The sequence below is a fragment of the Azospirillum largimobile genome, assembly GCF_977007025.2.
On the sequence record NZ_CDRMUA020000002.1, the window covers coordinates 797,625 to 853,957 of the forward strand.

Annotated in this window: 51 protein-coding genes and 2 pseudogenes (2 of these 53 cut by a window edge); 42 read left to right on the forward strand and 11 right to left on the reverse strand. The window is 68.1% G+C overall.

Annotation, left to right across the window (positions count from 1 at the left end; genetic code table 11):
• The 3 genes in view from ACWPKK_RS16835 to ACWPKK_RS16845 are tightly spaced (each overlapping or abutting the next) and all read left to right on the forward strand, a layout consistent with a single transcriptional unit that may run on beyond the window.
• Window positions 1–34 carry the 3' end of an ABC transporter permease gene (locus tag ACWPKK_RS16835; protein WP_452006294.1) on the forward strand. 917 nt of this gene lie to the left of the window's left edge, so only the last 34 of its 951 coding nucleotides appear in the window; the start codon falls outside the window, past its left edge; the stop codon is at window positions 32–34.
• Window positions 31–903 (forward strand): ABC transporter permease, encoded by an 873-nt coding sequence (locus ACWPKK_RS16840; RefSeq protein ID WP_452006297.1) that lies wholly within the window; start codon window positions 31–33, stop codon window positions 901–903. Before ACWPKK_RS16835 ends, ACWPKK_RS16840 begins: the two co-directional genes overlap by 4 nt.
• Entirely contained in the window at window positions 903–2,558 is a 1,656-nt protein-coding gene (locus ACWPKK_RS16845; RefSeq protein ID WP_452006299.1) for an ABC transporter ATP-binding protein, read from the forward strand. The genes ACWPKK_RS16840 and ACWPKK_RS16845 overlap by 1 nt, the downstream gene beginning before the upstream one ends.
• Before the next feature lie 61 nt (window positions 2,559–2,619).
• On the opposite strand, the gene ACWPKK_RS16850 is transcribed toward ACWPKK_RS16845, so the two are convergent.
• Window positions 2,620–3,096 (reverse strand): Lrp/AsnC family transcriptional regulator, encoded by a 477-nt coding sequence (locus tag ACWPKK_RS16850; RefSeq protein WP_098734844.1) that lies wholly within the window; start codon window positions 3,094–3,096, stop codon window positions 2,620–2,622.
• A gap of 247 nt (window positions 3,097–3,343) precedes the next feature.
• Between ACWPKK_RS16850 and ACWPKK_RS16855 the strand changes: the two genes are divergently transcribed.
• Window positions 3,344–4,669 (forward strand): NAD(P)/FAD-dependent oxidoreductase, encoded by a 1,326-nt coding sequence (locus ACWPKK_RS16855; RefSeq protein ID WP_452006302.1) that lies wholly within the window; start codon window positions 3,344–3,346, stop codon window positions 4,667–4,669.
• A gap of 30 nt (window positions 4,670–4,699) precedes the next feature.
• Here ACWPKK_RS16855 and ACWPKK_RS16860 read toward each other — a convergent pair whose 3' ends face one another.
• On the reverse strand, window positions 4,700–5,596 hold the full coding sequence (locus ACWPKK_RS16860) for a LysR family transcriptional regulator (RefSeq protein WP_452006304.1): 897 nt from the start codon (window positions 5,594–5,596) through the stop codon (window positions 4,700–4,702).
• A gap of 308 nt (window positions 5,597–5,904) precedes the next feature.
• Between ACWPKK_RS16860 and ACWPKK_RS16865 the strand changes: the two genes are divergently transcribed.
• From ACWPKK_RS16865 to ACWPKK_RS16875, 3 genes are read left to right on the forward strand one after another with little or no spacing between them, the layout of a single operon-like run.
• Window positions 5,905–6,261: a HigA family addiction module antitoxin gene (locus ACWPKK_RS16865; protein WP_452006307.1), complete on the forward strand. Its 357-nt coding sequence runs from the start codon at window positions 5,905–5,907 to the stop codon at window positions 6,259–6,261.
• Window positions 6,245–7,744, forward strand: coding sequence for an ATPase domain-containing protein (locus ACWPKK_RS16870; RefSeq protein WP_452006309.1), 1,500 nt, complete (start codon window positions 6,245–6,247; stop codon window positions 7,742–7,744). Before ACWPKK_RS16865 ends, ACWPKK_RS16870 begins: the two co-directional genes overlap by 17 nt.
• Window positions 7,745–7,758: 14 nt before the next feature.
• Window positions 7,759–9,861, forward strand: a complete 2,103-nt coding sequence (locus tag ACWPKK_RS16875) for an ATP-binding protein (RefSeq protein WP_452006679.1) — start codon at window positions 7,759–7,761, stop codon at window positions 9,859–9,861.
• A 62-nt stretch (window positions 9,862–9,923) separates the two neighbouring features.
• Here ACWPKK_RS16875 and ACWPKK_RS16880 read toward each other — a convergent pair whose 3' ends face one another.
• Window positions 9,924–10,814 (reverse strand): IclR family transcriptional regulator, encoded by an 891-nt coding sequence (locus ACWPKK_RS16880; protein WP_452006311.1) that lies wholly within the window; start codon window positions 10,812–10,814, stop codon window positions 9,924–9,926.
• A gap of 203 nt (window positions 10,815–11,017) precedes the next feature.
• Between ACWPKK_RS16880 and ACWPKK_RS16885 the strand changes: the two genes are divergently transcribed.
• The 5 genes from ACWPKK_RS16885 (at window position 11,018) to ACWPKK_RS16905 (ending at window position 17,499) form a co-directional block, all read left to right on the forward strand.
• On the forward strand, window positions 11,018–11,794 hold the full coding sequence (locus tag ACWPKK_RS16885; RefSeq protein ID WP_452006313.1) for an enoyl-CoA hydratase/isomerase family protein: 777 nt from the start codon (window positions 11,018–11,020) through the stop codon (window positions 11,792–11,794).
• Between the two features lie 127 nt (window positions 11,795–11,921).
• Window positions 11,922–13,022 (forward strand): ABC transporter substrate-binding protein, encoded by a 1,101-nt coding sequence (locus ACWPKK_RS16890; RefSeq protein ID WP_324864252.1) that lies wholly within the window; start codon window positions 11,922–11,924, stop codon window positions 13,020–13,022.
• Between the two features lie 25 nt (window positions 13,023–13,047).
• On the forward strand, window positions 13,048–14,130 hold the full coding sequence (locus ACWPKK_RS16895) for an ABC transporter ATP-binding protein (protein WP_452006317.1): 1,083 nt from the start codon (window positions 13,048–13,050) through the stop codon (window positions 14,128–14,130).
• Window positions 14,127–15,890 carry an ABC transporter permease subunit gene (locus tag ACWPKK_RS16900; protein WP_452006320.1) on the forward strand — a complete coding sequence of 588 codons (1,764 nt, stop codon included), beginning with the start codon at window positions 14,127–14,129 and terminating at the stop codon, window positions 15,888–15,890. Before ACWPKK_RS16895 ends, ACWPKK_RS16900 begins: the two co-directional genes overlap by 4 nt.
• A gap of 52 nt (window positions 15,891–15,942) precedes the next feature.
• On the forward strand, window positions 15,943–17,499 hold the full coding sequence (locus tag ACWPKK_RS16905; RefSeq protein WP_452006323.1) for an AMP-binding protein: 1,557 nt from the start codon (window positions 15,943–15,945) through the stop codon (window positions 17,497–17,499).
• Between the two features lie 38 nt (window positions 17,500–17,537).
• Here the strand turns inward: ACWPKK_RS16905 and ACWPKK_RS16910 are convergent, their stop codons facing one another.
• The 5 genes from ACWPKK_RS16910 to tauA all read right to left on the reverse strand — a co-directional run bounded on the left by ACWPKK_RS16910 (window position 17,538) and on the right by tauA (window position 22,919).
• Window positions 17,538–18,578 (reverse strand): DUF808 domain-containing protein, encoded by a 1,041-nt coding sequence (locus tag ACWPKK_RS16910; RefSeq protein ID WP_452006326.1) that lies wholly within the window; start codon window positions 18,576–18,578, stop codon window positions 17,538–17,540.
• Between the two features lie 741 nt (window positions 18,579–19,319).
• On the reverse strand, window positions 19,320–20,171 hold the full coding sequence (tauD, locus tag ACWPKK_RS16915; protein ID WP_324864262.1) for a taurine dioxygenase: 852 nt from the start codon (window positions 20,169–20,171) through the stop codon (window positions 19,320–19,322).
• Window positions 20,172–20,225: 54 nt separating this feature from the next.
• Window positions 20,226–21,077, reverse strand: coding sequence for an ABC transporter permease subunit (locus ACWPKK_RS16920; protein ID WP_452006330.1), 852 nt, complete (start codon window positions 21,075–21,077; stop codon window positions 20,226–20,228).
• Entirely contained in the window at window positions 21,074–21,877 is an 804-nt protein-coding gene (locus tag ACWPKK_RS16925; protein WP_452006333.1) for a taurine ABC transporter ATP-binding protein, read from the reverse strand. The genes ACWPKK_RS16920 and ACWPKK_RS16925 overlap by 4 nt, the downstream gene beginning before the upstream one ends.
• 25 nt (window positions 21,878–21,902) lie before the next feature.
• Window positions 21,903–22,919: a taurine ABC transporter substrate-binding protein gene (tauA, locus tag ACWPKK_RS16930; protein ID WP_452006336.1), complete on the reverse strand. Its 1,017-nt coding sequence runs from the start codon at window positions 22,917–22,919 to the stop codon at window positions 21,903–21,905.
• A gap of 388 nt (window positions 22,920–23,307) precedes the next feature.
• Between tauA and ACWPKK_RS16935 the strand changes: the two genes are divergently transcribed.
• The 15 genes and pseudogenes from ACWPKK_RS16935 to ACWPKK_RS17005 all read left to right on the forward strand — a co-directional run.
• Window positions 23,308–23,547, forward strand: coding sequence for a hypothetical protein (locus ACWPKK_RS16935; protein ID WP_452006338.1), 240 nt, complete (start codon window positions 23,308–23,310; stop codon window positions 23,545–23,547).
• Window positions 23,548–23,682: 135 nt separating this feature from the next.
• Window positions 23,683–24,300, forward strand: coding sequence for a malonic semialdehyde reductase (locus ACWPKK_RS16940; RefSeq protein WP_452006341.1), 618 nt, complete (start codon window positions 23,683–23,685; stop codon window positions 24,298–24,300).
• A 75-nt stretch (window positions 24,301–24,375) separates the two neighbouring features.
• Window positions 24,376–25,428, forward strand: coding sequence for an ABC transporter permease (locus ACWPKK_RS16945; protein WP_452006343.1), 1,053 nt, complete (start codon window positions 24,376–24,378; stop codon window positions 25,426–25,428).
• Window positions 25,422–26,204 (forward strand): ABC transporter ATP-binding protein, encoded by a 783-nt coding sequence (locus ACWPKK_RS16950; RefSeq protein ID WP_452006345.1) that lies wholly within the window; start codon window positions 25,422–25,424, stop codon window positions 26,202–26,204. The genes ACWPKK_RS16945 and ACWPKK_RS16950 overlap by 7 nt, the downstream gene beginning before the upstream one ends.
• Before the next feature lie 12 nt (window positions 26,205–26,216).
• Window positions 26,217–26,855 (forward strand): cysteine dioxygenase, encoded by a 639-nt coding sequence (locus ACWPKK_RS16955; RefSeq protein ID WP_452006348.1) that lies wholly within the window; start codon window positions 26,217–26,219, stop codon window positions 26,853–26,855.
• A gap of 14 nt (window positions 26,856–26,869) precedes the next feature.
• Window positions 26,870–28,474 carry a rhodanese-like domain-containing protein gene (locus ACWPKK_RS16960; RefSeq protein WP_452006350.1) on the forward strand — a complete coding sequence of 535 codons (1,605 nt, stop codon included), beginning with the start codon at window positions 26,870–26,872 and terminating at the stop codon, window positions 28,472–28,474.
• Between the two features lie 11 nt (window positions 28,475–28,485).
• Complete coding sequence (locus ACWPKK_RS16965) at window positions 28,486–29,481, forward strand: ABC transporter substrate-binding protein (RefSeq protein WP_452006352.1); 996 nt, start codon at window positions 28,486–28,488, stop codon at window positions 29,479–29,481.
• Window positions 29,482–29,505: 24 nt separating this feature from the next.
• Window positions 29,506–29,784 (forward strand): annotated as a pseudogene (locus ACWPKK_RS16970) (LysR family transcriptional regulator); the annotation flags it as partial.
• Window positions 29,785–30,069: 285 nt separating this feature from the next.
• On the forward strand, window positions 30,070–30,882 hold the full coding sequence (locus ACWPKK_RS16975) for an ABC transporter permease subunit (RefSeq protein ID WP_452006355.1): 813 nt from the start codon (window positions 30,070–30,072) through the stop codon (window positions 30,880–30,882).
• A 6-nt stretch (window positions 30,883–30,888) separates the two neighbouring features.
• Window positions 30,889–31,722 carry an ABC transporter ATP-binding protein gene (locus tag ACWPKK_RS16980; protein WP_452006358.1) on the forward strand — a complete coding sequence of 278 codons (834 nt, stop codon included), beginning with the start codon at window positions 30,889–30,891 and terminating at the stop codon, window positions 31,720–31,722.
• A 50-nt stretch (window positions 31,723–31,772) separates the two neighbouring features.
• Window positions 31,773–32,897 carry an LLM class flavin-dependent oxidoreductase gene (locus ACWPKK_RS16985; protein WP_452006360.1) on the forward strand — a complete coding sequence of 375 codons (1,125 nt, stop codon included), beginning with the start codon at window positions 31,773–31,775 and terminating at the stop codon, window positions 32,895–32,897.
• A 60-nt stretch (window positions 32,898–32,957) separates the two neighbouring features.
• Window positions 32,958–33,974 carry an ABC transporter substrate-binding protein gene (locus ACWPKK_RS16990; RefSeq protein ID WP_324864286.1) on the forward strand — a complete coding sequence of 339 codons (1,017 nt, stop codon included), beginning with the start codon at window positions 32,958–32,960 and terminating at the stop codon, window positions 33,972–33,974.
• Window positions 33,975–34,005: 31 nt separating this feature from the next.
• Window positions 34,006–35,220 carry an acyl-CoA dehydrogenase family protein gene (locus ACWPKK_RS16995; RefSeq protein WP_452006365.1) on the forward strand — a complete coding sequence of 405 codons (1,215 nt, stop codon included), beginning with the start codon at window positions 34,006–34,008 and terminating at the stop codon, window positions 35,218–35,220.
• Between the two features lie 237 nt (window positions 35,221–35,457).
• A complete protein-coding gene (locus ACWPKK_RS17000) occupies window positions 35,458–37,191 on the forward strand; it encodes a thiamine pyrophosphate-binding protein (protein WP_452006368.1) in 1,734 nt (577 codons plus the stop codon).
• Window positions 37,192–37,277: 86 nt separating this feature from the next.
• Window positions 37,278–37,472, forward strand: a pseudogene (locus ACWPKK_RS17005) (LysR family transcriptional regulator); the annotation flags it as partial.
• Window positions 37,473–37,512: 40 nt separating this feature from the next.
• On the opposite strand, the gene ACWPKK_RS17010 reads toward ACWPKK_RS17005, so the two are convergent.
• Window positions 37,513–38,553, reverse strand: a complete 1,041-nt coding sequence (locus ACWPKK_RS17010) for a CHAD domain-containing protein (RefSeq protein ID WP_452006370.1) — start codon at window positions 38,551–38,553, stop codon at window positions 37,513–37,515.
• Between ACWPKK_RS17010 and pstS the strand changes: the two genes are divergently transcribed.
• From pstS to ACWPKK_RS17085, 15 genes are all read left to right on the forward strand, one after another.
• Window positions 38,552–39,763, forward strand: a complete 1,212-nt coding sequence (pstS, locus tag ACWPKK_RS17015) for a phosphate ABC transporter substrate-binding protein PstS (protein ID WP_452006682.1) — start codon at window positions 38,552–38,554, stop codon at window positions 39,761–39,763. The genes ACWPKK_RS17010 and pstS overlap by 2 nt on opposite strands.
• Window positions 39,764–39,832: 69 nt before the next feature.
• Entirely contained in the window at window positions 39,833–41,545 is a 1,713-nt protein-coding gene (locus ACWPKK_RS17020; RefSeq protein WP_452006373.1) for a Na/Pi cotransporter family protein, read from the forward strand.
• An 81-nt stretch (window positions 41,546–41,626) separates the two neighbouring features.
• Entirely contained in the window at window positions 41,627–41,911 is a 285-nt protein-coding gene (locus ACWPKK_RS17025) for a hypothetical protein (protein ID WP_324867617.1), read from the forward strand.
• Between the two features lie 238 nt (window positions 41,912–42,149).
• Entirely contained in the window at window positions 42,150–43,556 is a 1,407-nt protein-coding gene (locus ACWPKK_RS17030) for an aminotransferase-like domain-containing protein (RefSeq protein ID WP_452006377.1), read from the forward strand.
• Between the two features lie 112 nt (window positions 43,557–43,668).
• On the forward strand, window positions 43,669–44,103 hold the full coding sequence (locus ACWPKK_RS17035; RefSeq protein ID WP_452006379.1) for a DUF983 domain-containing protein: 435 nt from the start codon (window positions 43,669–43,671) through the stop codon (window positions 44,101–44,103).
• Between the two features lie 54 nt (window positions 44,104–44,157).
• Window positions 44,158–44,298 carry a hypothetical protein gene (locus ACWPKK_RS17040; protein ID WP_324867610.1) on the forward strand — a complete coding sequence of 47 codons (141 nt, stop codon included), beginning with the start codon at window positions 44,158–44,160 and terminating at the stop codon, window positions 44,296–44,298.
• A gap of 473 nt (window positions 44,299–44,771) precedes the next feature.
• Window positions 44,772–45,587, forward strand: coding sequence for an IclR family transcriptional regulator (locus ACWPKK_RS17045; RefSeq protein ID WP_452006382.1), 816 nt, complete (start codon window positions 44,772–44,774; stop codon window positions 45,585–45,587).
• A 128-nt stretch (window positions 45,588–45,715) separates the two neighbouring features.
• On the forward strand, window positions 45,716–46,459 hold the full coding sequence (locus tag ACWPKK_RS17050) for an SDR family oxidoreductase (RefSeq protein WP_452006385.1): 744 nt from the start codon (window positions 45,716–45,718) through the stop codon (window positions 46,457–46,459).
• A gap of 59 nt (window positions 46,460–46,518) precedes the next feature.
• The gene (locus ACWPKK_RS17055; RefSeq protein ID WP_452006388.1) at window positions 46,519–47,364 is read left to right on the forward strand and encodes a fumarylacetoacetate hydrolase family protein; all 846 of its coding nucleotides are present in this window, start codon (window positions 46,519–46,521) and stop codon (window positions 47,362–47,364) included.
• A gap of 117 nt (window positions 47,365–47,481) precedes the next feature.
• Window positions 47,482–49,068 (forward strand): sugar ABC transporter ATP-binding protein, encoded by a 1,587-nt coding sequence (locus ACWPKK_RS17060; RefSeq protein ID WP_452006390.1) that lies wholly within the window; start codon window positions 47,482–47,484, stop codon window positions 49,066–49,068.
• Between the two features lie 86 nt (window positions 49,069–49,154).
• Window positions 49,155–50,138 carry an ABC transporter permease gene (locus ACWPKK_RS17065; protein ID WP_452006684.1) on the forward strand — a complete coding sequence of 328 codons (984 nt, stop codon included), beginning with the start codon at window positions 49,155–49,157 and terminating at the stop codon, window positions 50,136–50,138.
• A 42-nt stretch (window positions 50,139–50,180) separates the two neighbouring features.
• The gene (locus ACWPKK_RS17070; RefSeq protein ID WP_452006393.1) at window positions 50,181–51,125 is read left to right on the forward strand and encodes a substrate-binding domain-containing protein; all 945 of its coding nucleotides are present in this window, start codon (window positions 50,181–50,183) and stop codon (window positions 51,123–51,125) included.
• Window positions 51,126–51,230: 105 nt separating this feature from the next.
• Window positions 51,231–52,256: an aldo/keto reductase gene (locus ACWPKK_RS17075; RefSeq protein ID WP_452006396.1), complete on the forward strand. Its 1,026-nt coding sequence runs from the start codon at window positions 51,231–51,233 to the stop codon at window positions 52,254–52,256.
• A 3-nt stretch (window positions 52,257–52,259) separates the two neighbouring features.
• Window positions 52,260–53,075, forward strand: coding sequence for an amidohydrolase family protein (locus ACWPKK_RS17080; protein ID WP_452006399.1), 816 nt, complete (start codon window positions 52,260–52,262; stop codon window positions 53,073–53,075).
• A 43-nt stretch (window positions 53,076–53,118) separates the two neighbouring features.
• Entirely contained in the window at window positions 53,119–54,645 is a 1,527-nt protein-coding gene (locus tag ACWPKK_RS17085; protein ID WP_452006402.1) for a UxaA family hydrolase, read from the forward strand.
• Window positions 54,646–54,701: 56 nt separating this feature from the next.
• Here the strand turns inward: ACWPKK_RS17085 and ACWPKK_RS17090 are convergent, their stop codons facing one another.
• Window positions 54,702–55,883: a fumarylacetoacetate hydrolase family protein gene (locus ACWPKK_RS17090; protein ID WP_452006405.1), complete on the reverse strand. Its 1,182-nt coding sequence runs from the start codon at window positions 55,881–55,883 to the stop codon at window positions 54,702–54,704.
• A gap of 31 nt (window positions 55,884–55,914) precedes the next feature.
• Window positions 55,915–56,333, reverse strand: partial view of an RbsD/FucU family protein gene (locus ACWPKK_RS17095; protein ID WP_452006408.1) — the 3' portion only. Its footprint extends 37 nt past the window's final position; the window shows 419 of its 456 coding nt (coding positions 38–456); its start codon lies beyond the right edge, outside the window; its stop codon occupies window positions 55,915–55,917.

Sequence of the window (56,333 nt, forward strand, 5' to 3'; positions counted from 1 at the left end):
CGTCGCCATCCTGTCGAACCCGAGGCTCCGATGAAGACACATTCCTCCACCGGCTCGAGGGCATCCGCCGGCTTCCTCGCGGCGCGGTCCGGCTACCGGATCAATCCGGTCGGGCTCGTCAGCGCCGCCGTGGTCCTGTTCTGGGCGCTGGTCGCCCTGTTCGCCCCCTACATCGCCCCCCATTCGGCGGGGGAGATGATCGACCTGGATTATTTCGGCCCGATGCGGCCCGGACTGTGGCTGGGGTCGGATTATCTCGGCCGCGACATGCTGTCCCGTCTCATCTTCGGCGCCCGCTACACCGTCGGCATCTCGCTGGCGGCGGTAGCCATCGCCTGCTTCACCGGCGTCGTGCTGGGCATGACCTCGGCCGTGCTGCGCGGTCCGGTGGACATGGTGGTCAGCCGCCTGCTGGACGCCCTGAACTCCATTCCCAGCAAGCTGTTCGGCCTGATGGTGGTGGCGGCGGTCGGGTCGTCCATCCCCGTGCTGATCCTGACCCTGTCGGTCATCTACATCCCCGGCGCCTACCGCTTCAGCCGGGCGCTGGCGGTCAACATCGACACGATGGATTTCATCATGGTCGCCCGCATCCGCGGGGAAAAGCTGCCCTATCTGATCGCGTCGGAGATCCTGCCCAACATCATCGGCCCGGTGCTGGCCGACCTGGGCCTGCGTTTCGTCTTCATCGTCCTGCTGCTGTCGGGCCTGTCCTTCCTGGGGCTGGGCGTTCAGCCGCCCTACGCCGACTGGGGCGCGCTGGTGCGCGAGAACATCGGCGGCCTGCCCTTCGCCGCACCGGCGGTGATCGTGCCGTCGCTGGCCATCGCCACCTTGACCATCAGCGTCAATCTGCTGATCGACAATCTTCCGCAGAAGATCCGGGATCGGAGTGCCTCCTGATGACGAACCTCGTCGAAATCCGCGGCCTGATGGTCGAGGCCACCACCGATTCCGGCCGCTGGTTCCAGATCCTGAAGGGCATCGACCTGGACATCGCCGCCGGGGAAACCGTCGCCTTCATCGGTGAAAGCGGGTCGGGCAAGACCACCGCCGCCATGACGCTGCTGGGATACGCCCGTCCGGGCTGCCGGATTTCCGGCGGCACGGTGCGGGTGGACGGCCATGACATGGTAACGCTGTCGGAAAAGGAACGGGCGGCTCTGCGCGGCACGGTCGTGGCCTATGTGCCGCAGAGCGCCGCCGCCGCCTTCAACCCGGCGGCGACCATCATGGACCAGGTCATCGAGGTGACGCGGATCCACCGCCTGATGCCGCCGGACGAGGCGCGCCGCCGGGCGGTCGACCTGTTCCGCGCCCTGTCGCTGCCCGATCCGGACGGCATCGGCGACCGCTATCCGCACCAGGTGTCGGGCGGGCAGCTTCAGCGGCTGGCGGCGGCGATGGCCCTGATCGGCGATCCCAAGGTGGTGATCTTCGACGAGCCGACCACCGCGCTCGACGTCACCACCCAGGTCGAGGTGCTGCGCGCCTTCAAGGCGGTGACCGCGAAGCGCCGGATCGCCTGTGTCTATGTGTCCCACGATCTGGCCGTGGTCGCGCAGATCGCCGACCGCATCATGGTGCTGCGGCAGGGGGCGGTGCAGGAAATCGGAAGCGTCGACGACATCCTGACGCGTCCGACCCACCCCTACACGAAGGAGCTGCTGCACGCCTTCCACCCCGACACCGGCGGCCGGATCGCGGCGGCGGAGGCTTTTGCCGCCAATTCGGTGCCGCTGCTGGAAATCAACACGCTGAGCGCCGGCTACGGCCCGCCGCAATCGAACGGGCAGCCGCTGGTCCTCGCCGTCAAGGGGGTGAGCCTGCAGGTAAAGCGGGGCACCAACCTCGGCATCATCGGGGAGTCCGGATGCGGGAAATCGACCCTGGCGCGCGCCATCGCCGGCATCCTGCCGGCCAGCAAGGGCGACATCCAGTTCGACGGGCGGGAATTGTGGCACAGCGCCCGCCAGCGCAGCCGCGAGCAGTTGCGCGACCTGCAGATCGTCTTCCAGCACGCCGATACCGCGCTCAACCCGGCCAAGTCGATCGAGGACATCCTCGGCCGCCCCCTGACCTTCTATCACGGCCTGCGCGGCAAGGCCCGCGATGCACGGGTCGATGCGCTGCTGGACATGGTCCACCTGCCGCGCGCCCTGCGCCACCGCCGCCCAGCCGAACTGTCGGGCGGCCAGAAGCAGCGGGTGAATTTCGCCCGCGCGCTCGCCGCCGAACCGAAACTGATCCTGTGCGACGAGATCACCTCGGCCCTCGACACCGTCGTCGCGGCGGCGATCATCGACCTGCTGAAGGAGCTGCAGCGCGAACTTGGGCTGTCCTACATCTTCATCAGCCACGACCTGTCGGTGATCGAGGCGATCTGCGACGAGATCATCGTGATGTATCGCGGACAGACGGTGGAGACCATCATCCCCTCCGCCCGGCAGCAGCCGCAGCACCCCTATTCGAAGCTGCTGTTCTCGTCGGTTCCGAAGCTGGACCCGACCTGGCTCGACACGCTGAACCTCGACGCCGACCGGATGCGGGTGGCGTGACCGGCCGGCCCCCTGCACGGCCAACCGCCGCGCGGGGGCGACGGTCGCGCCGCAAGGCCATTCACATCTGGAACAGCGTGGTCAGCGGCATGTGGGCGCGGACGATCGGCGATTTCAGCACGACGTAGCTGAAATACTTGTCGATGCCGATGTCCATGTCGGTCAGCTTCTCCATGATCTCCTGATACTCGCCGATGCCGGACGTGACGAATTTCAGCATGTAGTCGTAGCCGCCCGACACCAGATGGCATTCCAGCAGCTGTTCGATCTTCTTGACGGCGGCCAGGAAGCGGGCGAAATCAACCTGCCGGTGGTTCTTCAGCGTCACCTCGGTGAAGACGGTCAAGGTCTGGCCGAGTTTGCTGACGTTGATCTGGGCCGTATAGCCTTCGATGTAGCCTTCCGCCTGCAGCTTCTTGACCCGCATCAGGCAGGGGCTGGGCGACAGGTTCACCAGTTCGGCCAACTCCACGTTGGTGATCCGGCCGTTCTTCTGGAGCTGATGCAGAATCTTGATGTCGATGCGGTCCAGCTTCATGGGGAACCCATCCGGTTCGAGGGCGGGGGAGCGGAAAACGACAGCAGAAAATTCTGCCGGTCCGGCCAAGGCAGCTTAGCACGCACCGCCCGCCTGTCGATCACCGAGTGACTTTCTTTCGGCAGAACAAAGCATCGGCCGCACAGGCATAGACAGAAGATAATGCCGTCGAATCGAACAAAGCAGCGCCCGCCGGTCCGCGCGGCATGGCTAGATGGAGCAACGCCGAATTCGGAGATCCGCCCAGATGCCAGCCCCTTTGCAAACCATCGCGTCCAGCCCGAACCTGCCCGATCAGGCGGATGTCGTCGTGATCGGCGGCGGCATCGTCGGCGTCTGGGCGGCCTATTATCTGGCCCGGCGCGGACTGGCGGTGGCCCTGGTGGAAAAGGGACAGGTCGGGGCCGAACAGTCCAGCCGCAACTGGGGCTGGTGCCGCCAGCAGAACCGCGATGCGCGGGAACTGCCGATGGCGACCAAGAGCCTGGATCTGTGGGAGCGCTTCGCCGCCGAAGCCGGCGAGGACACCGGCTTCACCCGCTGCGGCCTGCTCTATCTCAGCAACGACGACCAGGAGTTGGCAGGCTGGGCGCGCTGGCGCGATTTCGCCCGGACGGTCGGCGTCACCACCCACATGCTGACCGGCGCCGAAGCCGCCGAGCGTGGGCAGGCCACGGGACGCCCCTGGAAGGGCGGCGTCTTCTCGCCGTCGGACGGCATCGCCGATCCGGCCCGTGCCGCACCCGCCGTGGCGCGGGCGATCATGAAGCTGGGCGGCACGGTGCATCAGGGCTGCGCCGCGCGCGGGTTGGAAACCAGCGGCGGGCGGGTCAGCGGCGTCGTCACCGAAAAGGGCACGATCCGCACGAAAATGGTGGTCCTGGCCGGCGGAGCCTGGGCCTCCTCCTTCTGCCATCAGATCGGCGTGCGTTTCCCGCTCGCCTCGATCCGGTCCTCGATCCTGTCGGTCGGCCCCAGCCCGGCCGGGCTGCCCGACGCCCTGCACACCGCCGCCGTGTCGATCACCCGGCGCGGCGACGGCGGCCACACGCTGGCGATCAGCGGGCGCGGACGCGTCGATCCGACCCTTCAGCAGGCCCGCTTCGCCCCGCAATTCATGCCGATGTTCACCCGGCGCTGGCGCAGTCTGATGCCCGGCGGGCTGGAGGGGATACGCTCCGGCCACGAGACGCTGCGGCGCTGGCGGCTCGACCGTCCGACCCCGATGGAGCGGGTGCGGGTTCTCGACCCCACCCCGGACCGCAGCACCATCCGCCTCACCCACGAACGGGCCATGGCCCTGCTGCCCGGCCTGAAGGGCGCCCCGATCACCGCCGCCTGGGGCGGCTACATCGACAGCACGCCCGACGGCGTTCCCGCCATCGGCGAAGTCGGCAGCCTGCCCGGCCTGATCCTGGCCGCCGGATTCAGCGGTCACGGCTTCGGCATCGGCCCAGGCGCAGGGCACCTGATCGCCGACCTCATCACCGACCAGCCGCCGATCGTCGATCCCAAGCCCTATCACCCCGACCGCTTCGCCGGCTTTTCCGCCGGAAAGGTCGCCGATTTCTGACCGGAATGCGGGACCGTCCGGCCAAAAGCTTCAGTTGCCGCCCGGTTCCAGGGCGCGGGCGGCCCGGCGCAGGCACTCGCGCATCAGGTCGTGGCTGCCCGACAGCGGGCGCTCCTTGCTGGTCAGGATGGCGATGGGCACGCGGATGCCGGGACGGAAGGGCCGCTGGACGATGCCGGAGAACTGGTTCCACGGCAGAAGCCCATCGACGACCGCCACGCCGATCCCCTCCCGCACGAAGGGCAGCGCGGTGATCGACAGGTCGATCTCCACCGCCGGGGCGTAGACGCCGCCTTCGGCCTCCAGCGCTCCGGCCAGGAGCCGGCCGGGCAACGTGTCCACGCGGTATGAGATCAGCGTCTCCTCCGCCAGTTCGGCAAAACCGACCTGGGCGTGTCCGGCGAGCCGATGCCCCTCGGGCATGAGACAGACCAGTTCGGCATGCCCGACGGTTTCGACATCGAGATCGGGGTGGGGCATGTCGTTCATCGCCACCCCCAGCAGAACGTCGCCGCTGCGCAACATGTCCCGGATGTTGGCGATCGGGGCGACCAGCGACCGCACGACGATGTCCGGATGCGCCGCACGGAAGGCGCTCAGCGCCTTGGGAACGATGGACATGGATGGCGGGGCCGAGGCGGCGAGCCGGACGAGGCCGGTGCGGCCATGGCGCATGTCGACCGTGCGCCGGCGCAAGGCGCCGAGTTCGGAGAAGATGCGCTCGGCCTCCGGATACAGCTCGTTGGCTTCCTGCGTCGGCACCAGACGCCCGCGCACCCGATCGAACAGCTTGAACCCCAACTGATCTTCGGCATGCAGCAGAATCTGGCTCAAGGCCGGCTGTGAAATGTTCAGCATCGCCGCCGCCGCGGTCACCGTTCCACAGCGCATCAGCATGCAGAAGACTTCCAATTGACGGGCTTGCATTCACGATTCCAGGCGCTGGCGGAGAAGAGGCGGACCCGGCATGGCCGGGCCACGACTATAGCGACCCACCAGCCCGAGGGTCGAGCAGCAACAGCTGAGGCAGCGGAGCCGACGAGCGCCAAGACCGTTCAGTTGCCACGCCCCGGCTGTAAAACAAATTCCAGTGCCCTTAGAGAAATGCATCCCTAACACAGGTTGCTACCGTGTTTCCGCCACCTCTATGACAAAGGGACGATGAGGATTGCGCAGGCTGCGCTCTGTCGCGCGATGCGTTACATTTGAGCGACCGTGTTTTCCGGTCAGGATCGATGTCTGCAGAACTGTCTCCGTCCACCGATCCTCCACCTCATCCCGGTGCCGTTCTGCGCAACCACGTGTTGCCCGAGCTTCGGCTGACGGTGACCCAGGCCGCCCAGGAACTGGCGATTGCGCGCCAGACGCTCCACCGCGTGCTTGCAGGCACGGCCGCCGTCACGCCCGAGATGGCCGCCCGGCTGGCCCGGCTCTGCGGCATATCCGCCCATTTCTGGCTCGACCTTCAACTGGCGCATGACCTTTGGCATGCGCAGCGTGCCCTTGCCGATACCTTGGACCGCATTCCGGCGCATGCGCTGCCCGACACCCTCAAGACGGATATCCTGGCCCGCCATGCCCGCCCCCTCTGAACTGCCGCGCAAGGCGCGAACCGGCGTTACCGGCCTTGACGACATCCTCGCCGGCGGTCTCGCCCGCGACCGTGTCTTCCTGCTCGAGGGCAGCCCCGGCACCGGCAAGACCACCATTGCCCTGCAGTTCCTGCTGGACGGCGCGGCGGCCGGCGAAACCGGGCTCTACATCACCTTGTCGGAGACCGAGGGCGAACTTCGCGACGCCGCAGCCGAACATGGCTGGACGCTCGGCGAGGAGATCACGGTGTTCGAGCTGGTTCCGCCGGAAAGCCTGCTCGACGAGGCGCACCAGCAGAGCCTGCTCTACTCCTCCGACCTCGAACTCGGCGAGACGACTAAGCTGATGTTCGACGCGATCGGGCGGAGCAAGCCGATGCGGATCGTCCTCGACAGCCTGTCGGAGATCCGCCTGCTGGCCCAGAGCTCGCTGCGGTACCGGCGGCAGATCCTCGCCCTCAAGCATTACTTCGCCCGCCACGGCGCCACCGTGCTGCTGCTCGACGACCTGACCACCGACACCATGGACAAGACGGTCCACAGCATCGCTCACGGCGTGATCCGTCTGGAGATGCTGACGCCGGCCTACGGCGCGGAGCGGCGGCGCTTGCGGGTGCTGAAATACCGTGGGCAGGCCTATCGCGGCGGCTACCACGATTGCACGATCACCACCGGCGGCTTCAAGGTGTTCCCCAGGCTGATCGCCGCCGAGCATCGAACCGGTTTCGCCGGAGAGCGGGTGGCCAGCGGGATCGCGGAACTCGACACGCTGCTGGGCGGCGGCATGGAGCGCGGGTCGAGCACCCTGATCATCGGCCCGGCGGGAACCGGAAAGTCGCTGCTGGCGCTTCAGTTCACGGTGGCGGCCATCGCACGGGGAGAGCGGGCGGCGCTGTTCGTCTTCGACGAGGAGCTTGGCCTGCTGTTCGCCCGGACCAGGGCGATGGGCTTCGACCTCGAAGCCATGCGTGATAGCGGCAGCCTGATCATCGAGCAGGTGGATGCGGCGGAACTTGCGCCCGGCGAGTTCACCTACCGGGTCCGCGCCTGCGTCGACGACCACCAGATCCGCACCGTGGTGATCGACAGCCTCAACGGCTATCAGGCGGCGATGCCGGAAGAGCAGCTTCTGGTCCTGCATCTTCACGAACTGCTTCTGTACCTGAACCGCCAGGGCGTGACGACCTTCCTCACCATCGCGCAGCATGGCCTGATCGGCGACATGCAGGCCCCCGTCGACGTCACCTATCTGGCCGATACCGTCGTGCTGCTGCGCTATTTCGAGGCGCTGGGCCGGGTCCGGCGGGCGATTTCGGTGATCAAGAAGCGCGCCGGTCCGCACGAGGACACGATCCGCGAGTATCGCATCAACGACAAGGGCATCGCCGTGGGGCCGCCCTTGGACGAGTTCCAGGGGGTGCTGCGCGGTGTGCCGGTCTATGTCGGCCAAGGCGGCTTTCTGCTGAAGGACGATCCGATTTGAGCCTGCCCGCGGTCATGGAGCGCGCACTGATCCTGGCGCCGCATGGACGGGACGCCGCCGTCGCATCGGCCTTGCTGGGCGAGGTCGGAATCGCCGCGCACGCCTGTCCCGACCTGCCGGCACTGTGCAGGGCGCTGGAGGACGGGGCCGGACTGCTCATCCTTGCCGAAGAGGCGGTGCGCACCGCCGATCTCCAGGGGCTCGTCGCCTGGATCGGCGCACAGCCGCCCTGGTCGGACCTTCCCGTCATTCTGCTGACCTTGCGCGGCGACGGTGCCGAACGTACGCCCGAGGCGGCGCGGCTGACCGAGCTGCTCGGCAACGTCACCTTCGTGGAGCGCCCTTTCCACCCGACGACCCTGATCAGCGTCGTGCGGACCTGCCTGCGCGGCAGGCGCAGGCAGTACGAGGCGCGGGCGAGGCTCGCGGAGCGCGAGCGTCTCCTGGCGGAGCTCGCCGACGAACGGGCGCGCTTCGAAACGCTGGTGGAACACCTGCCGGTGGCGGTGAACCTGATGGACCTGAACGGCCGGACCATTCTGTCCAATCCGGCATTCCGGCGCTTCTTCCCGGATTCCGTCATTCCGTCGCAGCGGGCGGATGGCGAGGAGAGCTGGATCGGGTACGATGAGCAGGGCCGCCGCCTGGGCCGGGATCAGTATGTCGCGATGCGGGCCCTGCGCGGCGAGACCGTCAGCGGCATCGAGTTCATCTATCATCCTGCCGGCGGTCAGCCGGTCTGGACCCGTGTCAGCGGCGTGCCTGTGCAGGACTCCACCGGCAAGACAGCCGGAGCGCTCGCCGTCATCGTCGACATCAGCGACCAGAAGGCGGCGCAGGAGGCGCTGCAGCGCCTTACCGCGACGCTCGAGACCAAGGTGCAGGAACGCACCCGGGAACTGGCGGCGACGCTCGACCAGCTGCGCGACGAGATCCGCGACCGCGAACGCGCCGAAGAGCAGCTGCGCCAGACGCAGAAGCTGGAGACCCTCGGCCAGCTCACCGGCGGCGTCGCCCACGACTTCAACAACCTGCTGATGGCGGTGCTCGGCAATCTGGAATTGCTGCGCAAACGCCTTCCCGCCGATCCGACGACGGAGCGCCTGTTCGACGGCGCCATGCAGGGAGCCCAGCGCGGAGCGACGCTGACCCAAAGGCTTCTGGCTTTCGCCCGTCGCCAGGATCTGCAGCCGCAGGCGGTGGACCTTGCCGGGCTGCTGGACGGCATGAAGACGCTGTTGGAACGGTCTGTCGGCCCGCGCGTCGTCATCCGCATCGACGCTCCGCCGGCATCGGCGCCGGCCCTGATCGATCCCAACCAGCTCGAACTGGCGATCCTGAATCTCGCCGTCAATGCCCGCGATGCCATGCCCGACGGCGGCACGCTCACCGTGACCGTGGACGAGGCGCCGGTTTCCGTGGCTTCGGGACTGCCGCCCGGCTTCTACCCGCACGTCAGCGTGCGGGACACCGGCGCAGGGATGGATGGGGAAACGCTTGCGCGGGCGGTCGAGCCCTTCTTCTCGACCAAGGGCATCGGCAAGGGCACCGGGCTGGGATTGTCGATGGTCCACGGTCTGGCGGTGCAGTCCGGCGGTGCATTCCGGCTGTCCAGCGTTCCGGGCCAGGGGACGGTCGTGGAGCTGTGGCTGCCCAAGGCCACCACACCGGTCCAGGCGACCGAATTGCCGCCGGCCCCGGCGGTCGACGTGTCTCCCGCCGTGGTCCTCGTGGTCGACGATGACGCGCTGATCGCCATGAGCACCGTCGATATGCTGGCCGACCTTGGGCACACGGTCCTCGAAGCGAGCTCGGGCACCGAGGCGCTGGAGCTTCTGCGCAGCGGCCAAGCCGTCGACCTGATGCTGACGGACTATGCGATGCCGGGCATGACCGGCGTCGAGCTTGCCCGGGCGGCCCGCGCCATGGCCCCGGACCTGCCGGTTCTGCTGGCCACGGGATACGCCGATCTGCCGGAGGGCGTCGTCGCCGACCTGCCGCGGCTCGCCAAGCCATACACGCAGAACCAACTCGCCGTTGCGACGGCCAAGCTGTTGGCCGAAATGGCGAGGACTTCGGCACATGCCAAGCGGAGTGGCGGTTTCCACCCCGATTAGCGCGCTGAATTCCGGAGCTTGTTTGCCGCAGGCTCGCCCCGGCTGGCCCGTCGAGCGGTCCGTCAGCGTTGCGAGACCGATCCCGCCGCCGCCACCACCAGCGGAGCGAAGCGTTCCTCCATCTCCTCCGGGGTGAAGCGCGCGCGGGAGACGGCGATGTTCAGCGCCCCCACCGGCACTCCCCCCGGCCCGGTGATGGCGGCCGCGACCGACAGGTCGCCGTGATAGAATTCCTCGAACGCGGTGGCATAACCGCGGACTGCCGATTTCGCGATCTTCGCGAGCAGATCCTCCCTCTGCCAGGTGGTGTGCGGGGTGTAGGGCTTCAGATCCATCCGGTCGATCAGGGCCGCCGCATCCGCCGTCGGCAGGCGGGACAGGATGGCGATGCCCGGGGCGGTGCAGTAGGCCGGCATCCGCGTGCCGACGATGACGTCGGTGTTCAGGACATGCCGGCTCATGAAGCGCGACACGAAGACGATCTCCGGCCCGTCCATGACAGTCAGGTTGATCGTCTCCTCGGTCGTCTTGCTGAGATGCATCAGGTACGGCATCGCACGTTCCAGCATCGCATTGCTGCGAAGATAGTGATGCGCGAGATCCAGCGTGCGGACGGTCAGTTCGAACCTCTTGGTGACCGGGTCCTTCCGCAGATAGCCCAGCTTCTCCAGCGTGTAGGTGAAGCGCTGCGCGGCGCTCTTGTCCATGCCGACGGTGGCGGCGACCTGGGTCAGGCTCATGGATGGGCGGCTGTAATCGAAGGCGTGCAGCACGCGAAACGCCTTGTCCACCGACATCACCATCAAGGGATCGGCGGCCCGGCCCTCCTGCCCGTCGCTTTCAACCTGCGCATTTCCGGCCGGGGAGCCGGTTGCGGACGCGCTCCCGGCAGTCCCGTCTGTCGCATTGACGGCGGCCTTGGGTGAAGAGGTGGTGGATCGGCGCGGTGCCATGTCGGTCGGTCCTGAAAGTGCGCGGTGAGAGATACCGTTGACAGCGTACCGAAAGCAAGCCAAGCTAATCAATACAAAGTATTGCTATTCAATACGAGGCGCGGCGACCCCGCCTTCGATCCCCTTTCCCGCGGGGCATTCCGGCCGTGGGCGCAGAGTTGCGCCGGCCCCGGACTGCCCTGCCGTTCCACAGGAGCGCATCCGTGACCGACTTCATCCTCACCGAGACCCGCGGCCCGGTCGGCGTCATCACGCTGAACCGTCCTGAGGTGCTGAATGCCTGGAACAAGGCGATGCGCGACGCACTGGTCGTCGCCTTCGACCGGCTGGAGGCCGACGGCGCCATCCGCGCCATCATCCTGACCGGGGCCGGCGACCGCGCCTTCGGTGCGGGGCAGGATCTCAACGAAACCAAGAGCTTCGATGCCGAGCGCGCCGAGGAATGGGTGGCGGAGTGGGAGCGGCTCTATCACCGCATGCGGACCCTGTCGAAGCCGCTGGTGGTGGCGCTGAACGGCGTGGCGGCCGGTTCCGCCTTCCAGGTCGCGCTTCTGGGCGACCTGCGCGTCGGCCATCCCGGCGTCCGCATGGGCCAGCCGGAGATCAATTCCGGCATCGCCAGCACCACCGGGCCCTGGATCATGAAGGAGATGATCGGGCTGGCCCGCACCATCGACCTGACCCTGACCGGCCGGCTGATGGACGCGCAGGAATGCCACGCCATCGGCCTGATCAACCGCATCGTCCCGCAGGAGCGCGTGATGGCCGAAGCGCTGGAGTTGGCCGGCGAACTGGCTGCGAAGCCCCCGGTCGCCATGCGCCTCGACAAGCAGCGCTTCCGCGAGATGACCGAGGCCGGCTTCCGCGACTGCCTGGCCGCCGGCGTGCGCATCCAGCGCGAAGCCTACGCCTCGGGCGAACCGGCGCGGATGATGGAGGAGTTCCTGGCAAAGCGCGCCGCGCGCAAGACGGCGGCCTGACGGGGCATCCGCCCGAAACCGGACCGGGGCGGAGCGGGGCGGCCTGCGGCCGTCCCCGCCCCCCTTCGAAGCTTCCTCCATCAACCGGGCGACCACAAGACCCGGCCAGCGAACAGGGATTAGGACCATGGGCAAGACCGACGATTTCACCATCAACCGCCGCAGCCTGCTTGCCACCGCAGTGACGGGGGCGGCGGGCACCGCGCTGGGCGCCGCCCTGCCGGTCGCCCTTTCGGCCGGCATGAGCCGGCCGGCGATGGCGCAGACCACCCAGATCACCGTGGCCGATCCGGGCGGCCCCTACAGCCCGGCCTTCCGCAAGGCGTTCTACGATCCGTTCGAGAAGGCGACCGGCATCAAGGTCGTCAATGTCGCCCGCGAGGCCGAACCGACCGCCCAGTTCAAGGCGATCGTCGAGACGAAGTCCTACAGTTGGGACGTCTGCACCCTGACCCTGTCGGCCCGCGACATCCTGGCCCGCCAGAACCTGCTGGAACCCTTGGATTTCCCGGCCTCCGAAGCGCCGGGGCTGATGCCGGAGGCGCTGACCGGCCAGTGGATGGGAACGGACGTCTATTCGACGATCCTCGCCTATCGGACCGACAAGTTCCCGTCCAACCCGCCGCAGAGCTGGGCGGATTTCTGGAATGTCGAGAAGTTCCCCGGCCGCCGATCACTGCGCAAGAACCCCATCGACACGCTGGAACAGGCCCTGCTGGCGGACGGCGTGCCGCTCGACCAGCTCTACCCGCTGGACGTCGAGCGCGCCTACAAGAGCCTGGAGCGCATCCGCCCGCACATCGCCGCATGGTGGACCGGCGGCGCCCAGTCCACCCAGCTGATCCAGAGCGGCGAGGTGGACATGATCGCCCTGTGGAACGCCCGCGCCCAGGCCGCCATCGACGGCGGCGCGCCGGTGAAGATCTCGTGGAACCAGGGTCTCTATTCCATCGAGGGCTGGGGCATCCCGCGCGGCAACCCGCGTGCCGACGCCGCCCGCAAATTCATCAAGTTCTGCGCCGATCCCCAGCGCCAGGCGATCTTCACCGAAGCGCTGTCCTACGGCCCGACCAACCTCAAGGCCTATGACAGCATTCCGAAGGAGCGCGCGCAGGCGCTGCCCACCTTCCCCGAGAATCTGAAGCGGATGACCATCGCCCGCGAGGACTGGTGGGGTGCCAACCGGTCCAAGATGAGCGAGCGTTTCAACGCCTGGATCCTCGGCTGACGACCATCACAGGAGACCCGCCGCCATGTCCCCCTCCCCCGGAACGGCCCCTCCCGCCTGCAAGCTGCTGGTCGATGGCCTCACCAAGAGCTACGGCTCCGTCGTCGCCCTGCAACCCACCCGCCTGGAAGTCCCGGCGGGCGAGTTCCTGACGCTGCTGGGCCCCTCCGGCTCGGGCAAGACCACGCTTCTGCAGATGATCTGCGGGCTGGTGGAACCGAACGGCGGGCGCATTCTGATCGACGGCCGCGACGAAACCCGCACCCCCGTCCACAAGCGCGACATCGGGCTGGTGTTCCAGCATTACGCCCTGTTCCCGCATCTGACGGTGGCGGAGAACATCGGCTTCCCCCTGCGCATGCGGGGGGTCGCGGCCTCCGACCTCGACTGCCGGGTGCGCGACGCGCTCGACATGGTCCATCTCGGGCATCTCGCCGACCGCTTTCCCAAGGAATTGTCGGGCGGGCAGCAGCAGCGCGTCGCGCTGGCGCGCTGCTTCGTCTACCAGCCCTCCGTCATCCTGATGGACGAACCGTTGGGGGCGCTGGACAAGAAACTGCGCGAGCACATGCAGTACGAGATCAAGCGCCTGCACCGCGAGACCGGCGCCACCATCATCTACGTCACCCATGACCAGGAGGAGGCGCTGGCCATGTCGGACCGCATCTGCCTGATGAACCATGCGCGCATCGAGCAGATCGGCACCCCCCACGACATCTACGCCCATCCGAAGACCGCCTTCGCCGCCGATTTCATCGGCGTGTCGAACATCTTCCGCGGCCGCATCCAGCAGGACGAGGGCGGCGCACCCATCCTGGTGACCGGCGGGGGCCGCTTCCGCCTGTCGGCCGCCACCGCCGCCTCGGGCCAGGGCGAGGCGTCGCTGATCGTTCGCCCCGAACAGCTCGACCTCGACGGCGAGGGCGACAACGAGGTGTCGGGCGAAGTGGTCGATACCGTCTATGCCGGGTCGGAAACCCGCGTCCTGGTGGCGCTGGGCGACCAGTCCACCATCACCGTGCGGCTGCGGCGCGGCATGTCGCCGCCGCCACTGGGCGACCGGGTCGCCGTGCGCTGGCGCAGCGACGCTGGGGTGCTGGTGTCATGAGCGCCGCGATCCTGCACGGCTCCGCCGAGGGCGGCCTGAGGCAGCGGCTGCGCTTCGGTCCGCTCTGGCTGGCGGCGCCCGGCATCGCCTTTCTGGCGGTCTTCTTCATCTATCCGGTCCTGCGGCTGCTGGGACTCAGCGTCCAGGATGCCGACACCGGCGCCTGGACGGGGGACCATTACGCCCGGATCGTCGACACCGGCGTCTATTTCCGCGTCCTGATGGGCACCTTCCGCATCGCCGGGCTGACGGCGCTGTTCTCGCTTCTGCTGGGCTATCCGCTGGCCTACTGGCTGGCGCAATTGCCGGAACGCAGGCGCGGCGCGATGGTGCTGGCGGTGATGATCCCGTTCTGGACCAGCTATCTGGTGAAGACCTTCGCCTGGATGGTGATCCTGGGACGGAACGGCGTCATCAACGGCATCCTGTCGGCCGGCGGCCTGCCGGCGCCTGAGATGCTGCACAATGAATTCGGCGTGATGGTCGGCATGGTGCACGCGATGCTGCCGCTGGCGGTGCTGACCATGCTGCCGGTGATGACCGGCATCGACCGCAGGCTGGTGCAGGCGGCCGAAACGCTGGGGGCGGCGCCGGGCCATGCATTCTGGCTGGTCTATTTCCAGCTGTCGCTGCCGGGCGTCGCGGCGGCGGGGCTGCTGACCTTCATCTCGTCGCTGGGCTTCTTCATCGTCCCGGCCCTGCTGGGCGGACCGCAGCAGACCATGCTGGCGCAGCTGATCATCACCCAGATCCAGGAGATGCTGAACTGGGCCTTCGCCGGCGCGCTGGCGACCTTCATGCTGACGGCGGCGCTGGTCACCTGCTGGGTCTACGACCGCGTCTTCGGCCTGTCCACCCTGTCGGGCGAGGGAGCCCGGCGCAAGACGGGCGGCGGCGGCATGCGCAAGGCCGGCCAGCGCATCCTTTCGGCCCTGGCGGCGCTCACCGCCGCGGCGGCGCGGGTGACGGCGCCGGTGCTGGGCGAGCGGGGCCGCGACCGGCTGCCGGCGGTCTATTCGACGCTGGTGCTGGTCTTCCTGGTGGCGCCGGCCGTCGTGGTGGTGCCGATCGCCTTCACAAGTTCACCCTTCCTCGACTTCCCGCCGCCGGGCTACAGCCTGAAATGGTTCGAGGTCTATTTCGGATCGGACCTGTGGCTGGGCGCCACGCTGCGCTCCTTCGGCGTCGCCTTCGCCACCGCCATACTGGCGACCCTGGTGGCGGGACTGGCCGCCCTGGCGCTCGCCCGCTCCACCTCGCGCTGGCGCGGGGCCATCTTCGCCCTGTTCCTGGCGCCGATGATCGTCCCGCGCATCGTCATCGCCGTCGGGCTGTTCTACCTGTTCGCCCAGATCGGGCTGGTCGCCACCGACCTCGGCCTGATCATCGGCCACACGGTGCTGGCCCTGCCCTTCGCCTTCGTCGCCATCGCCGCCGTTGTGAAGGGCCACGACTGGCGCCTGGACCAGGCGGCGGCGACGCTCGGCGCCAACCGGGTGCAGACGCTGATGCGGGTCACGGTTCCGCTGATCCGCGGCGGTCTGGTGGCGGCCTTCCTGTTCGCCTTCATCACCTCCTTCGACGAGCTGACCGTGGCGATCTTCGTCAGCGGCGGGGTCAAGACCACCCTGCCCAAGCAGATGTGGGACGACATGATCCTGCAGTTGAACCCGACGCTGGCCTCGGTGTCGGTCGTCGTCTTCGTCATCGTCATGGCGCTCCTGCTGATCGCCGAACGGCTGCGCCGCTCCGGCCGCTGAAGCGCCGCCATCAAGACGCCACCCCTGCCATCCTTTCAGAGATCCATCGATCATGTCCGATTTCGACACCGGGTTCGCCGGCCTGCTGACCCAGGCCGCGCGGACCGACGGCGAGCGCCTGTTCGCCCGCTACAACGGCAATCCGCTGACCGTCCATGCGCTCGACCGCCAGTCGGACAGCGTCGCGGCGGAGCTTCGGCGGATCGGGCTGGTTCCCGGCGACCGGGTGGCGCTGATGCAGCGCAACAGCCCGGCGGTGCTGTCCACGCTGTTCGGCCTCGCCAAGGCCGGACTGGTTTGGGTCCCGATCAACGCCCAGCAGCGCGGCGATGGGCTGCGCTACATCCTGGACCATTCGGACCCCGCCGCCGTGCTGGCCGACGCCGACCTCGTCCCGGTGATCGCGGAGTGCGGCGCCGACCTGTCCGGCAAGCCGCTGATCGTGGCTGGTGCCGGGGCCGGAGCCGGGGCAGACACCCCCGCCGACGCCCTGCGGCTGGAGCCGATGCTGGACAGTGGCGCCCGGTTCGAGGGAGCGCTTCCCGGCCCCGACGAGCCCTTCGCCATCATGTATACCTCCGGCACCACCGGCCGGCCGAAGGGGGCGCTGGTCACCCACCGCATGATGCGGCTGGCGGGCGAGGCGGTGGCCCGCGTGTCCGCCGCCCGCGATGGCGACGTCCTGTTCGTCTGGGAACCGCTCTATCACATCGGCGGCGCCCAGATGATCGTGCTGCCGCTGATCCGCGCGGTGTCGCTGGCGATGGTCGACCGCTTCAGCGCCAGCCGTTTCTGGGATCAGGTCCGCGACTATGGCGCCACCCACATCCACTACCTGGGCGGCATCCTGCAAATCCTGTTGAAGCAGCCGCCGAGCCCGCGGGACCGCGATCATCCCGTGCGCATCGCCTGGGGCGGCGGCTGCCCCAAGGAAACCTGGACGCCTTTCGAAGAGCGGTTCGGCGTCCAGATCCGCGAATGCTACGGCATGACCGAGGCGTCGAGCATCACCACCTGCAACGACGAGGGCACCGTCGGCGCGGTCGGGCGGCCGATGCCCTGGTTCACCGTCCAGCTGCTGGACGAGACCGGCAACCCGGTTCCCCAGGGCGAACGCGGCGAGATCGTGGTCCGCACCGGCGTGCCTGGCGCCCTGTTCACCGGCTATTTCCGCAATCCGGAGGCAACGGCGCGGGCCTTGCGGAAAGGGGCGCTGCACACCGGCGACCTCGGCTCCCTGCTGCCCGACGGCACGCTGCTGTTCCACGGACGGATGACCGACAGCATGCGCTGCAAGGGGGAGAACGTCTCCGCCTGGGAGATCGAGCATATCGCCGCCACCCACCCCGCCGTCGAGGATTGCGCCGTCATCGGCGTGGCGGCGGAGATCGGCGAACAGGACATCAAGCTGTTCGTGAAGCCGAAGGCGGGCGCCAGGCTGGACATTCCGTCGCTGTCCGACTGGCTGGGCCGGCAGCTGGCTCCCTATCAGAACCCCCGCTACATCGCGGTGGTGGAGGAGTTCGAGCGCACTCCCAGCCAGCGCATTATGAAGCACCGCCTGCCGGCGGCCGTGCATGACAGCTGGGACCGTCAATCGGCACGCTGATGACGGTCGGGCGACGCGGTTCCCGTCACGGAGCCGCGTCAGCGTCTCAGCATCGCAAAGGCCGGAATGGCGACCCGGTGGACCAGCGGGATCAGCAGCGCGCCGAGAAGAAGCCCGACAATGCCTGCGAACCCGGCGGCGACCAGCCATTCCATCACCGCCGCCCCCGCCGGAAGCGCATGGCCGACCGCCACGGCGGCGTCATGGATCGCGTGCCCGAGTTCCTCCAAGCCATAGCCTTCCAGCCCATGGATGATGATGCCGCCGCCGACCCACAGCATCGCAGCGGTGCCGACGAGGCTGAGCAGCTTGAGAAACAGCGGCATTCCATAGACGAGACCGCGGCCCAGCCCCTGCGTCAGCGGGCGCAGCAGCCGGTCCGCCCCGCCCGGTGCGCCGGGGGCCAGCCGCCGCAGCCCGAAGAGGCTGGAAACGGGCCGGTCATTCTGCGCCATGGCAATGCCGGCGTCGTCTGCCTTCACGATCAGGGCCACCGTGCCGTATACCGCGATGGTGATGCCGGCTCCGACGATGGCCAGGATCAGTGCCTGCATCCAGAAGGAGGAAACCTCCGCAGCGACGGCGGACAGCGTGATCGCCATGATCTCGGCGGACAGGATCAGGTCGGTCTTGATCGCGCTGTTCACCTTGGAATCTTCGAATTGCCGGGCCGACTGCCCGCCGGCCGTGCCCTCTGCGCCGTGGCCGTCATGAGCCTCGTGCGGCCAGATCGCCTCAAAGACCTTCTCCGCCCCTTCGTAGCAAAGGAAGGCTCCGCCCAGCATCAGCAGCGGCGTGATGGCCCAGGGCGCCACCAGGCTCAAGACCAGGGCGGCCGGCAGCAGCAGGATCAGCTTGTTCTTCAAGGAGCCGAGAGCGATCCTGCCGATGATCGGCAGTTCACGATCCGCAGTGAACCCGACGACGTAGCGTGGCGTAACGGCAGCGTCGTCGACCACCACGCCGGCGGCCTTGGCCCCCGCCTTTGCAGCCTGCCCGGCGGCATCGTCCAGCGAAGCGGCGGCGATCTTCGTCAAGCCGACCACGTCGTCAAGCAGTGCGATCAGTCCTGTGCTCAAGGAAACGGCTCCTGATAATCCCGGCGCCATCCTAACAAACATCGACCCGCAGCATTCCATTTTTCATGCCCATGCCGAGGCAACTCGCAGGACGCGGGCTCCAAGGACCAGAGGCGATCGCGGGTGGGATGCGCCGCGGATCGGTACCTCAGGGCAAGATCACTTGAATCGGTGCTCGGTGACGGCGACGAGGGGATGGCCGCGATGGAGATGATCCGGGCCATGGTCGACCGCGTCGTGCTCTCCCCCTGCCCGTCCCTTCGGGATGCACACATCTCGCACTTGCGGAAAATTGTACAGCTTGGCATTGAGGAAAGCCCCTCTCCCCTCGCGGGAGAGGGGTTGGGGTGAGGGGCGCAGATCTGGTTTCCACCGGCTTCCAGCCGGTCGCACCCCTCATCCCAACCCGCGGGTCGGCAAAACGCCGTTGGCGTTTGGCCGATCCCGCCCCGCAAGGGGAGAAGGGCCACTCGCCACCGGATGCGGCCTTTTCTTCGCCGATGCGAGATATGTGCACGCCATAGCCTGCCCGTCCGGCGCCGGGCTGGAGGCGCAGCTTCATGGCGACTTGGTGGCGATTCTGGAGGCGTGCGCCGAAGCGGACCCGATGCGCCGACAGCCCGCCTCGTTGGAGGCGGGCTGCCAAGTGTCGATGGTTGCGGGGGCAGGATTTGGCTTTTACCGAACGATGAACCGCTCTTGAGCGTAGCAGGATTGACGCCCTGCTTCCCTGCCCCCTCCTCAATAGGGCCGGTCGCCGAGAACGGTGGCGCGGTGCATGATGCGCCGGTGCGGCGAATAGTCGTTCACCGCGTAATGCTGGGTCGACCTGTTGTCCCACAGCACAAGATCGTCGGCTTTCCAGCGCCAGCGCACCGTGTATTCCGGCCGGCTGATATGGTCGTACAGGAAATCGAGGATCGCCGCGCTCTCCCGGTCGCTGAGCCCGACGATGCGCGCGGTGAAGTTCTCGTTCACGAACAGGGCTTTGGCTCCGCTGACCGGATGGGTGCGGATGACGGGATGGACCACCGCCGGGTGCTTGTCCCGCGCCGCCTTCCAGCGGGCATGGGTCTCAGGGTCGCCATTGTGCCGCCATTCAGGAAAGGAACGGGTGAAGTCGTGCAGGGCCTTCAGCGGCTCCAGCAGGCGGCGGATCGGTTCGGACAAGCCGTCATAGGCGGCTATGTTGCTGGCCCACACCGTGTCGCCGCCGATCGGCGGGATCAGCTTGCCGGACAGGGCGACGATGGCAGGCGGCGTTTCGATGCAGGTGACGTCGGTGTGCCAGACGTCGTTGTCGCTGGGATTGTGCGGCCCGGTGTCCAGCACCATGATCTCCGGCTGCTCCGCCACCTTCGGGTAGATCGGGTGGATGTGCAGCTGACCGAAGCGGGCGGCGAAGTCGCGTTGCGCCTTGGGGGTCAGGGGCTGGTTTTCGAAGAACAGGACCTGATGGGCGACCAGGGCCCGTTCCAGTGCCGCCGCTTCACTGTCGGACAGCGGACGGGAAAGGTCGATCCCCTCCACCCGCGCGCCGATGGCGGGGCTGACGGGCGTGACGGTGAAGGTGGACAGGGCAATGTCTGGCATGGCGGTTCCCCGAATTTTGTCGTTCAACGAAGTCGTTTTTTGAATTGCGGATTCTCAGGACTTGCCTTTCCACGGCACCAGCCACGCTTCCAGCAGGCGCATTCCGTAGGAAAAGGCGAAGGCGAAGACGGCGATGATGCCGATGCCGACGAAGACCACGTCGGTGGCGAGGAAATGCGAAGCGGACATGATCATGAAGCCGATGCCACGGGTGGCGGCGATCAGCTCCGCCGCGACCAGCGTGCTCCAGCCGACGCCGATGCCGATGCGCAGGCCGGTCAGGATCTCCGGCAGGGCGCTGGGCAGCACGATGGTGCGGAACAGCTGCCAGCGGCCGGCGCCCAGCGACAGCGCGGCGTTCACCCGCTCGATCGGCAGTGCCCGCACGCCGGCCTGGGCCGACAGGCAGACCGGCGCGAACATCGCCAGCGTCAGCAGGACGATCTTCGACACCTCGCCGATGCCGAGCCAGATGATCATCAGCGGCAGATAGGCCAGCGGCGGCAGCGGCCAGTAAAACTCGATGGGCGTGTCGAAGACGCCCTTGGCCCAGCGGTTCAGCCCCATCGCCAGCCCGAGCGGAATGCCGAGCGAGGCGGCGATGACCGCGGCGGAGAAGATGCGGAACAGGCTGGCCGACACATGCTCCCACAGTGTCGCGCCGGCATAGCCGTCTTCGACGATCGCCAGGAACTGGGTCGCCACCTCCTGCGGGGTCGGCAGGAACAGCGGCGGCACCAGCCGGTACTGCGTCACCAGGAACCACGCCCCCAGCAGCAGGGCGGCGGTGACGAGACTGATCGGGCCGGTGCGCGCGCCGTCCAGGCCGAAGGGGTGGAGCCGGACGATCTTGGGACGGTCCGCCGGGCCGATGACACGGTCGCCGGGACGGGCAAGGTCGGTCATTGCAGCACCCTCCGGCGGGAGTCCGTCTCGGCGTGCGGGCGGTGCACCAGAGTGCGGATCTCGTCATAGAGTTCCGCGAATTCCGGCGCCGACAGGATGGCCCGCACGTCGCGCTCGGCGGCGAAACGGCGGACGAAGTCCAGGTCGAAACGGGCGACGATCCGGCCGGGGCGCGGCGACATCACCACCACCGTCGTGCCGAGGAACAGCGCCTCCTCGATGGAATGGGTGATGAAGAAGATGCGCTTGCCGGTGCGGGACCAGACATCGATCAGCAGTTCCTGCATCTGCTCGCGCGTTAGGCTGTCGAGCGCGCCGAAGGGCTCGTCCATCAGCAGGATCTTCGGATCCGTCGCCAGCGCACGGGCGATGCCGACGCGCTGGCGCATGCCGCCCGACAACTCATGGGGGGCGGCGTCGGCGAAGCCTTCCAGTCCGACCAGCCCCAGCAGCGCCTCCGCCCGCTCGCGCCGCTCCCTGGCGGGAACCCCGGCGAAGCGCAGGCCGAGCGCCACATTGTCGGCGACGCTGCTCCAGGGCAGCAGCGTGTCCTTCTGGAACACCACGCCGCGGTCGGCGCCGGGGCTGGCGACCGGCTGGCCGTCCAGCGTGATCGATCCTTCCGACAGTGGGAGGAAGCCGGCGATGGCGTTCAGCAGCGTCGACTTCCCGCAGCCCGAGGCTCCCAGCGCCACGACGATGCTGTTGGCGTCGATGTCGAGCGATGCGCGGTCCAGCGCATGGACCACCCGGCCGTCGCGGGCGGAAAAGAAGACGCTGGCGTTGCGGACCTGGAGCATGGGCGCTCTCCTGTCGGCCGAATGATCAGCGGATGTCCGTGACGTACTCCGCGGTGACGAAACCGCCGTAGCTGGGCAGCACGGTGGTGATCTTCTTCTGCTCCTTCAGGAACTCCGCCGTGTCCTTGAGGATTTTGGCGGCACCGGCGGAGTCGTTGCCGCCCAGCCAAGCGGTGGAGGCCTGCACCTCCGCCGGGACCAGCGACAGGTTGGTCAGCGCCGACGCCTGATCGGACGGCGTGCCGCCGAGCAGCTTCGCCAGCGTCTTCGCATTCTCCGAATCCGGCCCCCAGGCCGCCTTGTCGTTGCGGAAGGAGGCGCTGTAGCGCTCGATGGTGCCGGCGAAGCTCTTCAGGAAGGCCGGATTGTCCTTGGCGAAGGCGGCGGTCGCCACCCAGGCGCTGAAGGTCGGCGCACCGCGGTCCGCCACCTCGCGCGAGGTCAGCAGCACCTTTCCGGTCTTCTTCAACTCGGTCAGCGCGGGATCCCAGACGAAAGCGCCGTCCAGGTCGCCGCGGTTCCAGGCGGCGACGATGTCCGGCTGCGGGATGGCGAAGACCTGCGCGTCACGCTCCGTCAGCTTCTCCTGCTTCAGGACGGCGAGCAGCTGGTAATGGTCGGTGGAGACCGGGGCGGCGGCCAGCTTCTTGCCCTTCAGGTCCGACGGCTTTTCGATGCCGGAGCCGTTGCGCACCACCAGCGCCTCGTCGGTACCGGAGATGGTCGCGAGGTGGAAGGCCTTCACATCCAGCCCGCGGCTGACCGCGGCGGCGAACGGGCTGGAGCCGACATAGCCGACCTGCACGTCGCCCGACGCGATGGCGGCGAAGATCTCGGCTCCCGAATTGAACTTGCGGAAGTCGATCTCAGTGCCGGTCGCCTTGGCGAATTCGCCGTTGGCGATGGCGACCGAGGAAGGCAGCGCGTCGGTCTGATAGCCGACCACGACCTTGCCGGACGCCGCTTCGGCGATGGTGGAGGCGGCAAAGGGGGCGACCGCGGCCAGCGCGGCATAGAGGAGTGTGGGCAGAATGGGCTTCATCGTCGTTCCCCCCGTCACGGTTGTGAATGCCGGCATGCGAGCGCCGGAAATCCGAATGTCCGTGAACTCTAAAGCGACGCTCCGGCCGTTGTCACGCTAAAATCTACTTTCCTACAGGGAAATATGTTATAAATACTTATTCTTCTTGTTAAATCATGTTCCCAGTGCGATCCCGAGCGCTTTCGCCGGCTGGATTTCTGCACCCTCCGCAGGCCCCCAGCGGTAACGGCTCCGCCAAAAACATCACCTGATATGAAGCCGGCGCTTGACCTCGCCCAATTTTCCTATTTTCCTATAGGTAATTCTGATATTGAACGGTATCGCGCTGTGATATCTCCGCAGCCGTTCGGAAGCGCCACGGCCCCACCACCTGACAAGGAGATCCGCCATGCAGGATTTGGATGATTTCGACCGGATGGTGATGGCGTCGCTCTGTCCCTCCGGCGCGCTCGTGCTGCCGCTTTTGCCGCCGGATGGACCGGCGGCCGACCCGGCTGTCGGGGTGAGCGACGACGGCGTCGCGGAAAACGGCAATGAGGGCAGCGGCAATGAGGACAGCGGCCTGCTTCCCCTCGGCCTCGGCATCGTCTCGGCCATTCTGCTGGCATCGCTGGCGGCGCTGGCCTGACCGGGCTGCCGGCCACTTCCACACTCCCTGCTCGCCCCCGGCACTCTGCCCCGCGCCGTCCACAAGGCCAAACGAATCGACGACCGCCGCCAGCATGTGTGGTCGTGACCCAATTCCCTGACGGAGACCGCTCCCATGCCGGACACCCATCTTCCCGTCACCGAACCATTGCCCGACGACATCGCCCTTGCCGCCGACCGACTGTTTTTCAGCGCCCGCACGCCGCATTCCTGGTCCGGTCGGCCGGTCCCGGTGGAGACGCTGCATCGCCTCTACGATCTGGTCCGGCTGGCGCCGACCGCCTTCAACGGCAGCCCGGCGCGCTTCGTCTTCCTGACCACGCCGGAGGCGAAGGAACGGCTGCGCCCGGCGCTGAGCCGCGGCAACCAATCCAAACTGACGGCCGGCGCCATCGCCATCGTCGCCTATGACCGCCGTTTCTTCGAACATCTGCCGCTGCTGAGCCCGCATTACGACCCTTCGCCGATGTTCGTCGAGGAGCCGTCGCTGGCCGAGACCACGGCGTTCCGCAACGGCTCGCTCCAGGCCGGCTATCTGATCCTGGCCGCCCGGCTGCTGGGGCTGGATGCCGGACCGATGTCCGGCTTCGACGCCGAAGCGGTCGATGCGGAGTTCTTCGCCGACGGCCGGCTGCGCACGAACCTGCTGGTGGCGCTGGGCCATGCCGACGGACCGCCGTCGCGCCCGCGCGCGCCGCGGCTGGATGCGTCGAAAGCGGTGGTCGTCCTTTGATTCGATCGCCTGTGACCCAAACGCCGTAACGGCCAGCCCGTCCAACGACTGAACCGGCCGAACCGGAGACCCATCATGAGCGTGAACGACACGGCCGCCGCCCTGCCGGCGGCCAACGGCGGAGCCTTGCCGAGTGGCGCCTCCCTGCCATCCGGCCTCCCGCTGCGCTTTTCCGCCGCCGCCCTGCTGTGGTTCGCGGCATCCGGGGTGACCGCCCTGTGGCCCGATGCCGCCGATGCCGAGCCGTGGGAGCGGACCGGCGAGTTCGCCAGCCTGCTGGTGGTCGCCGCCGGGCTGCTGGCGCTGATCGCACCGCTTACCGCGGTCATCCGCCCGGCACCGCGCAGCCGGCTGGCATCATCCATTGCGGGATTGTCGGCATCCGTGCCCTGGTTGATCGCGCTCGCGCTGGGCGTCATCGGCTGGGAACTCCTGACCGCCAAGCTCGGTCTGCTGCCGCGCCCCTTCTTCGTGCCGCCGCAGGCGCTGCTGGAGGTTTATCTCGACGACTGGCCGCGGCTGCTCGACTGCTTCGCCGCATCGCTGACGCTGCTGGTCACCGGCTATGCCGTGGGCTCGGTGCTGGGGGTGGTGACGGGTGTCGCCATCGGCTGGTCGCGGGCGGTCGGTTATTGGGTCCATCCGGTGCTGCGGCTGATCGGCCCGCTGCCGGCCACCGCCTGGCTGCCCATCGCCTTCTTCGCCTTTCCCACCAGCTGGAGCGCCAGCGTCTTCCTGATCGCGCTGGCCAGCGGCGTGCCGGTGACCGTGCTGACCTGGTCCGGCGTGGCCGGCGTGAACAGCGCCTATTACGACATCGCCCGCACGCTGGGCGCGTCCCAGCGCTTCCTGGTGCTGAAGGTCGCCGTGCCGGCGGCGATGCCGCATGTCTTCGTCGGGCTGTTCATGGGACTCGGCGCCTCCTTCGCCGTCTTGGTGGTGGCGGAGATGCTGGGCGTGAAGTCCGGCGTCGGCTGGTACCTGCAATGGGCCCAGGGCTGGGCCGCCTACGGCAACATGTACGCCGCGCTGCTGGTGATGGCGCTGGTCTGCTCCGGTCTGGTGACGCTGCTGTTCCGCGTCCGCGACCGCCTGCTCGCCTGGCAGAAGGGAATGCTGAAATGGTAGCGCTCGAAAACACCGAAACCGCCGGAATGACGATCGACGTGCAGGCGGTCAGCCACAGCTTCGAATTGCACGGCGCGCCGTTGCCGGTGCTGGACGGGGTGGAGCTGCGGGTAGAGCCGGGCGAGTTGGTCGCTCTGCTGGGGCCGTCAGGCTGCGGCAAATCCACCCTGCTGCGCCTCGTCGCCGGGCTGGAGCCGCCCAGCCGGGGCTCCATCCTGGCCGACGGCCGCCCGATCGACGGCCCCGACCCGTCGCGCGTCGTCGTGTTCCAGGACCCGACGCTCTATCCCTGGCGCACCGTGCGCGACAACGTCGCCCTGGGGCTGGAGGCGCGCGGCCTGCTGCGCTCGCAAGGCCACCGGGTGGACCAGGCTCTGGCCCTGGTCGGGCTGGCCGGTTTCGAGAAGGCCTTTCCGCACCAGCTGTCGGGCGGCATGGCGCAGCGGGCGGCGCTGGCCCGCGCGCTGGTCAACGACCCGCGCCTGCTGATCCTCGACGAACCGCTGGGCAAGCTGGACAGCCTGACCCGCCTCGCCATGCAGAGCGAACTGGTCGATCTGTGGCGCAGCAAGGGCTTTACCGGCCTTCTGGTGACCCACGACATCGAAGAGGCGCTGTTCATGGCGACCCGCGTCATCGTGTTCAGCGGCCGCTCCGCCCGCATCAAGGCCGACTTGGCCGTGGACCGCCCCTATCCCCGCCACCGCGGCGATCCCGTTCTGACCGACCTCCGCCACCGCATTCTCGAACTGCTCGGCCTTGCCGAGACCTGGTGAGGACGCCCGACCATGCCCGACAGCCTCTCATCCGATACAGCCACCCCCAACTTGGCCCGCCTGCGCGGGTTCATCGCCGACTTCACCCGGCTGATCGAGCGGCATGGCGACGACGAAGCCGCCGTGCTGGACGCCGGCCGCGCCCTGCTAGTCGACCTGATCGCCGTCGACGACTGGCTGCCCGACGCCTATGCCCAGCCCGATCCGGTGCATTACCGCCAATATCTGCTGCATTGCGACCCGTATGAGCGCTTCTCCGTCGTCAGCTTCGTCTGGGGACCGGGGCAGCGGACGCCGATCCACGACCACACCGTCTGGGGCCTCGTCGGCATCCTGCGCGGGGCGGAACGCTCGCAACGGTACGACCTGCAGCCCCAGGGCGGCCCGCCCGTGGCCCATCCGCCCGAGATCCTGAAGGCGGGCTCGGTAGAGGGGGTATCGCCCCGCATCGGCGATGTCCACGCCATCGCCAACGCCCTGCCCGACCGGCCATCCATCAGCATCCACGTCTATGGCGGCAACATCGGCGCCGTCCGGCGGTCGGTGTTCGACCCGCTGACCGGCCAGCGCAAGCCCTTCATCTCCGGCTACGCCAACAGCGCCCTACCCAACCTGTGGGACCGCTCGCAGCCCGTCCCCCACGCCGCCTGAGGATCCCAAACACCATGACCGCAGCCGTATCGCTCGCCACCCGCAAGCCCGCCGACATCCGCCGCTCCTGGATCGAGCGCGACGAGGTCGCCCTGCTCGATGCGCGGGAGGAAGGCCCCTATTCGCTGGCCCATCCGTTGTTCGCCGTCTCCGTCCCGTTCAGCCGGGTGGAGCTGCTGGCCTACGACCTGCTGCCGCGGCGCGACGTGCCGATCACCGTCTATGACGATGGAGAGGGCTATGCGGAGCCCGCCGCCCGCCGGCTCCAGGCGCTGGGGTACAGCGATGTGACTCTGCTGGAGGGTGGGCTGGCCGGCTGGGTCGCCGCCGGCTTCGAGGTCTACCGGGACGTGAACGTGCCCAGCAAGGCCTTCGGCGAGTGGGTCGAGCACCATCGCCACACCCCTTCGCTGCCGGCGGCGGAGGTCAAGGCGCTGCTCGACGCCAAGGCCGATCTGGTCATCCTCGACGCCCGCCGTTTCGAGGAATACCGCACCATGTCGATCCCCGGCGGCATCAGCGTGCCGGGGGCGGAACTGGTCAAGCGGATCCGCGACATCGCCCCCGACCCCGACACGCTGGTGGTGGTCAATTGCGCCGGCCGCACGCGGTCGATCATCGGAACCCAATCCCTGGTGAATGCCGGCATCCCCAACCGGGTTGCCGCCCTGCGCAACGGCACCATCGGCTGGACCCTGGCCGGGCTGACGCTGGACAGCGGGCGCGAGGGACGCTTCCCCGAAGTCTCGGCCGAGGGCGACGCCGCCGGCCGCCAGGCGGCGCGCGCGGTGGCCAACCGGGCCGGTGTCGGCCGGATCGATGCGAAGACGCTGGACCGCTTCCGCGGCGACGAGCGCCGCACGCTCCACCTCTTCGACGTGCGCACGCCGGAGGAGTATGAGGCCGGCCATCTGCCGGGCTTCCGCCATGCAGCCGGCGGCCAGCTGGTCCAGGCGACCGACGAGCATGTGGCGGTGCGCGGCGCCCGCATCGTCCTGGCCGACGATCCGGCGGGCGGCGGCGGGCCGCGCGCCGACATGACCGCCTCCTGGCTCGCCCAGCTCGGCTGGGAGGCGCATGTGCTGGAAGGCGACGTGTCGGCCCTGGGCAGCGAGAGCGGATCCGACCGCCGCCGCCTGCCGCCGGAGCCGGATGTGGGGGCGGAGACGATCGCCCCGCGCGACCTGCTGGCCCTGCTGGAGAATGGCGAGGCGGCGGTGATCGACATCACCCGCAGCCCGCGCTACCGCGCCGGCCACATTCCGGGCGCGTATTTCTCCACCCGCGCCCGGCTGGCCGAGACCATCGCCAGCCTGCCCACAGGCGTGCGGCCGGTGCTGACCTGCGGCGACGGCACGCTGACCCGCTATGCGGTGGCGGACTTCCCTGCAGGCCAGCGCCCGCTGCTGCTGGAGGGCGGCACCAAGGGGTGGATCGCGGCCGGACTGCCGCTCAGCACCGACCTCGACCGTCTGGGGGGTGAGCCCGACGACGTCTACAAGCGCCCCTACGAGGGCACCGACAACAGCGCCGCCGCCATGCAGGGCTACATCGACTGGGAGCTTGAACTGGTCGATCAGCTGAAGCGCGACGGCGCCCACAACTTCCACGTCATCTGACGGAGCCTGCCATGACGATGTTCCCCAATCCCCTCCCGTCATTGTCGCGCCGCCATGCCCTCGGCCTCGGTGTTGGCACGCTCGCCGCCGGACTGACACTCTCCCCCCTGCGGCAGGCACGGGCGGCCATTCCCGCCGGCACCGTGCTGAAGGTCGGCGACCAGAAGGGCGGCGTGCAGTCGGTGATCGAGGCCGCCGGGCTTCTGGCCGACCTGCCCTATCGCATCGAATGGAGCCAGTTCCCGGCCGCCGCCCCGCTGCTGGAGGCGCTGAACGCCGGCGCCATCGAAGTCGGCTATGCCGGCGACGCGCCGACCACCTTCGCGCTGGCCGCCGGCACGTCGGCCAAGATCATCGGCGCCGTGCGCTCCAACCCGCAGAGCACGACCATCCTGGTGCCGGGCAACTCCTCCATCCGCAGCGTCGCCGACCTGAAGGGCAAGACCATCGGCACCGGGCGCGGCTCCATCGGCCACTATCTCGTGCTGGCGGCGTTGAAGGCGAACGGCCTGAAGCCCGGCGACGTGAAGATCGCCTTCCTGCTGCCGTCGGACGCCAAGTCGGCGCTGGCCGCCGGCTCCATCGACGCCTGGTCAACTTGGGGCATCTATGTCTCACAGGCGCTGCTGGTGGACGGCGCCCGCGCGGTCGTCACCGGCACCGGCCTGATGAGCGGCCTGTCCTACCAGTCCGCCACACTGGAGGCCATCGCCACCAAACGGGATGCTCTGGCCGACCTGATCCGCCGCTTCGCCGCCGCCCGGCTGTGGGCGCTGGAAAACAGCGACGCCTATGCCGGCATCTGGGCCAGGACGGTCGGGGTCGATCCCGCCATCGCCCGCCACACTTTCGGCGTCGAGCGGGCACGGCCGGTTGCTATCGACGCCTCGGTTATCGCTGACCAGCAGGCGACGTCCGATGTCTGGCGCGAGTTCGGCATCATCCCCAAGCGGCTGGACGCGGCGGCGATCTTCGACCCCGGCTTCAACAGCGCCCTTCCGGCCTGACGGTAGGGAGTCGGCGAGTTGGCGATGCTCCCCACCAACCTCGACATGGACGTGCTGCGGGCGCTGGTGATCGCCATGGAGAATGGCGGCTTCGCCCGCGCCGCCGAACGGCTTGGTCGGACCCAGTCGGCCATCAGCCTGCAAATGAAGAAGCTGGAAGAGCAGGTTGGACAGCCACTGTTCCGCAAGGCCGGGCGCACGGTGGCGCTGACCGATGCCGGCGACCTGCTGCTCGGCTATGCCCGCCGCATCGTCGCCCTGAACGACGAGGCTCTGTCGGCCGCCCGCGGCCGGGCGATGGATGCCGGCACGGCATCGAGCGGCACAACGGCGGCGGGCGCCCATGGCGCATCACCTTCACCGGCCCCAGCCTCTCCGGCCTGTGGGCGGCGGTCGACCGGCTGCAGGGGATCCTGACGGAATCGACGGCCGGAGTCACGCGTGATGCAGGCGCATACAAAAAACAAATTTTTCTTGTTACTTAAGTTTTTCTCAACAGTCTTTCCTGTGTTTTTGTTTTCCCTATTCACATAATAGGGATACGCTTTCTCCCGTAGCCATCGCAACAGACCGGCCTCGGGAGAGAGCATGACGCCAGCCACCGCGATCCAAAAAACGGGACGCCGATCCCGCGCCTGGGCGCTTCCGGCGGGTCTCCGCCGCTGTGCCGTACCGCTGGCGCTGCTGGTGCTGTGGCAGGCCAGCGTCGGGTTCGGCTGGATTTCCACCCGCTCCATCCCGTCGCCCAGCCAGATCCTCACCGCTTTCTGGGACTTGGCGATCAGCGGCGAGTTGGCGGTGCATTTGCTGGTCTCGCTGGGCCGGGTCAGTGCCGGACTCGCCATCGGCGTGTCGGCCGGCACCGTCTGCGCCCTGATTGCCGGCCTGTCGCGACGGGGGGAGGATGCGCTGGACGCCCTGCTGCAGATGCTGCGCACCCTGCCCCATCTGGCGCTGGTGCCGCTGTTCATCCTGTGGTTCGGCATCGGCGAGACGCCGAAGATCGCCCTGGTGGCGCTCGGCACCGCCTTCCCGATCTACCTCAACCTGTTCGCCGGCATCCGCACCGTCGACGCCAAGGTGGTGGAGGCCGTCTCCACCCTCGGCCTGACCCGGTGGGAACTGATCGCCCAGGTCATCCTGCCGGGCGCCCTGCCCGCCTTCCTGGCCGGGCTGCGCTATGCGCTCGGCGTCGCCTGGCTCAGCCTGGTGGTGGGGGAGCAGATCAACGCCTCCAGCGGCATCGGTTATCTGGCGATGACGGCGCGGGAGTTCCTGCGCACCGACGTGATCATCGTCGCCCTGATCGTCTACGCCATCCTCGGCCTGCTCGCCGACCTGATCGTCCGCTTCATCGAACGCAGGGCGCTGGTCTGGCGCCCGGCCTTCATCAAGGAGTGACCCTCCATGAGCCACGCCCTCTCCCGGATTTCCACTCCGTCCAAACCCGTCGTCAGCGTCCGCGGCCTCATCCGCAACTTCGGCAACGGCAATGTGCTGGACGGCCTGTCGCTCGACCTCCAACCGGGCTCCTTCACCGCTCTGCTTGGCCGATCCGGCTGCGGCAAGTCCACGCTGCTGCGCACGCTGGCGAAGCTGGACCCGGCGCCGGAGGGCACCGTGCAACTGCCGGAAGAACGCGCGGTGGTGTTCCAGGAACCGCGGCTGGTGCCCTGGATGCGGGTGCTGCGCAACGTCACGCTCGGCCTGCGCCACCCCGACGCCGAGGAGCGCGGCCTCGCCGCCCTGGCGGAGGTCGGGCTGTCCCACCGTGCCCGCGCCTGGCCGCTGACCCTGTCGGGCGGCGAGGCGCAGCGGGCGGCGCTGGCCCGCGCCCTGGTTCGCGAACCCCGCCTGCTGCTGCTCGACGAACCCTTCGCCGCCCTGGACGCGCTGACCCGCATGCGCATGCAGGGTCTGGTGGAGACGCTGTGGCGCGCCCATGCCCCCGCCGTCCTGCTGGTGACCCACGACGTGGACGAGGCTCTGCTGCTTGCCGACCGCGCCGTCGTGATGGCGAACGGCAAGATCGCCGCCGACATCCCGATCCCCCTCGCCCGCCCGCGCCGCCACGGCGATCCCGGCTTCATCGCGCTGCGCTCCCGCCTGCTGGCCGAACTTGGCGTCGAGGAGGAGCATCTGGCCGCACGGGAACCGCAGCGCACCGACGCCAGAACCTCCGGCGCACTGCCCGGCGGCTACGGCCTGCCCACCGGTGCCGCCGCCGCGCCCAGCCTCTGACCACCGACAGCCTCCCATACCCTCGTCACCGAAAACAGGGGACCAACGCCATGACGTCCACTCACGATTCCGCCGCCCACCCGCTTCGCTTCGTCGGCTTCGTCGGCAACCACAATGCGTCGGAGATCATCCCGCGCCAGGGTCCGGTGGTGGATCGCGATTACATCGAGACGGTCGCCAAGGCACATGAGCTGGGCGGCTTCGATTCGGTGCTCCAGGCCTTCCACGCCGACGCACCCGACAGCCTGCAGGTCAGCCAGCACATCACCAGCGTCACCGACCGGCTGGGCGTGCTGATCGCCCACCGACCCGGTTTCCAGGCACCGACCATCCTGGCCCGCCAGCTCGCCACGCTGGACCAGCTGAGCCGCGGCCGCGTCGCCATCAACGTCATCACCGGCGCCGAGCGCAGCGAGCTCGCCCGCGACGGCAACACGGTGGACGACAAGGACGACCGCTATGCCCGCACGTCGGAATTCCTCGACATCGTCCGCGCCGAATGGACCAGCGACAAGCCCTTCGACTACCAGGGCCGCTTCTATCAGGTCGAAAAGGCATTCTCGCAGGTGAAGCCCTACAACCCGTCGGGCATCCCGGTGTGGATCGCCGGCGCCTCCGCGGCCGCCGTCGAGGTGGCAGGGCGCCATGCCGACACCTATGCGGTGTGGGGCGAAACCCATGATCAGGTGCGCGAGCTGCTGGCCCGCGTGCGTGCCGCCGTCGCCAAGGCCGGCCGTCCGCAGCCTGCCTTCAGCCTGTCTCTGCGCCCGATCCTGGCCGAGACCGAGGACGCCGCCTGGGCAAAGGCCGAGGCCACCTACGAGAAGGCCAAGGCGCTGCTGGAGAAGACCGGCTTCAGCCGTGGCGAGCTGCCGAACAACGAGGGTGCCCGCCGCCTGCTGGCCATCGCCGACAAGGGGCATCGCCACGACAAGCGCCTGTGGACCGCCATCGCCGGCCTGACCGGGGCCAAGGGCAACTCCACCTCTCTGGTCGGCACGCCCGATCAGGTCGCCGACGCGCTGCTGGATTATTACGACCTCGGCGTCACCACCTTCCTGATCCGCGGCTTCGACCCGCTGCCCGACGCCATCGCCTATGGCCGGGACCTTCTGCCGCGCGTCCGCCAACTGGTGGCCGAGCGCCGGCGCGCCCAGGCAGTCGCGGCGGAGTGAGCGTGCTGCTCCAGAAGCTTCCCCCCTTTGCTTCCCATCCATCGCGAAGGCCCACGAACAATGACCGCGAATTCGGCCCTTTCCCTACTGCGCCCATTGGCCCGCCCCCTGTCCCGCCGCGGCCTGATCGCAGCCGGCGCCGTCACCCTCGCCGCTCCCTTCGTCCTGCGCCGGCGGGCTGTGGCGGCCGAACCGCTGCGCCTGTCCTGGAATGCCGGCGCCGTCTGCTTCTCCGCCGTGCCGCTGGCGTTCCAGCTCGACCTGTTCAAGAAGCATGGGCTGGAGGTGGAACTGATCAACTTCACCGGTTCCACCGACCAGCTGCTTGAGGCCATCGCCACCGGCAAGGCCGATGCCGGCGTCGGCATGGCCCTGCGCTGGCTGAAGCCGCTGGAGCAGGGCTTCGACGTGAAGATCTCCGCCGGCCTGCATGGCGGCTGCATGCGGCTGTTCGGGGCGAAGGAGGCGGGGGTGAAGACCGTGCTGGACCTGCCCGGCAAGACCATCGGCGTCAGCGACATGGCCAGCCCGTCGAAGAACTTCTTCTCCGTCGTGCTGACGAAATTCGGCATCGACCCGAACAAGGACGTCGAATGGCGCCAGTTCCCCGCCGACCTGCTGGGGCTGGCGGTGGAGAAGGGTGAGATCCACGCCATCGCCGACGGCGATCCGCTGGTCTGGCGCCACACCAAGGACCCACGGATGGTGGAGATCACCAACAACGTCTGCGGCGAGTTCGCCACCCGCACCTGCTGCCTCGTCGGCGTGCGCGGCAGCCTGCTGCGCGACAACCGCCCGGCGGCCAAGGCGCTGACAACGGCGCTGATCGAGGCGCAGCACGCCGCTTATGCCGACCTGCGCGCCGCCGCAGCGGCCTACGCCCCCTTCGCTCCGAAATTCCCGGTGGAGGAGCTGGAGGCGATGCTGCGCAGCCACGCCCACAACGTCACCCCCATCGGCGATGAGCTGCGCCAGCAGCTGGCGCTCTACACCGACGAGCTGAAGAGCGTGTCGGTCATCAAGCGCTCCACCGACAGCCAGCGCTTCGCCGGGCGCATCACGGTCGACCTCGCCTGATTTCCACTCCACCCCAGCGGAACAGCCTGCCATGCCCTTCGATGACCTGCCCTTCCCGGCCGCCAAGTTTGGCGAGCCCCGCACTGCTCCGGTGGTCGACCCGTCGCTGATCGCAGCCCTGTCGGCGGAGTTCGCGCAGCGCGCCGGCGAGCATGACGCCGCCGCCAGCTTCCCGTTCGAGAATTTCGACCGGCTGGCGGATGAGGGGATGTTGGCGCTGGTCACGCCGGAGGCGGCAGGCGGCAAGGGCGGCGGGCTGGGGGATGCGCTGGCAGTGGTGAACGGCATCGCCCGTGGCGAGCCGTCCACCGCGCTGGTGCTGGTGCTGCAATATGTCATCCATAACCAGCTCTGGCGCGGGTCCGCGTGGCCGGAGGCTCTGCGCGACCGCATCGCCCGCTCCGCCGCGACAGACGGTGCCCTGGTCAACATCCTGCGGGTGGAGCCGGAGCTGGGCACGCCTCACCGCGGCGGCCTGCCGGCGACGATGGCGCGCAAGGTGCCGGGCGGCTGGCGCATCTCGGGAACCAAGATCTACTCCACCGGGATTCCGGCTCTGTCCTGGCTCGGCGTCTGGGCGCGCACCGACGATGCGGAACCGCTTGTCGGCACCTGGGTGGTTCCGCGCGGCAGTGGTTTGGCGGAACAGGGGATCGAGGTGCGGGAAACCTGGAACCACATCGGAATGCGGGCCAGCGGCAGCCACGAGGTGGTGTTCCACGACGTCTTCGTGCCCGACGACCATGCCGGAGAGCTGCGCCCGCCCGCCGGCTGGGCCGCCCCCGATGCGGTCGCCACCGCCTGGATGTCCGCCCTGTTCAGTGGCGTCTATGACGGCATCGCCCGTGCGGCACGCGACTGGCTGATCGGCTTCCTGCAAGCCCGCAGGCCGACCGGGCTCGGCGGGGCTTCACTGGCCACAGTTCCCCGCCTGCAAGAGGCGCTGGGCGGGATCGAGGCGCTGCTGCTGACCAACCGCATCCTCCTAAGCTCCCTGTCGGCGGCGGTCGATGGCGGCACTCCGCCCTCGCAGAGCGACGCACTGCTGGTGAAATACACGGTGACCAACAACGCCATCGACGCGGTGGCACGGGCTCTGGAGGTCACCGGCAATCCCGGCCTGTCACGCGACAATCCATTGGAGCGCCATCATCGCGACGTGCTGTGCGCCCGCGTCCACGCCCCGCAGAACGACATGATTCTGACCAGCGCCGGGCGCACCGCCCTTTCACCGCAAAGCCCGTGAGGAAAAATTCATATCCTGTTGTGAAGGATGCACACGGTATCCGTCAGCATTTTACAATATTGACGACGATCATGGTTCAAATTTTGCTTACCTGCATTGGCTCTATGAAGATGTGGGACGATTGCCAACGTGGACCGCCTGTGGAACCATGCGGCGAGCGTTCATCATTGCCAGCCGCGCAAGCCGCCCCTTTGCCACGCCGCTTGAGCGACCAAGTCCCGGAAGGGAGCGATCGCGATGAAGAAGACCGCGGCCTGGTTGGCGGTGCATGCCCTGGAGCAGCTGGGCGTCCGGTATATTTTCGGCATCCCGGGTGTCCACACCACCGAACTCTATGACGAACTGAACAGCAGCGCCCTTATCACGCCGGTCCTGGTGACCCACGAGGGTGGGGGCGCCTTCATGGCCGACGCGGTCAGCCGGGTGTCCGACACCGGAATCGGTACGCTGGTGATCGTGCCGGCGGCCGGCTTCACCCATGCCGCCAGCGGCATCGGCGAGGCGTTCCTCGACGGCATCCCCATGCTGGTGCTGACCGGCGGCATCCGTAGCGACACCGGGCGGCGCTACCAGTTGCACGGCCTGGACCAGCTTGCCTTGGCGGCAGCGCTGACCAAGGCGGCGTTCAGGGTCGAACGGCACGAGGACGTGGTCCCCACCCTCTTCGACGCCTATCGCATCGCCACCGGCGGCCAGCCCGGCCCGGTGCTGGTCGAGATTCCGCTCGATCTGCAGCTGTTCCCCGGCGAGGCCGGCGCGGTGCCGCGCTGGACGCCGCCTCCTTCCCCGCCGCCGCCCGATCCGGTGCTGATCAGTCGCGCCGCAGACCGTCTGCTGGCAGCTGGACGCCCCGGCCTGTTCGTAGGCTGGGGCGCACGCGCCGCCACCGGCCAGATCGCAGCCCTGGCCGAATTGCTGCACGCGCCGGTAAGCACCACCCTGCAGGGGTTGGCCAGCTTTCCCGCCGATCATCCCCTCCATGCCGGCTTCGGTTTCAGCCCGTCGGCGGTCCCGGCAGCCCGCAACGCCTTCAAAGGCTGCGATGCCTTGCTGGCGGTGGGCACCCGCTTCGGCGAGATCCCGACCGGCAGCTTCGCGGCAGCGGTGCCTCCGGCACTCATTCACGTCGACATCTGCCCCGAGGTGATCGGCGCCAACTATCCTGCCGAGACCGGCATCGTCGGCGATGCCGCGACGGTGCTGACGGCGCTGGTCGAGGAGATCCGCCGCCGTGGCGGCCGGGCCGGCGATGCGGACGGGCTCGCCCGGCAGATCGCGCGCGACAAGGCTGCCTGGCGCGAGGAATGGTATGCCCACGACAGCCGGGGACGGGTCAACCCCGCACGCTTCTTCGACGAGCTCCGCCGGCAGATGCCCGACGACGCCATCGCGGTTCTGGACGACGGCAACCACACCTATCTCGCCGCCGAGCTGTTTCCCATCCATCGCGGTGGCCGCCTGCTGACACCCAGCGACTTCAACGCCATGGGCTACGCCGTGCCCGCCGCCATCGGCGCCAAGCTGGCCCGGCCGGAGAAGGACGTGTTCGCCGTGGTCGGCGACGGCTGCTTCATGATGACCTGCATGGAGATCGCCACCGCGGCGGCACACGGGCTGGGCGTCGTCTTCTTCGTCTTCCGCGACGGCGAGCTGTCCCAGATCGCCCAGGCCCAGCAGATCCCCTACAACCGCAAGCCCTGCACGACGGTCGGCGTGCTGAACGTGGCCGGCGTGGCCCAGGCGACCGGTGCGGCCTATGTCTTCATGCCCGACGACGCCGGCATCGCCGCGGCCGTCGGCGAGGCCCGCGCCCAGGCGAAGCACGGCCCGGTGGTGGTCGAGGTCGCCATCGACTACGGCAAGCGCACCGCCTTCACCAGCGGCACCGCCAAGTCCACCTTCCGCCGCTTCCCGCTGTCGCAGCGCCTGCGCTTCGCCGGCCGGGCCCTGCTGCGGCGTGCCACGGGTTAGAGCCCCCGCTTGGGGGGCGATCTCGTGCATCGGTGCTCCCGGAATGCCCTGCTCCTGCCGGCTGCCGGCACATCGGGTGCCCTGGCGCGTTATCGAGCCATGATCTCGCCGACGGCACGCTCGTCCATTGGGGCGATGTCGATGCGCCCGATATCGCGCTGTCGACGCTTTATCCGTCACGCTGCCTGCTGAGCGCCCGGGTCTCGGCCTTTCTTGATCATCGGAAGCGCGCGCTCCCGAACGGGACGGCCGAGGAGCTTGCCGCCTATATCGGCAGGTGAGCCTCGCCGATAGTGTTTCTCGTCGCGCCCCCGTGCCGCTTCACACCCAGATCGCCCAGTAGGTCTCGATGCGGTCGAGGAAGCAGTCCGTCCGTTCGGCGAAGATCTTTCCTCCCAGCGGAACGCTTTTCCGTTCGAGTGCAGCGTGACGCCGTTCGACCGCCGCCTTCAGAGCCGCGACCGTGTCGTCGTTCAGTTCCGCCTCGGTTGCCGCGTGCAGCAGGACGGCGAGGTCATGATGGTCGCCCAGCCGTTCGCTGAGGTCCTCCAGTTCCCCGCCGAGACAGCCGAGCGGCCCCGGCCAGACCGGCTCGATCAGGCGGACCGAGTACCAGAGATTCTTGACCTGCTTGCGCCATTCATGAGCGGTTTCGGAGGTCTGAAAGGCATTGTTCCGCATGGAGCGCCCGGTCCGGTAGATCCGGCGGAGGCCGGGACGGAAGACGTCGAACCCCCGTTCCGAAATCGACAGGTCTCCCGCTTCCGCTTGAGCGGAGCGCAGCATGGCAACGACCGGTTCGAAGCCTTCGGCACTGTTCAGCTGCTCGGCCTCGATCCTGCGGCAGCGCTCGACAAGATGTTCGCGGAACGCAGCGACACCCGCGGTTTCCAGCTCTTCTTGCGAATGCGAGCGCAGCTTGTCCAGGGATTGGATGATGACCGCGCTGTCGCGGGCCCCGGCAAGCCCACCCTGGGCGTCACGGATCGCGGTGTTGAGCCGCCGGAAGGCCTTGCCGCCCACGGCTCCCCGAGCGAGCCGCAGGGCGGCGCGGGCCTTCTTGCACGCCTTGCGGGCGTCGTGCACGGCCTTGTGCCGGGAAGAGCCGGCATCCTGAAGAGCCTCGGCGGCTGCGCCGAGCTGCTCGCTGATGATCCGGCGCACGGCTGCATCGGTGGTTTCGTCCCGAACCAGTTCATACCCCATGCCGGTGCTCGTCCTTTCATTGCAACGGGCCGCTCGGCCCATGGTCAGGAGGAGATGACCGGGCCGCTCCCCTCCCGTCGCCCGGACACAACAGAGGAGGGCGCGAACGGTTGCGGCGGTTGCCGGCTCCGGCGGAGATTTGCCGTTGGCCGGCATGTCGCTCCGGCACGCATTGGGAATTCGGATAGGTATTCCGCTCTTTGGCGATCCCGCATCGCGCTGTCATCTGTTCGTCACCGACGACAAATACGATCCCAGTCAAAATAAAACCCGGAAAACCGGCTCCTTTCTTCTAAGCGATGGGTGCGGAATGCCACGGTTCCTGCTGGCTGTACTCGCATGCTTAAGCGTGATGACAGTTGTCCCGGCACAGGCCGAACCCGTCGCCGGGGCCGGGTCGACCTTTGCCTTCCCCCTGTTGCATCAGTGGGGCGAGCGTTTCCGGACGGCCGAGGCCGACGGCGGCGATTTCCCGTCCCCGGACGGCGGACTTGATTATGAGCCGGTCGGGTCCCTGGCCGGCACGATGCGGGTGATCGCCGGCGCGGTGGATTTCGCCGCTTCCGATGTGCCGCTCAACGGCGAAGATCTTGATCGCCACCGGCTCATGCAGTTCCCCATCGCGATGGGCGGCATCGCGGTCGTCGCCAACCTACCCGCCGCCCCTCCGGGTTCCGGCGTCGCCAAGCTGCGCCTCTCGGGCGCGGTTCTGGCCGACATCTATATGGGAACCGTCACCTCCTGGTCGCATCCAGCACTCACGGCGCTCAATCCGGGGCTTCCCCTGCCCGACCAGCCGATCACCGTCGTCCACCGCGCCGAGGGATCGGGAACCACCTATAATTTCGCCGCCTACCTCGCGCAGGCAAGCGCACCCTGGCGCGAGCGCATCGGTGTCGACACCGAACTCCGCTGGCCGACCGGCACCGGGGTACGTGGCAGCCAGGGCATCGTCGAGACGGTCAAGGCGATCCCCGGCGCCATCGGCTATGTCGAGGCCGGACAGGCGGCGCGGGCGGGATTGCCGGTTGCGGAGATGGGCAACCGGGCCGGCCGGTTCGTCGCCCCCTCCCGCCAAACGGTCGAGGCCGCCGCGGCGAGCGCCGACTGGAGCCGGGCCCCCCATTTCACCCTTCTGCTGGCCGAGGCCACCGCCACCGACGCCTACCCGATCGCCGCCACCGTCTTCGCACTGATGCCGCGGGACCGGATCGACAGTGGGCAGGGACGGCGCACCCTGAGATTGTTCGACGCGGCATTGACGCTGTGGCAGCAGGACGCCGCCGACCTCGGCTACGTGCCGCTTCCGGCTCCCCTGGTGGCACTCGTCCAGGCGTCCTGGGTTTCCGCCGCTTCCAGCCGATGACACAGGATCCCGACCGGAACCACCCGCGACCGTCCGCTCCCGCAAACCGAGCACGGCAAGGAATCCATCATGCAGGTTGATGTCTTCACCCAAATCATCGTGCCGGTCCTCGGCGGGCTCGGCATCTTCATGCTGGGGCTGGAGTTCATGTCGAACGGCATCCAGGCGGTCGCCGTAAACAGGATGCGCGCCCTGCTCGCGACCTTTGCCGGAACCCCGGTCAAGGGCGTTCTGGCCGGCACCTTCATCACCGGCATCATCCAGTCCTCCACCGCGATGACGGTGATGACCGTCGGGCTGGTCAACGCCGGCGTGGTCGGGCTGCGCCCGGCGATCAGCGTCATCATGGGCGCCAACATCGGAACGACGCTCGGCAACGGATTGATCGCGCTGCCGCTCGGTCCGCTCGGCCTGCTGCTGGCCGGCGTCTTCGCGCTCGTCCATATCTTCGCGAAGTCGGAGAAGACGAAAAACATCGCGCTCGCCTGCATGGGCTTCGCCCTGATCTTCTACGGTCTCAACCTGATGACCGGGGGACTGCGCCCGCTGCGCGGGATGCCGGAGGTGATGTCGGCGATCTCGTCCCTGCAGGCGGAGGATTTCGGCGGGCTGCTGGTCTGCGTCGCCACTGCGGCCCTGGTCACGGCGATGATCCACTCCTCGTCGGCCACCATCGGCATCGTCATGGGGCTGGGCTCGGCCGGCATCCTCGATTGGCAGACCGCGGTCGCCTTCTCGCTCGGCGCCGATCTCGGGACGACCATCACCTCCTGGCTCGCCTCCCTGAACCTGTCGAAGAACGCCAAGCGCGCGGCCTACGCTCATATCGCCTTCAACATCATCGGCGTCTGCGTGACGATCCCCCTGTTCTTCATCTCGATGGAGGTGCTGCGCTTCGCCATGCAGTGGTTCGGCGGCGACCCGTCGGTTCCGGTGGTGGTGAACGGGAAGGAGACCTACCCGCTGGTGCCGATCGCCATCGGCCTCTATTCGACCGTCTTCAACATCTTCAACGTGCTGCTGCTGTTCCCCTTCATCGGGGTGTTCGAACGGGTGCTGCGCCACATCGGCCACGACTCCTCGGAGGATATCGAGGATTATTCGATGCCGCGCTATCTCACGGCGGACCGGCGCGGCGATCTCGCCGCCGGCATCCCCGCCCTGCAGAAGGAGATCGCCCGCCATCTGGAGGCGAGCACCCTGTTCCTCGCCATGGCGAGTGCAGCGCCCCATGCACCGAAGGACCCCGGCGCGCACCGCATGGCGATCGGCATCCTCAGCCGGAACATCGGCACCTTCGCCGCCACCCTGCTGAAGCCGGACCAGCCCTACCCGCAGGCGGACTTAGTCGCCAGCCTGATCGAGGAGGCGGATTTCGCCGAAAGCCTCGGGGAAACGCTTCATCAGGTGGCCCTGCGCGTGAAGGAGGAGGATTTCTCCCCGCAGGGCCGGGACCTGGTGTCCGGGCTGGTCGGCCGGCTGGACGAGGCGATGAGGGCGTTGCAGCCGGGCGCCTCCCAACTGGGCGCCTCTCAGCCGGTCGAGGCCGGCCGCCGTGTCGAGGCGCTCGCCGCGCTGCGCCGCACCTGCCTGAGCCATGAGGGGCTGAGCCCGCGCGAGCGCGGAACGCTGCTCGGCCTGCTCGGCAGCGCCGAACGTGCCTTTCTGCTGATCGAACGGTTGGATGGGGAGCGGCGGTCGGTCGACCGCAGCAGCGTGCTGTCGCAGATGTCGGTCGGCGACACCGCCCCCGACATGGACCCGCGCCCCGCTCTCGCGTGACGACCCCGAAATTGGAGGGATTGCGAAGGTCCTGCCCGCCGCCATATCCGGAAAAATGGCTTCACTGTCCAGGAATGCTCCATGAAAATGCTCCATGTTGCGGCCATCATCGGCGGCATCGCCCTCAGCATCCCTGCCTCGGCACAGACCCCGCCCGCGCCGGACCTCGCCCGGCAATTTCCTGACCTGCTTGCGGAGGCCCGCAAGAAAGTCCCCTCCCCCTCAGAGGCAGGCACCATAAACACCACCCTGTCCACCGCGGAGGGAGCCTGGAGCAAGGGCGACTGGAGAAGCGCTGTGTCCTACCTGAATTTCGCCCGCGGCCGCCTGGGATTGAGCCTGATCGCACCGGGCCAGCCCGGGTAGAGCCCGCGCGACCCGCCGACAGCTACCGTCGAACAGGACGCGGAAGAAGGCTGTTCCCGGCTGGCCGGTCAAGATCGGGCGACCGCCGATCCCGCCGGAGAAGTTGCGGCGGGCGCTGCATCAACCCTTTTTCCGCGTCCTGCCGGCGTCGCGAGCTGGTGAGTGAGAGCATGAATTTCCTTTAGCTGCATACAATTCAGGACTACGATGCCGCATTGTATGTAGATGAGGGTGATGCGTGTCGCGCTCCGCTGACGATCTGGTTTGGGTGCCGACAATCGATCGCTCGGCAGGCCCGGTGTACCGCTCCATCGCCGATGCCCTGGAAGAGGGCATTCGGGCAGGGCAGGTCACACAGGGGACTCGCCTACCGCCGCAGCGTCTCCTTGCCAGGAAGCTGGGCGTCGATTTCACGACCGTTACGCGCGCCTATGCCGAGGCGGCCCGACGCGGTCTGGTGGAAGGGCGCGTCGGCCGGGGCACTTTCGTGTGCGCAAACCGAGCCGCACCGCCGATGCCGCCCGACCCCCGGCAGGCGGCGCATCCCGCCGATCTCCAGATGAACGCGCCGCCTCTGCCCATGGGGCCGGGCTTGCAGGACGACCTGCGGCACGACATGGGCGCCTTCGCAGCTGAGTTGGACCTGGATCTGCTGCTTCGCTACCAGCAGGTCGGCGGCAGCCAGGCCGACCGTCAGGCCGGGGCGCGTTGGCTGGAAGGCCGCTTAGCCGTGCCCGCGGAGCGGGTGCTGGTCTGCGCGGGCGCACAGGGCGCCTTGCTGGCCTCGCTCAGCGTCCTGTGCGAGCCGGGCGACGTGGTGTGCTGCGAGGCACTGACCTATCCCGGCTTCCGCAGCTTGGCGGCGCATCTGCGGCTGCGGCTCGCGCCACTGGCCATGGACGGCGACGGCCTGCTGCCCGAGGCCTTCGAGGAGGCCTGCCGGACCCATCGCCCCAAGGCGCTGTATTGCACCCCGACCTTGCACAATCCCACCACGGCGACACAGCCGCTGGATCGACGCAAGGCGTTGGTGGCCATCGCGCGCCAGCATGACGTGCGCATCATCGAGGATGACGCTTACGGCGCCTTGGCACCCGATGCGCCACCTCCTCTGGCGGCGCTGGCGCCCGAGTCCGTCTTCCACGTCTCCGGCTTGGCCAAATCTGTCTCACCGGCACTCCGCATCGCCTACCTCGCCGCTGCCGAGCCCCGCCAGGTTTCCCGGCTGGCCGCGGCTGTGCGGGCTACGACGGGCATGGCGTCGCCGCTGACCACGGCGCTGGCGACACGCTGGATCGACAATGGCAAGGCGGCGAATATCGTCGCGGGCATCAGGCAGGAGACGGCGGCGCGGCATGCGATCGCGAGGGAAACGCTGCCGCCAGGGGCCATCGTGGCCAGCCCTTGTGCATTCCACCTATGGCTAAGGCTGCCTGACGAGTGGACCCGCGGTGAGTTCATCATGCGCCTGCGTGGAGCGGGGATTGGTATCGTCGGCAGCGATGCCTTTGCCGTGTCGACGCCGCCGGAGGCTGTCCGTGTCGCGCTCGGGGGCCCGAAGGACCGCCAGGGTGTGCGCGAGGCATTGCGGCAAGTGGCCGACCTTCTTGCCGAGGCACCTGCCATGTCTTCCATGGTTGTATGAATCCCGCCGGCATATTGCATGCATTTGGGTTGACATTGCAGGCCACCAGGGAGCATACGATTTCCCATTGTATGCAGACATTGTCTGCCATTGCCTCGCGAAGGAACACGCGATGTCATCCGAACAGGAGTGGCCGCCTCTTCCGCCTTTCAGCACCGGCCTGCGTGGTCGCTGCCCACGCTGCGGCCAGGGTCATCTGTTCAGCGGCTTCCTGACGCTGCGCCCCCATTGCGAGGTCTGTGGCCTGGACTACTCCTACGCCGATCCGGCCGACGGCCCCGCCTTCTTCGTCATCTGCTTCGCCTGCATTCCCACGGTCATCCTGGCGTTCTGGATCGAGGCGAAGTTCGAGGCCCCTTACTGGGTGCACCTTGTCACGACCCTGCCGTTCCTGTTGCTGACCTGTATTCCGCCCTTGCGGCCGTTGAAGGGTTGGCTGGTGGCCAGCCAGTACTTCTACAAGGCCGAGGAAGCCCGTTTCGGTACAGCCGCGCCAACCCGGCCTCCTGTGGCCCCGCCCGCAGGCAAAGACTCGCACTCGACCTGACTGCCGTCACGTTCTCCTGACGATAGATGGTGTCATAGCCTGGAGATATTCAAAATGTATGACTGGTTTCCTTTGGTCTTCTTTCCGTTCAAGATTATTGTTTTAGGCACGGGCATGTTCTTCGCCATCAAGTGGCATCACGATCAAGCGAAGAAGGAGCGGGCGAAGAAGAATAACGAAACCGGCAGGCCGTAAGCGCCGGCCGAACACACCCTCGAGCCACGGTCGAGACCTCGGATATCGAAGCCTGGTCGCCATGAATGGACTGGGCCTAGGCGAGGCTTTGAAGCGGCATGGAACAAGGGGCTCTTCCAAGTTTTGTGTGACCAAACAGAAGTTGAGCGGGTGGCGCTGAACAGCCGGCAGTAGCGCAATCTCCTTCACGGGCCAGGACCGCCATATGAAGGGAACTCTTCTTCATCATGGTCGCGCCCTTGAACATCTCTCTGTCATCGATCGGCTTTCTGCCCAATCTTCAGGTCCTGGATCACATCGATCAAAGCTTCCATCGGACCGCCGTGCGTGCACAGCCAGTTCCTGCCTCGGTATGGCGTTGTCAGGTCGGCGTTGGGCGCCGATGTGGCTGGCCAGTCCGGCATTGTATTTCTGATGAAACGGGAGAAACATAGGTAAAACGCACCGACATCGGCACAGGAGAGGATGCCAGCGTGAGCGGGACCGACATCGATCCGACGGATACGCCTGACGAGTTGCCCAATGCCCCCGATCGCGAGCGGCGATATTCGGCCCCGGCGCTGGAAAAGGGGCTGGACATCCTGGAGTTCCTGTCCGAATGCCGTGCCCCCCAGTCGTTGCAGCAGATCGGCGACGGGGTGGGGCGGACCAAGGGCGAAATCTTCCGCATGGTCTCCGTGCTGGCACAGCGCGGCTACATAGAGCGGCTGGAGGGCGATGATCGTTTCCAGGTCACCGACCGGCTGTTCCGGTTGGGCATGAACCGGCCGGTCAACCGGTCGCTGATCGAAATCGCCCTGCCCTTCATGAACGCCTTCGCCGAGACGACCGGCTATTCCTGCCATCTTGCGGTCAAATCCGGTACCCAGATTGCAGTGGTGGCGCGTGTGGAGAGCACGAGCCACATCGGCTTCACCGTCCGCATCGGCTACCGCCAGCCCCTGATCCTGACCGGTTCCGGCCATTGCCTGATGGCGTTCATGAGCGCCCGCCGCCGCCATATCCTCTATGAGGAACTGCGGCGCGAGGATCCCTGGATTGACCTGGATGCGCTGGGCCGGGCGCTGGACGCCATCCGCGCCGCCGGCCATGTCGCCCGCCCCAGCGGCATCACCGAGGCCGTGGTCGACCTGTCCTGTCCGGTGATCGACCGGCGCGAAGGCGGCGCCATCGCCGCCCTCACCTGCCCATACCTGCGCACCCGGCAGGTTCCGAAGGAGCCGGAAGAGATCGTCGCAGCCCTTGACGAGGCCAGTCGGCGTATATCGGAAAACTTCTCCTTCGACTGACGGGGCGATTTACAGGCGCAACGCCGCTGTGTATATAAAACATACGATCCGCAAAACAGATTGTATCGGCAACGATGCATGCGGCGGCGGCCCGGCCAGCCGGACATCGAATGGGGGAACACACGGCCATGACCGCCAGATTGCAGGGAAAGACCGCCGTCGTTACCGCCGCGGCGCAGGGCATGGGGCGCGCCGCCGCGCTGGCCTTCGCCGAGGAGGGCGCCAGCGTGGTGGCGACCGACATCAACGACGGCCTGCTGTCGGAACTGGCCGGGATGCCCGGCATCACCACCCGCCGCCTCGACGTCTGCGACCCGGCGGCGATCCGCGCCTTCGCGGCGGATGTGCCGGCGCCGTCGGTGCTGTTCAACTGCGCCGGCTATGTCCATGCCGGCACGGTGCTGGACTGCGACGAGGATGCCTTCGACTTCGCCGTCACGCTCAACGTCCGCTCGATGTACCGGATGATCCGCGCCTTCCTTCCGGGAATGCTGGAGGCGGGCGGCGGATCGATCGTCAACATGTCGTCGGTCGCCTCCTCCATCATCGGGGCGCCGAACCGCTTCATCTACGGCACCACCAAGGCGGCGGTGATCGGCCTGACCAAGTCGGTTGCCGCCGATTACGTCACCCGCGGCATCCGCGTGAACGCCATCTGCCCCGGCACGGTGGACAGCCCCTCGCTGCATGACCGCATGCGGGCGCTGGGCGATTACGACACCGCGCGCGCAGCGTTCATCGCCCGCCAGCCGATGGGCCGGCTGGGCACGGCGGAGGAGGTGGCGAAGCTCGCCGTCTATCTCGCGTCCGACGACTCCTCCTTCATGACCGGGCAGGCCATCGCCATCGACGGCGGCTGGTCCAATACCTGACCGGCACCCGATCGGCCCGGCCGGTCCGCAATCACGACAAGAAACTCGGGAAACGCTCGATGAAACTTCTGCGCCATGGCCCGCGGGCGGCCGAGAATCCTGGACTGCTGGACGCCCAGGGCCGCATCCGCGACCTGTCCGCCCATGTCGACGACATTGCCGGCCGCTGGCTGCTGCCCGAAGGATTGGCGGAGATCGCGGCATTGCCGGTGGACAGCCTGCCGGTGGTCGACGCCTCCACCCGCCTGGGTCCTTGCGTGGCAGGCACCGGCAAGTTCGTCTGCATCGGCCTCAACTATTCCGACCATGCCGCGGAAACCGGGGCGGCCGTCCCGTCGGAGCCGGTGATCTTCATGAAGGCGACCTCCGCCATCCAGGGTCCGGACGATCCGGTGGAGATCCCGCGCGGCTCGACCAAGACCGACTGGGAGGTGGAGTTGGGGGTCGTCATCGGCAAGACCGCCAAATACGTGTCGGAGGCCGAGGCGCTGAACCATGTCGCCGGCTATTGCGTCGTCAACGACCTGTCGGAGCGTGAGTTCCAGATCGAGCGCCAAGGCCAGTGGACCAAGGGCAAGAGCTGCGACACCTTCGGTCCCATCGGCCCCTGGCTGGTGACGAAGGACGAGGTTCCCGATCCGCAGGCGCTGGACATGTGGCTGGAGGTCAACGGCCACCGCTACCAGAACGGCTCGACCCGGACGATGGTCTATGGCGTCGCCCACATCGTCTCCTACCTGTCGCAGTTCATGAGCCTCCAGCCCGGCGACGTCATCTCCACCGGCACGCCGCCGGGCGTCGGGCTGGGGCTGAAGCCGCCGGCCTACCTGAAGCCTGGCGACCGGATCGAGCTGGAGATCCAGGGCCTCGGCCGTCAGCGCCAGCAGGTGTACGCGGCGGAATGACGCCGTACCGGCCGTGACCTGACGAACGGCACTGCCGGCCGGACCAAGCGGTTTGCTCGACAACGCAGCCAGACGGTGCGGCCCGGAAATGCCGGACGCACCGGATGGGGAGGTGCCATGCAGCAAGCGTCGCTCGACACGGCCCCCGGCCGGTTCCGCCATGGTTTGGCGGGAACCGAGCTGCTGCGGCTGGACAGCATCATCAAGCGGTTCCCCGGCGTGCTGGCGCTGGACGGCGTCGGCTTTGACCTGCGCCGGGGCGAGGTCCACGCGCTCTGCGGCGAGAACGGGGCCGGCAAATCGACGCTGATGAAGATCATCAGCGGCCAATACCAGCCCGACGAGGGCAGAATCACTTACAAGGGCGAGGTCCGGCGCTTCGCCTCCTCGCTCGACGCCGAGCGGGCGGGCATCGCCATCATCCACCAGGAACTCAACCTCGTCCCGCATCTGAGCGTGGCCGAGAACATCTTCCTGGCGCGGGAGCCGAAACGCGGCTGGCCCGGCAAATGCTTCGTGGATCGCGCCGCGCTGCGCCGGCAGGCCCAGGCCTGCCTCGACCGGCTGGGCGTCGACATCCGCCCCGAAGCGCCCGTCAAATCGCTGTCGGTCGCCCAGTGCCAGATGGTGGAGATCGCCAAGGCGCTGTCGCTGAACGCCGAGATCGTCATCATGGACGAGCCGACCTCGTCCCTGACCGAATCCGAAACCGCCCTGCTGTTCCAGGTGATCCGCGAACTGAAGGACCAGGGGGTGGGGATCGTCTACATCTCCCACCGGCTGGACGAGATGGCGCTGATCGTCGACCGGGTGACTGTGCTGCGCGACGGCCGCTACGTCGATACCCGCCTTTTCGCCGAGACCTGCATCGACGAGATCGTGGCACTGATGGTCGGCCGCTCGCTGGACGACAAGTTCCCGGAGCGCACCTCCGTTCCGACATCCGACGTGCTGATGGAGGTGCGCGGACTAACCCGCCGCGGCGTCTTCCACGATGTCGGGTTCGAGTTGCGGCGCGGCGAGATCCTGGGCTTCGCCGGGCTGATGGGCGCCGGCCGGACCGAGGTGGCGCGGGCGATCTTCGGCGCCGACCCGCCGGATGCCGGAACCATCCGGCTGGGCGGCCGCGAGATCACGGTGAAGACCCCGCGCGACGCCATCGCCCACGGCATCGCCTACCTGTCGGAGGACCGCAAGAGCCATGGGCTGGCGGTCAAGATGTCGGTCACCCAGAACCTGACGCTGGCCAACATGGGCGCGGTGTCCAACGCGCTCGGCTTCATCGACCGCAAGGCGGAGGAACAGGCGGCCTGGCGCTACATCCAGATGCTGTCGATCCGCACGCCGTCGCCGCATCAGGTGGCCCGGCTGCTGTCCGGCGGCAACCAGCAGAAGATCGTCATCGCCAAGTGGCTGTTCCGCCAGTCGCGCATCCTGTTCTTCGACGAGCCGACGCGCGGCATCGACGTCGGCGCCAAGTTCGCCATCTACCAGCTTCTCGACCGGCTGGCCGCCGAGGGGATCGGCGTGGTCCTCATCAGCTCCGAACTGCCGGAGATCCTCGGCCTGACCGACCGTGTCGCCGTCTTCCACGAAGGGCGGATCACCGCCGTGCTGAACACGCGCGAGACCAGCCAGGAAGACATCATGCATTTCGCCTCGGGCCATGGCCGCCCGGCGGCGCCGGGAGCCGAAACGCCATGAGCAATCCCACCACCAAGCTTCTTGAGACAGCCGCTTCCCCGCGCCGGCCCACAAGCGACGGCCCGCAGGCGATGAATGGCCGGGTGATGAACGACCGGCGCAAGGATCTCATCCAGAAATTCGCCGCGCTCGCCGGGCTTCTGGTTCTGGTCGCCGTCTTCTCCATGACCAGCGACGCCTTCCTCAGCGTCGGCAACGGCATGACCATTGCCTTGCAGGTGACGTCCATCGCCTATCTCGGCATCGCCGCGACCTGCGTCATCATCACCGGCGGCATCGACCTGTCGGTCGGGTCCGTCCTGGCGCTGGCGGGCGTGGTGGCGGCGCTGGCGGTGAAGGCGGGGGCGCCGGTGCCGCTGGGCATGGGGCTGGGCATTCTGGTCGGCGCCTTCTGCGGCCTGCTGAACGGGCTGTGCGTGACGCGGCTGAAGCTGCCGCCCTTCATCGCCACGCTGGGCATGATGATGGTGGCGCGCGGCGTCGCCTTGCAGATCACCGGCGCCCGCGCCGTGTCGGGCCTGGGCGAATCCTTCGGCGAGCTCGGCAACGGCGCCATGTTCCGCATCGTCCGCATCGGCGAGGACGGCTTTCCCGACGTGGTCTTCCCCGGCATCCCCTATCCGGTGGTGCTGATGGTGGTCATCGCCATCGCCGTCGCGGTGATGCTGAGCCGCACCACGCTGGGCCGCCACATCTACGCCGTTGGCTCGAACGCGGAGGCGGCGCGGCTGTCCGGCGTCAACGTCGCCGGCGTCACCCTGTTCACCTATGTGCTGTCCGGCACGCTGGCCGGCCTGACCGGCTGCGTGCTGATGTCCCGTCTCGTCACCGCCCAGCCCAACGAAGGCGTGATGTACGAGCTGGACGCCATCGCCAGCGCGGTCATCGGCGGCACCTCGCTGATCGGCGGGGTCGGCACGATCTCCGGCACCGCCATCGGCGCCTTCGTGATCGGCATCCTGCGCAACGGGCTGAACATGAACGGCGTGTCGTCCTTCACCCAGCAGATCATCATCGGCCTGGTCATCCTGCTGACCGTCTGGATCGACCAGATCCGCAACCGGCGCTGACCGGCTCGTCCAAAAGCAAACGATCCAACAGGGAGTGAAACCATGAAGCGCTTCGTTTCGGCCTGTCTGGCGTCCGCCATCGCTCTCGCCGCCGGCTCGGCGTTGGCTGCGGATAAAGAAATCGCGGTGGTGGTGAAGACCGTGAACTCCACCTTCTGGCAGAATGTGCAGAAGGGCGCCGCCACTGCCCAGAAGGAGGCGGACGGCTACACCATGACCTTCCAGGGTCCGGCGGCGGAATCGGCCATCGCCGATCAGGTCAACATGGTGGAGAACGCGGTGAACCGGAAGGTCGCCGGCATCGTGCTGGCCCCCTCCGATCCCGACGCGCTGGTCCCGGTCCTGAAGAAGGCGTGGGAGGCGAAGATCCCGGTGGTGCTGATCGACTCCCCCGTTTCCGACGCCGGCAAGCAGTATTACCAGGCCATGCTGTCCACCGACAACGTCAAGGCGGGCGAGCTGTGCGCCAAGGCGCTGATCGACAAGGTCGGCACCAGCGGCAGGATCGCCGTCATGTCCTATGTCGCCGGCGCCGGGTCGGAGATCGGCCGGGTCGGCGGCTTCACCAAATACATCAAGGACCATTCCAAGCTGGAGATCGTCGGTCCCTTCTATTCGCAGTCGCAGATGGCGACGGCGCTGAACCAGACCACCGACGTGCTGGCCGCCAACCCCGACCTGAAGGGCATCTTCGGCGCCAACGAGCCGACCGCCATCGGCATGGGCCGCGCGCTGGCCCAGAGCGGCAAGGCCGGCCACATCGTCGCCGTCGGCTTCGACGGCAACCAGGATCTCCAGGGCTTCGTCAAGGACGGCACGCTGGAAGCCATCGCCGTCCAGGGCTCCTACCAGATGGGCTATCTGGGGGTGCAGACGGCGGTCAAGCTGACCAAACGCGAGAAGGTCGAAAAGGCGCTCGACACCGGCGTGGTGCTGGTGACCAAGGCCAATCTGGCGACGCCGGAAGCCCAGAACGTCCTGTACTGAGCCCCGCATCCTCTTCTCCTGGCCTTGGGCGTGCGCGGCGCCCGGTCCCTCGCCGCGCACGCCACTTTCTCCCCTATCGCGTTCTTCGCAGTCGAGGCGATCCCGATGAATTTGACCGACCGCCGCACCCTGCCGCGCTCCGGCCTGTCACTCCCGGTGACGGGGCTCGGCTGTGCGCAGTTGGGCGGGCTCTACCGCCCCACCGATCCGGCCGAGGCCGATCGGCTCGTCGAGGCGGCCTGGGATGCCGGCATCCGCTATTTCGACAGCGCCCCCTATTACGGCTATGGCCGGTCGGAGCGGCGGCTGGGCGCCGCGCTGTGCGACCGGCCGCGCGACGACTTCGTGCTGTCCACCAAGGTCGGCCGGCTGATCCGCCCGAATGCCGACGGTGCGCGGGTCCATGGCGTCGATGCCGACGGCTGGGCCGATCCCCTGCCCTTCCACCCGGTCTATGATTACTCCCGCGACGGCATCCTGCGCTCGGTGGAGGATTCGCTCCAGCGCCTCGGCCTTGCCCGCATCGACGTCCTCTATGTCCACGACATCGGCCGTGTCACCCATGGCGATGCCCATGCCCATCACTGGGACGCGCTGACACGCGGCGGCGGATTCCGTGCGCTGGAGGAGTTGCGGAGCGACGGCGCGGTGGCGGCGATCGGCCTGGGCGTCAACGAATGGGAGGTGGCGCTGGATGCCATGAGCGAAGTCGATCTCGACTGCACCATGCTGGCCGGCCGCTACACCCTGCTGGAACAGTCCAGCCTGTCGCCCTTCCTGGAGCGCTGCCTCGCCACTGGCACGCGGATCGTCGCCGCCGGGGTGTTCAATTCCGGCATCCTCGCCGGCAATGGCAAGTTCAACTATGCCGACGCCCCGCCGGAGACGGTGGCGCGGGTGGAGGCGCTCGCCGCCGCCTGCCGCGAGTTCGACGTGGAGCTTCCCGCCGCAGCATTGCAATTCCCGCTGGCCCATCCGGCGGTGGCCTCCTGCGTCACCGGGGTGCGCAACGCCGGCCAGTTGGCGACCAACCTTGCCTGGGCACAGGCGCCGATCCCTGCCGCCTTCTGGCAGGCGTTGAAGTCACGCGGCCTGCTGGATGAGGCGGCGCCTGTTCCGGTGGAGGGGTAAGCGATGCGCATCGACGCCCACCAGCATTTCTGGCTGATGGCCGCCCGCCGGGGCGAATGGCCGCCGCCGGATCTCGGCCCCATCCACCGCGACTTCCTGCCGCCCGACCTGCTGCCGCTGCTGCTGGAGAGCGGTGTCGACGGCACGGTGCTGGTCCAGACCCTGTGCAGCGAAGCCGATACCGACTTCATGCTCGACCTCGCCGCCCGGCACAGCTTCATCCGCGGCGTGGTCGGCTGGACCGACCTGAAGGCGCCGGACGCGCCGCAGCGGGTGCGGGGACTCGCCGCCCACCCAAAGCTGAAGGGGCTGCGGCCGATGGTTCAGGCGGAGGCATCCGACTGGCTCGACGATGCCGCCATCGACCCGGCGGCATCGGCGATGGCCGAGATGGGGCTGAGCTTCGACGCACTGGTCCTGCCGCGCCACCTGCCGTCGCTGCTGCGCTTCGCCCGGCGCCACCCGGCATTGTCCATCGTCATCGACCATGCCGCCAAGCCGGAGATCGCCAGCGGCGGCACCCTCGGCTGGGCGGAGGACATGGGCGCCCTCGCCGCCCTGCCCAATGTCTGGTGCAAGCTGTCCGGTTTGCTGACCGAGGCGGGCGGGCGCACCGGCATCGACGACATCCACCCCTATGTCCGGCGGCTGATCGCGCTCTTCGGCACCGACCGGCTGATCTGGGGCAGCGACTGGCCGGTCCTGCGGCTCGCCGGCGACTATCCCGGCTGGCTGGACATGTGCCGCCGACTGATCCCCGCGGAGGCGCATCCCGCCGTGTTCGGCGGCAATGCCGCGACCTTCTACCGGCTGGACTGACGAAATCCGCCATCCTCGATTTCCTTATCCAAGGACCTGACCGATGCCGACTTCCGTTCCCGAACTTCTCCTGCTGAACCCGTCGGACAGCGTGGCGGTCGCCACCCGCGAGATCCCGGCGGGCAGCCCGGTCGGCGTCGGCAGCTTCGCCGGCACCGCCGCCGCCACCATCCCCAGCGGCCACAAGATCGCCATCCGCGCGGTGGCGCCCGGCGAACCGGTGGTCAAATACGGACAGGTGATCGGCGTCGCCACCCAACCGATCGAGCCCGGCCAGCATGTCCACGTCCACAATCTCGGCATGGGAGAGGCCCGGCTCGACCATGGCTCCACCCGCATCGTCGAGGCCGAGCGCGGTGGGGAGCCGGCGACCTTCCTCGGCATCCGCCGGCCGTCGGGGCAGGTCGCCACCCGCAACTACATCGGTGTCATCGCCAGCGTGAACTGCTCCGCCACCGTCTGCAAGCGCATCGCCGATGCCTTCAACGGGACTGCGCTGGCCGATTACCCGAATGTCGACGGGGTGGTCGCCATCGTCCATGGCACCGGCTGCGGCATGAACGGCACCGGCGAAGGCATGGCGATCCTGCGCCGCACGCTCCGCGGCTATGCCGACCACGCCAATTTCGCCGGGCTGCTGCTGATCGGGCTGGGCTGCGAGATGAACCAGATCGCGCCCCTGGCCCAGACGCTGGCGCCGCGCCCGGACGGGCTGATCGCCACCCTGACCATCCAGGAGGAAGGCGGCACCCGCGAGACGATCGAGCGCGGCGTCGCCCTGGTCCGTGCCATGCTGCCCATCGCCAACGACATCCGGCGCGAGCCGGTGCCGGCGAGTCACCTGACGGTCGGGCTGCAATGCGGCGGCTCCGACGGCTATTCCGGCATCACCGCCAACCCGGTTCTGGGCGCCGCGGTCGATCTGCTGGTCGCCCATGGCGGCACCGCCATCCTGTCCGAAACGCCGGAGATCTATGGCGCCGAGCATCTGCTGACCGCCCGCGCCGCTTCCCCCGCCGTCGCCGAAAAGCTGATGGACCGCATCCGCTGGTGGGAGGATTACACCCGCATGCACAAGGGCGACATGAACAACAACCCGTCGCCCGGCAACAAGGCCGGCGGCATCACCACCATCCTGGAGAAATCGCTGGGCGCGGTCGCCAAGGGCGGCGGCACCCGCCTGAACGCCGTGGTGGATTATGCCGAGCCGGTGACCGACCACGGCCTCGTCTTCATGGACACGCCCGGCTACGACCCGGTGTCGGCCACCGGTCAGGTGGCGGGCGGCGCCAATCTGATCGCCTTCACCACCGGCCGCGGCTCGACCTACGGCTGCAAGCCGACGCCGTCCCTGAAGATCGCCACCAACAGCGCGCTCTATGCCCGCATGGGCGAGGATATGGACTTCAACGGCGGCGCCGTGCTGGACGGCGGCACCAGCGTGGCGGAGGCCGGCGCCGCCCTGCTCCGCCTGATGCTGGAAACCGCGTCGGGCCACCGCACCCGCAGCGAGGAGAACGGCATCGGCGACAACGAATTCGTGCCCTGGCAGATCGGCGCCGTGATGTGATGGGTCACGATCCGTCAAATCCCCTCTCCCCCCCCGGGGAGAGGGAGAGGCCCCAATCACCCCCTCAGCGCCCCCCGCCGGACCAGCGAGCGCATCAGCTCGACGATGCCCGTGCTCCAGGGCTCGCAGGCGTCGCTCGGCCGCATGCGGTTGACCAGCGCGCCCAGCTTGGGCGCCGCGATGGTGACGATGTCGCCCTCCTTGTGGGTGAAGCCGCCGCCGGGATTGTCGCGGTCCTGGGTGGGCGCGAACATGGTGCCGAGGAACAGGGCGAAGCCGTCGGGATACTGATGGACCGGGCCGATGGTCTGGGCGACGAGGTCCTCCGGATCGCGGCTGATGCGGGAGATGGACGACAGGCCCGACAGTTGAAAGCCCTCCGGCCCCTCGACCGTCAGGGCGACATCGGTCGTCCGCACGTCGTCCAGCGTGAATGTCTTGTCGAAGAAGCGGATGAAGGGACCGATGGCGCAGGACGCGTTGTTGTCCTTCGCCTTCGACAGCAGCAGGGCCGAGCGCCCTTCGAAATCGCGCAGGTTGACGTCGTTGCCCAGCGTCGCCCCGGTGATGCGGCCATCGGGGGCGACGATCAGCACCACCTCCGGCTCCGGGTTGTTCCAGGTCGATTTCGGGTGCAGCCCGGCATCCATCAGCGTGCCGACCGCCGACAGGACGGGCGCCTTGGTGAAGACCTCCGCATCGGGGCCGATGCCGACCTCCAGATACTGGCTCCAGGCGCCCTGGGCGATCAGCACCTCCTTCAGGCTCATCGCCGCTTCGGAGCCGGGCTTCAGCGCCGCCAGATCGTCGCCGACCAGCCGCTGCACCTCGGCGCGGATCGCCTCGGCGGCGTCGGGATTGCCACGGGCGCGCTCCTCGATCACCCGCTCCAGCATCGACACGGCGAAGGTGACGCCGGCAGCCTTCAACACCTGAAGGTCGGTCGGCGCCAGCAGCCAGGGAGCGCCGGCATTACGACCGTCCGGCGGCGTGTTGGCGAGAATGTCGGCCAGCGCGCCGATGCGCTCTCCCGCCGCCACGGCGAGGTCCGCGGCCGGGTCGGGCCGGGCGGCCAATTCGCTCATGGTGGGGAAGGAGGCGGTCACGTCGTACACGCCGTCGGCGCGCACCGCCACCACCGACGGGCCGATGCCCGGCCGCCAGACCCGCCCGGCCAGGGCGCCGGCATAGCCGTCGTTGGGAAGGGTGCGGGTCACATCCACGGGGAACTGGATCATGTCGGGTTCCGGATTTTGAGTTTGGATCTGGTTACGGCATGTCGCCGGCGATGACGCCCTTGCGCAGCAGGAAGCAGCCATAGGGTCGCGGGTCACCGACCTGCACGACAGCGAAGGCACGGCGGGCGGCGTCATAGAAGGCGAAACGCTCGATCCCCTGCAAGGGCAGCGCGCGGCCCTCGGCGCGGTCGATCTCGGCCTGCACCTCGTCCTGCACGGCAGGCAGTGCGGCAGGATCGCCCACCACCTGCATCCGCCGCACCGGGTCGGGCACGAAGCCGTCGAGCGGAAACACGCTGAGGATGCCGCGGGCGGCCCGCGCCATCGTCACACCCGGCAGCGTGATCAGCCGGCCGGATGTGGTGGCGCGGGCGATGGTCTCCGCCGGATGGTTGGCATCGACCAGCGCCAGATCGTCGCCGTGCCCCATGGCGGCCAGCACCCACAGCA

Coding starts and splice junctions, on each gene's coding strand:
- ACWPKK_RS16840 (WP_452006297.1), top strand. CDS start 31: ATGAAGACACATTCCTCCACCGGCTCGAGGGCATCCGCCGGCTTCCTC.
- ACWPKK_RS16845 (WP_452006299.1), top strand. CDS start 903: ATGACGAACCTCGTCGAAATCCGCGGCCTGATGGTCGAGGCCACCACC.
- ACWPKK_RS16850 (WP_098734844.1), bottom strand. CDS start 3,096: ATGAAGCTGGACCGCATCGACATCAAGATTCTGCATCAGCTCCAGAAG.
- ACWPKK_RS16855 (WP_452006302.1), top strand. CDS start 3,344: ATGCCAGCCCCTTTGCAAACCATCGCGTCCAGCCCGAACCTGCCCGAT.
- ACWPKK_RS16860 (WP_452006304.1), bottom strand. CDS start 5,596: ATGCAAGCCCGTCAATTGGAAGTCTTCTGCATGCTGATGCGCTGTGGA.
- ACWPKK_RS16865 (WP_452006307.1), top strand. CDS start 5,905: ATGTCTGCAGAACTGTCTCCGTCCACCGATCCTCCACCTCATCCCGGT.
- ACWPKK_RS16870 (WP_452006309.1), top strand. CDS start 6,245: ATGCCCGCCCCCTCTGAACTGCCGCGCAAGGCGCGAACCGGCGTTACC.
- ACWPKK_RS16875 (WP_452006679.1), top strand. CDS start 7,759: ATGGAGCGCGCACTGATCCTGGCGCCGCATGGACGGGACGCCGCCGTC.
- ACWPKK_RS16880 (WP_452006311.1), bottom strand. CDS start 10,814: ATGGCACCGCGCCGATCCACCACCTCTTCACCCAAGGCCGCCGTCAAT.
- ACWPKK_RS16890 (WP_324864252.1), top strand. CDS start 11,922: ATGGGCAAGACCGACGATTTCACCATCAACCGCCGCAGCCTGCTTGCC.
- ACWPKK_RS16895 (WP_452006317.1), top strand. CDS start 13,048: ATGTCCCCCTCCCCCGGAACGGCCCCTCCCGCCTGCAAGCTGCTGGTC.
- ACWPKK_RS16900 (WP_452006320.1), top strand. CDS start 14,127: ATGAGCGCCGCGATCCTGCACGGCTCCGCCGAGGGCGGCCTGAGGCAG.
- ACWPKK_RS16905 (WP_452006323.1), top strand. CDS start 15,943: ATGTCCGATTTCGACACCGGGTTCGCCGGCCTGCTGACCCAGGCCGCG.
- tauD (WP_324864262.1), bottom strand. CDS start 20,171: ATGCCAGACATTGCCCTGTCCACCTTCACCGTCACGCCCGTCAGCCCC.
- ACWPKK_RS16920 (WP_452006330.1), bottom strand. CDS start 21,077: ATGACCGACCTTGCCCGTCCCGGCGACCGTGTCATCGGCCCGGCGGAC.
- ACWPKK_RS16925 (WP_452006333.1), bottom strand. CDS start 21,877: ATGCTCCAGGTCCGCAACGCCAGCGTCTTCTTTTCCGCCCGCGACGGC.
- tauA (WP_452006336.1), bottom strand. CDS start 22,919: ATGAAGCCCATTCTGCCCACACTCCTCTATGCCGCGCTGGCCGCGGTC.
- ACWPKK_RS16935 (WP_452006338.1), top strand. CDS start 23,308: ATGCAGGATTTGGATGATTTCGACCGGATGGTGATGGCGTCGCTCTGT.
- ACWPKK_RS16940 (WP_452006341.1), top strand. CDS start 23,683: ATGCCGGACACCCATCTTCCCGTCACCGAACCATTGCCCGACGACATC.
- ACWPKK_RS16945 (WP_452006343.1), top strand. CDS start 24,376: ATGAGCGTGAACGACACGGCCGCCGCCCTGCCGGCGGCCAACGGCGGA.
- ACWPKK_RS16950 (WP_452006345.1), top strand. CDS start 25,422: ATGGTAGCGCTCGAAAACACCGAAACCGCCGGAATGACGATCGACGTG.
- ACWPKK_RS16955 (WP_452006348.1), top strand. CDS start 26,217: ATGCCCGACAGCCTCTCATCCGATACAGCCACCCCCAACTTGGCCCGC.
- ACWPKK_RS16960 (WP_452006350.1), top strand. CDS start 26,870: ATGACCGCAGCCGTATCGCTCGCCACCCGCAAGCCCGCCGACATCCGC.
- ACWPKK_RS16965 (WP_452006352.1), top strand. CDS start 28,486: ATGACGATGTTCCCCAATCCCCTCCCGTCATTGTCGCGCCGCCATGCC.
- ACWPKK_RS16975 (WP_452006355.1), top strand. CDS start 30,070: ATGACGCCAGCCACCGCGATCCAAAAAACGGGACGCCGATCCCGCGCC.
- ACWPKK_RS16980 (WP_452006358.1), top strand. CDS start 30,889: ATGAGCCACGCCCTCTCCCGGATTTCCACTCCGTCCAAACCCGTCGTC.
- ACWPKK_RS16985 (WP_452006360.1), top strand. CDS start 31,773: ATGACGTCCACTCACGATTCCGCCGCCCACCCGCTTCGCTTCGTCGGC.
- ACWPKK_RS16990 (WP_324864286.1), top strand. CDS start 32,958: ATGACCGCGAATTCGGCCCTTTCCCTACTGCGCCCATTGGCCCGCCCC.
- ACWPKK_RS16995 (WP_452006365.1), top strand. CDS start 34,006: ATGCCCTTCGATGACCTGCCCTTCCCGGCCGCCAAGTTTGGCGAGCCC.
- ACWPKK_RS17000 (WP_452006368.1), top strand. CDS start 35,458: ATGAAGAAGACCGCGGCCTGGTTGGCGGTGCATGCCCTGGAGCAGCTG.
- pstS (WP_452006682.1), top strand. CDS start 38,552: ATGTCGCTCCGGCACGCATTGGGAATTCGGATAGGTATTCCGCTCTTT.
- ACWPKK_RS17010 (WP_452006370.1), bottom strand. CDS start 38,553: ATGCCGGCCAACGGCAAATCTCCGCCGGAGCCGGCAACCGCCGCAACC.
- ACWPKK_RS17020 (WP_452006373.1), top strand. CDS start 39,833: ATGCAGGTTGATGTCTTCACCCAAATCATCGTGCCGGTCCTCGGCGGG.
- ACWPKK_RS17025 (WP_324867617.1), top strand. CDS start 41,627: ATGAAAATGCTCCATGTTGCGGCCATCATCGGCGGCATCGCCCTCAGC.
- ACWPKK_RS17035 (WP_452006379.1), top strand. CDS start 43,669: ATGTCATCCGAACAGGAGTGGCCGCCTCTTCCGCCTTTCAGCACCGGC.
- ACWPKK_RS17040 (WP_324867610.1), top strand. CDS start 44,158: ATGTATGACTGGTTTCCTTTGGTCTTCTTTCCGTTCAAGATTATTGTT.
- ACWPKK_RS17050 (WP_452006385.1), top strand. CDS start 45,716: ATGACCGCCAGATTGCAGGGAAAGACCGCCGTCGTTACCGCCGCGGCG.
- ACWPKK_RS17055 (WP_452006388.1), top strand. CDS start 46,519: ATGAAACTTCTGCGCCATGGCCCGCGGGCGGCCGAGAATCCTGGACTG.
- ACWPKK_RS17060 (WP_452006390.1), top strand. CDS start 47,482: ATGCAGCAAGCGTCGCTCGACACGGCCCCCGGCCGGTTCCGCCATGGT.
- ACWPKK_RS17065 (WP_452006684.1), top strand. CDS start 49,155: ATGAACGACCGGCGCAAGGATCTCATCCAGAAATTCGCCGCGCTCGCC.
- ACWPKK_RS17070 (WP_452006393.1), top strand. CDS start 50,181: ATGAAGCGCTTCGTTTCGGCCTGTCTGGCGTCCGCCATCGCTCTCGCC.
- ACWPKK_RS17075 (WP_452006396.1), top strand. CDS start 51,231: ATGAATTTGACCGACCGCCGCACCCTGCCGCGCTCCGGCCTGTCACTC.
- ACWPKK_RS17080 (WP_452006399.1), top strand. CDS start 52,260: ATGCGCATCGACGCCCACCAGCATTTCTGGCTGATGGCCGCCCGCCGG.
- ACWPKK_RS17085 (WP_452006402.1), top strand. CDS start 53,119: ATGCCGACTTCCGTTCCCGAACTTCTCCTGCTGAACCCGTCGGACAGC.
- ACWPKK_RS17090 (WP_452006405.1), bottom strand. CDS start 55,883: ATGATCCAGTTCCCCGTGGATGTGACCCGCACCCTTCCCAACGACGGC.